This window comes from Sporacetigenium mesophilum DSM 16796 (assembly GCF_059569055.1).
Map to the genome: position 1 here is coordinate 576716 of NZ_JCANUR010000001.1, position 47496 is coordinate 624211.

At 29.8% G+C, this 47496-nt stretch carries 47 protein-coding genes, 1 pseudogene and 1 riboswitch (1 of these 49 running past the window's edge); of the genes and pseudogenes, 38 read left to right on the forward strand and 10 right to left on the reverse strand.

What is annotated here, in order from left to right:
• The 4 genes from BS62_RS02930 to BS62_RS02945 form a co-directional block, all read left to right on the forward strand.
• A protein-coding gene (locus tag BS62_RS02930; RefSeq protein ID WP_496489742.1) for a pirin family protein crosses the window boundary here: on the forward strand, nucleotides 1-327 show its 3' end. The gene continues 507 nt to the left of window position 1, outside the view; only the last 327 of its 834 coding nucleotides appear in the window; its start codon lies off the left edge, out of view; the stop codon is at nucleotides 325-327.
• A 161-nt stretch (nucleotides 328-488) separates the two neighbouring features.
• Nucleotides 489-1211 carry an ABC transporter ATP-binding protein gene (locus BS62_RS02935; protein ID WP_496489743.1) on the forward strand — a complete coding sequence of 241 codons (723 nt, stop codon included), beginning with the start codon at nucleotides 489-491 and terminating at the stop codon, nucleotides 1209-1211.
• Nucleotides 1211-2275, forward strand: coding sequence for an ABC transporter permease (locus BS62_RS02940; RefSeq protein ID WP_496489744.1), 1065 nt, complete (start codon nucleotides 1211-1213; stop codon nucleotides 2273-2275). Before BS62_RS02935 ends, BS62_RS02940 begins: the two co-directional genes overlap by 1 nt.
• A 24-nt stretch (nucleotides 2276-2299) precedes the next feature.
• Complete coding sequence (locus BS62_RS02945; protein ID WP_496489745.1) at nucleotides 2300-2947, forward strand: TetR/AcrR family transcriptional regulator; 648 nt, start codon at nucleotides 2300-2302, stop codon at nucleotides 2945-2947.
• 148 nt (nucleotides 2948-3095) lie between these two features.
• Here the strand turns inward: BS62_RS02945 and BS62_RS02950 are convergent, their stop codons facing one another.
• Genes BS62_RS02950 through BS62_RS02960 form a run of 3 tightly spaced genes read right to left on the reverse strand, consistent with a single transcriptional unit; the run spans nucleotide 3096 to nucleotide 5519 of the window.
• Complete coding sequence (locus tag BS62_RS02950; RefSeq protein ID WP_496489746.1) at nucleotides 3096-3866, reverse strand: ABC transporter permease; 771 nt, start codon at nucleotides 3864-3866, stop codon at nucleotides 3096-3098.
• Nucleotides 3853-4581 carry an ABC transporter ATP-binding protein gene (locus tag BS62_RS02955; RefSeq protein ID WP_496489747.1) on the reverse strand — a complete coding sequence of 243 codons (729 nt, stop codon included), beginning with the start codon at nucleotides 4579-4581 and terminating at the stop codon, nucleotides 3853-3855. Before BS62_RS02955 ends, BS62_RS02950 begins: the two co-directional genes overlap by 14 nt.
• Nucleotides 4581-5519 carry an ABC transporter substrate-binding protein gene (locus BS62_RS02960; RefSeq protein ID WP_496489748.1) on the reverse strand — a complete coding sequence of 313 codons (939 nt, stop codon included), beginning with the start codon at nucleotides 5517-5519 and terminating at the stop codon, nucleotides 4581-4583. The genes BS62_RS02955 and BS62_RS02960 overlap by 1 nt, the downstream gene beginning before the upstream one ends.
• Nucleotides 5520-5676: 157 nt before the next feature.
• On the opposite strand from BS62_RS02960, the gene BS62_RS02965 reads away from it, so the two are divergent.
• The 4 genes from BS62_RS02965 (at nucleotide 5677) to BS62_RS02980 (ending at nucleotide 11761) form a co-directional block, all read left to right on the forward strand.
• A complete protein-coding gene (locus BS62_RS02965; protein WP_496489749.1) occupies nucleotides 5677-6612 on the forward strand; it encodes a prenyltransferase in 936 nt (311 codons plus the stop codon).
• Nucleotides 6613-6632: 20 nt separating this feature from the next.
• Nucleotides 6633-7604 carry a TIM barrel protein gene (locus tag BS62_RS02970; protein ID WP_496489750.1) on the forward strand — a complete coding sequence of 324 codons (972 nt, stop codon included), beginning with the start codon at nucleotides 6633-6635 and terminating at the stop codon, nucleotides 7602-7604.
• 112 nt (nucleotides 7605-7716) lie between these two features.
• Nucleotides 7717-10155 (forward strand): HD domain-containing phosphohydrolase, encoded by a 2439-nt coding sequence (locus tag BS62_RS02975; protein ID WP_496489751.1) that lies wholly within the window; start codon nucleotides 7717-7719, stop codon nucleotides 10153-10155.
• Nucleotides 10156-10201: 46 nt separating this feature from the next.
• Nucleotides 10202-11761 carry an HD-GYP domain-containing protein gene (locus BS62_RS02980; RefSeq protein WP_496489752.1) on the forward strand — a complete coding sequence of 520 codons (1560 nt, stop codon included), beginning with the start codon at nucleotides 10202-10204 and terminating at the stop codon, nucleotides 11759-11761.
• A 124-nt stretch (nucleotides 11762-11885) separates the two neighbouring features.
• Here BS62_RS02980 and BS62_RS02985 read toward each other — a convergent pair whose 3' ends face one another.
• Nucleotides 11886-12515, reverse strand: coding sequence for a TetR/AcrR family transcriptional regulator (locus BS62_RS02985; RefSeq protein WP_496489753.1), 630 nt, complete (start codon nucleotides 12513-12515; stop codon nucleotides 11886-11888).
• Nucleotides 12516-12816: 301 nt separating this feature from the next.
• Between BS62_RS02985 and BS62_RS02990 the strand changes: the two genes are divergently transcribed.
• The 11 genes from BS62_RS02990 to BS62_RS03040 all read left to right on the forward strand — a co-directional run bounded on the left by BS62_RS02990 (nucleotide 12817) and on the right by BS62_RS03040 (nucleotide 26866).
• Nucleotides 12817-14142 carry a glycine/sarcosine/betaine reductase component B subunit gene (locus tag BS62_RS02990; RefSeq protein WP_496489754.1) on the forward strand — a complete coding sequence of 442 codons (1326 nt, stop codon included), beginning with the start codon at nucleotides 12817-12819 and terminating at the stop codon, nucleotides 14140-14142.
• Nucleotides 14143-14153: 11 nt separating this feature from the next.
• On the forward strand, nucleotides 14154-15464 hold the full coding sequence (gene grdH, locus BS62_RS02995) for a betaine reductase selenoprotein B (RefSeq protein WP_496489755.1): 1311 nt from the start codon (nucleotides 14154-14156) through the stop codon (nucleotides 15462-15464).
• A 63-nt stretch (nucleotides 15465-15527) separates the two neighbouring features.
• Nucleotides 15528-17030: a glycine betaine uptake BCCT transporter gene (locus tag BS62_RS03000; protein ID WP_496489756.1), complete on the forward strand. Its 1503-nt coding sequence runs from the start codon at nucleotides 15528-15530 to the stop codon at nucleotides 17028-17030.
• Nucleotides 17031-17180: 150 nt separating this feature from the next.
• Entirely contained in the window at nucleotides 17181-17804 is a 624-nt protein-coding gene (locus tag BS62_RS03005) for a GyrI-like domain-containing protein (RefSeq protein ID WP_496489757.1), read from the forward strand.
• 94 nt (nucleotides 17805-17898) lie between these two features.
• Nucleotides 17899-18387, forward strand: a complete 489-nt coding sequence (locus tag BS62_RS03010; protein WP_496489758.1) for a prolyl-tRNA synthetase associated domain-containing protein — start codon at nucleotides 17899-17901, stop codon at nucleotides 18385-18387.
• A 90-nt stretch (nucleotides 18388-18477) separates the two neighbouring features.
• Nucleotides 18478-18660, forward strand: a riboswitch (Lysine riboswitch).
• 120 nt (nucleotides 18661-18780) lie between these two features.
• The gene (locus tag BS62_RS03015; RefSeq protein ID WP_496489759.1) at nucleotides 18781-20172 is read left to right on the forward strand and encodes an APC family permease; all 1392 of its coding nucleotides are present in this window, start codon (nucleotides 18781-18783) and stop codon (nucleotides 20170-20172) included.
• A 12-nt stretch (nucleotides 20173-20184) separates the two neighbouring features.
• A complete protein-coding gene (locus tag BS62_RS03020) occupies nucleotides 20185-21783 on the forward strand; it encodes an amidohydrolase (RefSeq protein WP_496489760.1) in 1599 nt (532 codons plus the stop codon).
• Nucleotides 21784-21932: 149 nt separating this feature from the next.
• Entirely contained in the window at nucleotides 21933-23066 is a 1134-nt protein-coding gene (locus tag BS62_RS03025) for an AI-2E family transporter (protein WP_496489761.1), read from the forward strand.
• Nucleotides 23067-23172: 106 nt separating this feature from the next.
• Complete coding sequence (gene helD / locus BS62_RS03030) at nucleotides 23173-25470, forward strand: RNA polymerase recycling motor HelD (protein ID WP_496489762.1); 2298 nt, start codon at nucleotides 23173-23175, stop codon at nucleotides 25468-25470.
• Nucleotides 25471-25499: 29 nt separating this feature from the next.
• Nucleotides 25500-25664, forward strand: coding sequence for a hypothetical protein (locus BS62_RS03035; RefSeq protein ID WP_496489763.1), 165 nt, complete (start codon nucleotides 25500-25502; stop codon nucleotides 25662-25664).
• A 38-nt stretch (nucleotides 25665-25702) separates the two neighbouring features.
• Nucleotides 25703-26866 carry an aldo/keto reductase gene (locus tag BS62_RS03040; RefSeq protein WP_496489764.1) on the forward strand — a complete coding sequence of 388 codons (1164 nt, stop codon included), beginning with the start codon at nucleotides 25703-25705 and terminating at the stop codon, nucleotides 26864-26866.
• Nucleotides 26867-26912: 46 nt separating this feature from the next.
• Here BS62_RS03040 and BS62_RS03045 read toward each other — a convergent pair whose 3' ends face one another.
• Nucleotides 26913-28583, reverse strand: coding sequence for a ribonuclease J (locus BS62_RS03045; protein WP_496489765.1), 1671 nt, complete (start codon nucleotides 28581-28583; stop codon nucleotides 26913-26915).
• A 247-nt stretch (nucleotides 28584-28830) separates the two neighbouring features.
• On the opposite strand from BS62_RS03045, the gene BS62_RS03050 reads away from it, so the two are divergent.
• The 3 genes and pseudogenes from BS62_RS03050 (at nucleotide 28831) to BS62_RS03060 (ending at nucleotide 31459) form a co-directional block, all read left to right on the forward strand.
• Nucleotides 28831-30492: a S8 family serine peptidase gene (locus tag BS62_RS03050; protein ID WP_496489766.1), complete on the forward strand. Its 1662-nt coding sequence runs from the start codon at nucleotides 28831-28833 to the stop codon at nucleotides 30490-30492.
• Between the two features lie 63 nt (nucleotides 30493-30555).
• Nucleotides 30556-31020, forward strand: a complete 465-nt coding sequence (locus tag BS62_RS03055) for a GNAT family N-acetyltransferase (RefSeq protein WP_496489767.1) — start codon at nucleotides 30556-30558, stop codon at nucleotides 31018-31020.
• A 56-nt stretch (nucleotides 31021-31076) separates the two neighbouring features.
• Nucleotides 31077-31459 (forward strand): annotated as a pseudogene (locus tag BS62_RS03060) (N-acetyltransferase).
• Nucleotides 31460-31830: 371 nt separating this feature from the next.
• Here the strand turns inward: BS62_RS03060 and BS62_RS03065 are convergent.
• A complete protein-coding gene (locus BS62_RS03065; RefSeq protein ID WP_496489768.1) occupies nucleotides 31831-32187 on the reverse strand; it encodes a hypothetical protein in 357 nt (118 codons plus the stop codon).
• A gap of 335 nt (nucleotides 32188-32522) precedes the next feature.
• Here BS62_RS03065 and BS62_RS03070 point away from each other — a divergent pair, with 335 nt between their 5' ends.
• Nucleotides 32523-32966, forward strand: coding sequence for a hypothetical protein (locus tag BS62_RS03070; protein WP_496489769.1), 444 nt, complete (start codon nucleotides 32523-32525; stop codon nucleotides 32964-32966).
• Between the two features lie 199 nt (nucleotides 32967-33165).
• Nucleotides 33166-33705 carry a flavodoxin domain-containing protein gene (locus BS62_RS03075; RefSeq protein WP_496489770.1) on the forward strand — a complete coding sequence of 180 codons (540 nt, stop codon included), beginning with the start codon at nucleotides 33166-33168 and terminating at the stop codon, nucleotides 33703-33705.
• A gap of 55 nt (nucleotides 33706-33760) precedes the next feature.
• Here BS62_RS03075 and BS62_RS03080 read toward each other — a convergent pair whose 3' ends face one another.
• Nucleotides 33761-34432 (reverse strand): CAP domain-containing protein, encoded by a 672-nt coding sequence (locus tag BS62_RS03080; RefSeq protein ID WP_496489771.1) that lies wholly within the window; start codon nucleotides 34430-34432, stop codon nucleotides 33761-33763.
• A 297-nt stretch (nucleotides 34433-34729) separates the two neighbouring features.
• On the opposite strand from BS62_RS03080, the gene BS62_RS03085 reads away from it, so the two are divergent.
• The 5 genes from BS62_RS03085 (at nucleotide 34730) to BS62_RS03105 (ending at nucleotide 38411) form a co-directional block, all read left to right on the forward strand.
• On the forward strand, nucleotides 34730-35152 hold the full coding sequence (locus tag BS62_RS03085) for a MarR family winged helix-turn-helix transcriptional regulator (RefSeq protein WP_496489772.1): 423 nt from the start codon (nucleotides 34730-34732) through the stop codon (nucleotides 35150-35152).
• A gap of 2 nt (nucleotides 35153-35154) precedes the next feature.
• The gene (locus tag BS62_RS03090) at nucleotides 35155-36009 is read left to right on the forward strand and encodes an SDR family oxidoreductase (RefSeq protein WP_496489773.1); all 855 of its coding nucleotides are present in this window, start codon (nucleotides 35155-35157) and stop codon (nucleotides 36007-36009) included.
• A 47-nt stretch (nucleotides 36010-36056) separates the two neighbouring features.
• Nucleotides 36057-36869, forward strand: a complete 813-nt coding sequence (locus BS62_RS03095) for a S1 family peptidase (protein ID WP_496489774.1) — start codon at nucleotides 36057-36059, stop codon at nucleotides 36867-36869.
• Nucleotides 36870-37342: 473 nt separating this feature from the next.
• Entirely contained in the window at nucleotides 37343-37939 is a 597-nt protein-coding gene (locus BS62_RS03100) for a DUF3793 family protein (protein ID WP_496489775.1), read from the forward strand.
• A gap of 40 nt (nucleotides 37940-37979) precedes the next feature.
• Complete coding sequence (locus BS62_RS03105) at nucleotides 37980-38411, forward strand: flavodoxin (protein WP_496489776.1); 432 nt, start codon at nucleotides 37980-37982, stop codon at nucleotides 38409-38411.
• Between the two features lie 55 nt (nucleotides 38412-38466).
• Here the strand turns inward: BS62_RS03105 and BS62_RS03110 are convergent, their stop codons facing one another.
• Together BS62_RS03110 and BS62_RS03115 are read right to left on the reverse strand one after the other, a co-directional pair.
• Nucleotides 38467-38688, reverse strand: a complete 222-nt coding sequence (locus tag BS62_RS03110; protein ID WP_496489777.1) for a DUF2922 domain-containing protein — start codon at nucleotides 38686-38688, stop codon at nucleotides 38467-38469.
• Nucleotides 38689-38720: 32 nt separating this feature from the next.
• Nucleotides 38721-38939 carry a DUF1659 domain-containing protein gene (locus BS62_RS03115; RefSeq protein WP_496489778.1) on the reverse strand — a complete coding sequence of 73 codons (219 nt, stop codon included), beginning with the start codon at nucleotides 38937-38939 and terminating at the stop codon, nucleotides 38721-38723.
• Nucleotides 38940-39116: 177 nt separating this feature from the next.
• Here BS62_RS03115 and BS62_RS03120 point away from each other — a divergent pair, with 177 nt between their 5' ends.
• From BS62_RS03120 to BS62_RS03145, 6 genes are all read left to right on the forward strand, one after another.
• On the forward strand, nucleotides 39117-39710 hold the full coding sequence (locus tag BS62_RS03120) for a DUF3841 domain-containing protein (protein WP_496489779.1): 594 nt from the start codon (nucleotides 39117-39119) through the stop codon (nucleotides 39708-39710).
• A gap of 24 nt (nucleotides 39711-39734) precedes the next feature.
• A complete protein-coding gene (locus tag BS62_RS03125) occupies nucleotides 39735-40301 on the forward strand; it encodes a DUF3841 domain-containing protein (RefSeq protein WP_496489780.1) in 567 nt (188 codons plus the stop codon).
• A 127-nt stretch (nucleotides 40302-40428) separates the two neighbouring features.
• The gene (locus BS62_RS03130; RefSeq protein WP_496489781.1) at nucleotides 40429-41277 is read left to right on the forward strand and encodes an ORF6N domain-containing protein; all 849 of its coding nucleotides are present in this window, start codon (nucleotides 40429-40431) and stop codon (nucleotides 41275-41277) included.
• Nucleotides 41278-41382: 105 nt separating this feature from the next.
• Entirely contained in the window at nucleotides 41383-41982 is a 600-nt protein-coding gene (locus BS62_RS03135; protein WP_496489782.1) for a uridine kinase family protein, read from the forward strand.
• A 42-nt stretch (nucleotides 41983-42024) separates the two neighbouring features.
• The gene (locus tag BS62_RS03140; protein WP_496489783.1) at nucleotides 42025-42183 is read left to right on the forward strand and encodes a hypothetical protein; all 159 of its coding nucleotides are present in this window, start codon (nucleotides 42025-42027) and stop codon (nucleotides 42181-42183) included.
• Nucleotides 42184-42260: 77 nt separating this feature from the next.
• Nucleotides 42261-42722, forward strand: coding sequence for a GNAT family N-acetyltransferase (locus tag BS62_RS03145; protein ID WP_496489784.1), 462 nt, complete (start codon nucleotides 42261-42263; stop codon nucleotides 42720-42722).
• A gap of 118 nt (nucleotides 42723-42840) precedes the next feature.
• On the opposite strand, the gene BS62_RS03150 is transcribed toward BS62_RS03145, so the two are convergent.
• Nucleotides 42841-43212: a pyridoxamine 5'-phosphate oxidase family protein gene (locus BS62_RS03150; RefSeq protein ID WP_496489785.1), complete on the reverse strand. Its 372-nt coding sequence runs from the start codon at nucleotides 43210-43212 to the stop codon at nucleotides 42841-42843.
• Between the two features lie 205 nt (nucleotides 43213-43417).
• Between BS62_RS03150 and BS62_RS03155 the strand changes: the two genes are divergently transcribed.
• The 3 genes from BS62_RS03155 to hcp all read left to right on the forward strand — a co-directional run.
• Nucleotides 43418-43921: an Rrf2 family transcriptional regulator gene (locus tag BS62_RS03155; protein ID WP_496489786.1), complete on the forward strand. Its 504-nt coding sequence runs from the start codon at nucleotides 43418-43420 to the stop codon at nucleotides 43919-43921.
• Nucleotides 43922-43984: 63 nt separating this feature from the next.
• Nucleotides 43985-46222: an ATP-binding cassette domain-containing protein gene (locus BS62_RS03160; protein WP_496489787.1), complete on the forward strand. Its 2238-nt coding sequence runs from the start codon at nucleotides 43985-43987 to the stop codon at nucleotides 46220-46222.
• Nucleotides 46223-46408: 186 nt separating this feature from the next.
• On the forward strand, nucleotides 46409-47496 hold a 1088-nt coding region (gene hcp / locus BS62_RS03165; RefSeq protein ID WP_496489788.1), incomplete at its 3' end, for a hydroxylamine reductase.

Here is a 47496-nt window from a genome sequence, read left to right on the forward strand (position 1 = left end):
GCCTTCTTTGCAGATGTAGAACTTAAAGAAAACTCTGAATGGGTACTTGAAACACCAGAAGATGAAAAGCTATTTGTTTATATAATACAAGGAGAAGGTTGCTTTGATCCTCAAACAAATGAATACATACAGGAAAAAAATGCTGTGTTATTTAATGATGGAGAAAAGTTCTGGGTTAAATCATCTAATAATGGAATTAGATTTTTAATATTTTCAGGTAAACCTCTTAATGAACCTATTGCATGGGGCGGACCAATTGTTATGAATACAAAGGAAGAACTTAATGAGGCATTTAGAGAAATAGATGCAGGAACATTTATTAAATAAAATATGGTGTTTTAAATAATTTAAGAAGGGAATTTCCCTTCTTATTTTTTGAAAAATAAAAAAGTGAGTAAACACTCACCTTTTTATTGACTTTACAATATAATTATTATAATATTTATTTATATAGTGAGTAATTACTCACTTAGTAGGAGGGGATAATTGTGAAAGAAACTATTTTAATAAAAAATGTTAGCAAAAGTTATGGTAAAAAATTTGTACTAAATGACATTAACTTTAGCGTTGAGGAAGGAAAAATTTATGGGTTTATTGGGCCATCTGGGGCTGGGAAAACAACATTAGTAAAAATGATTATGGGTATGGATATACCAGACAATGGTTCAATTTATCTATTAAATGAAAAAGTGCCTAATTTAAAGCTATTACAACAAATTGGATATATGGCTCAATCTGATGCATTATATACTGAATTAACAGGTAAAGAGAACCTTATGTTTTTTGCATCTTTATTTAAGCTAAGTAAAGCAGAAATGAAAGATAGAATTACCTATACATCTCAATTAGTTAATCTCACAGAAGACCTAAATAAAAAAGTAGCAAATTATTCTGGGGGAATGAAACGTAGACTTTCACTTGCCATTGCATTAATACAAAACCCTAAAGTTTTAATTTTAGATGAACCTACTGTTGGAATTGATCCAGAACTTAGGTTTAGCATTTGGGATGAATTGTTAAGGTTGAAAAATGAAGAAGGAAAGACAATTATTGTAACAACACATGTAATGGATGAAGCTGAAAGATGCGATTATATAGCAATGATTAGAGATGGATCATTAATTGCAACTGGAACACCTAATGAATTGAAAGAACTATATAAAGCCAAAAACTTAGATGAAGTATTCTTATATGCAGGGAGGAATGAATAATGAGAATAGCTGCACTAGTTAAAAGAATTTTTTGGCAAATGCTTAGAGATAAACGAACTTTAGCTTTGCTATTCGTTGCTCCATTATTAATACTTACACTTATGAGTTTTGTTTTCAATGGAAAAACAGTTGATCCTACTCTAGGGGTTGAGAATATTAATGAAAAAACAGTGGAACAATTAAAAAATGCAGACATTAAAGTAAAAGAGTTTAAAGATGTTACTAATATAGAAGAAAAAATAAAAGAAAATGATTTAGATGGATTTTTAAAAGTTGAAGATAATAAAAACATATTAACTTTACAAAATGATGATCCTACAATATCTAAATCTTTGAAAATGAAAGTTAATCAGGTGCTAAGTTTACAACTACAATCGCAAATGATGGAACAAAGGGGACTAAAAATTAATATGTCATCCCAAGATGTAATTAAAACAGATTATATCTATGGAGGAGATGACACTGGAGCTTTTGATGTATTTAGTCCTATATTAATTGGATTTTTTGTATTCTTCTTTGTATTTTTAATTGCTGGAATTGGTTTATTAAAAGAAAGAACAACGGGAACTCTGGAGCGTTTATTTGCAACACCTATAAGAAAAAGAGAAATCGTAGCAGCATATTTAATTGGGTTTGGGATATTTGCAGTTATACAGACTATTATCGTTGTATTATTTTCTGTAAATGTACTAGATATTATATTGGTAGGTTCTATTTGGAATGTAATTTTAATCAACTTACTTTTAGCCTTAGCTGCTTTATCTTTAGGAATATTCCTTTCTTCTTTTGCAGCAACTGAATTTCAAATGGTTCAGTTCATTCCAATTGTAATTGTTCCACAAGTGTTCTTTTCTGGTATTTTTCCAATTGAGGGTATGGCTAATTGGTTACAAGTATTTGCAAAAGCAATGCCCCTATATTATGCTGCAGACGCACTAAAAGGTGTTATGTATAAGGGAGAAGGTTTATCAGATATTAGTAAAGATTTATATATTTTAATAGGATTTACTGTTATTTTTATAATTTTGAATTTATTAGCTTTGAGAAAGTACCGCAAAATATAGTATACAGATGAAGGAAGTGATTTATTGTCAAGAAATAAATTATTAAATGATATAATTGCTAAATCAGCAGATTCAAATAAACAAACTGCTAAACAAAAAAAGATTGTTGAGACAGCAATAAACTTGTTTGCAGAAAAAGGGTATTCAAATACCTCAACAGCAGAAATAGCTAAACTTGCAGAAGTATCAGAAGGAACAATTTTTAAGCATTATGGAACAAAAGAAAATTTATTACTTTCTGTAATAGTACCATTTATAAAAGAGAGTTTTCCATCTATGGCAGTTGAGGTTTTTAATGAAACATTAAATGAAAGCACAGCTACATTCGAGGATTTTTTGAGATCATTTTTAAAAAACCGTATACTGTTTGTATCTGAAAACAGAGAAATATTTCAGGTTTTAATTAAGGAAATTATTTATAAAGAAGATTTAAAAAATGAAATTCTTCCTTTGTTTTATAAAAGTGGGGTATTGCGTTTAAATAAAGTTATAGGGATTTTTAAAGAAAAAGGCGAACTAAAAGATATACCAAATGAAAAAATTGTAAAAATGTTACTTATAGTTATAGGCGGATTTATTATTTCAAACTTTGTATTTCTGAACAAACAATGTATAGATGATTGTGAAATAGAGGATATAATAAATCTTACTGTTAGTGGTATACTAAAGTAAAGAATCAAAGTATACAATGGAAAATAACTTGCTATATAAAAAATGATGCCCAAAGTTAGGGCATCATTTTTTAATTTCCAACTACTAAACTTGAGCAACGGACCTGACTTTCAAGGTCGTTGGCGACATGAGCGTAGCGAATTTTTTATTATATATTATATTTCTTACCTATTTTAATCCATCCACAAAGTTTATCTTCTAGCATGTCAATAAGCTTAAATATTAAATATCCCATAATACTAAGGGCTAGTATTCCACTAAACATTTCAACATAGTTTACCATCATCCAACTATTCATTATGAAATATCCAATACCATAGGTTGTTGCAAAGTTTTCACCAAAGAACAATACAGATATACTAACACCAACGCTAATTCTCAGTGCAGTTATTATTTTAGGAAGAACTGATGGTAGTATTAAATGTCTGTAAATTTGTATTTTGCTTAGACCAAGGGACGTAACAGAATAAAAAAGTTCCTTTGGTATTTCCTTAACTCCATCCCTTGCGGCAACAATAATTTGAAAAATAATTATTATAACTATAAGAGCAACTTTAGGAGTTTCTCCAAGTCCAAATAAAATCATTAATATTGGTAAAAAAGCTATTTTAGGAATAGGATAGAGTATATACACTATAGGCGTAATAAGTTCATCTGCCTTTTTATTCATACCAATCCAAAGGCCAATTATACTTCCAAATACTAATGATATTAATATTGCTACAGATATTCTTCCTAGACTTACTAATAAGTGAAGACTTAGTACACCTGGAAAAATCTCAACAAAATTTATTATTGTCTCATAAGGTGAAGGTATTGCTGAAGAACCAACAATAAAATGAAGTACATACCAAAATACTACTACTACTAATACTCCATATAATGTTTTACTTTGTATAATATTTTTAAGATTCTTCATTTAAGCACTTCCTTACCTCAAGACATACCTTATAAAACTCTAGATTATTTCTCAAATCCTCAGCTCCAAAGTATGGATTATCTATTATATTCTTTATTTTTCCCTTGCCCATAACTATAATCTTTTGTCCAAGAAAAACAGCTTCTTCAATGTTATGAGTTACCATTACCAAAGTTATTTTTCTTTCTTTATAGATTTCTAATATAAGATTTTGAATATGCTCCTTTGTCATAGCATCTAAGGCAGATGATGCTTCATCCATAAGTAATAAATCAGGCTCTAGCGCTAAAGTTCTTCCTATAGCAACTCTTTGTTTTTGACCTCCACTTAATTCCCCAGGAAATCTTTTTGCATATTCATGTATTCCTAAGTCTTTTAGTGTAGATAATACCTTATCATTTATTTCGTCTTTTTTTAATCCCCTAGATTTTAATGAAAAAGCTATATTATCCCAAACAGTTTTCCATGGAAGAAGTCCATAATCTTGAAGGATTAACCCTGTACTTTTTCTTATATCATTTAGTTTTTCATTATCAATAAATATACTTCCTGAAGAAGGCTTAATAATTCCCGCTAATGAATATAAAAGGGTAGTCTTCCCACAACCAGAAGCACCAATAATAGCACAAGTAGTATTTCTAGAAATATTTAAAGAGACATTATCTAAAGCTTTTTCATTGCCATAACATACATCTATGTTGTTGACTTCAATCATTACTTCACAAACTTTCCATCAACTAAATCTTCGTATTTTAAAGTTATTTCTTTTCCTAGAACATCTTTGTTCCAATCCATAATACCTTGAAGGTATTCTTTGCTAGGTACTCTTGCTTTATTGTACTTTGGTAATATTATTTTATCTTTAGTTTCTGGGTTTAATTTTAAAGTGTTTATTAATATATCTCTAGCTATAGTATCATCATTATTTATTTCTTCAACAGCGTGATTATAACCTTGGTGGAATAATTCTACTGCTTTTGCATTATTTTTTATAGCATTTCCAGTGAATACCATTACATCTGGAGAGAATTCATCATTGTTCTCAATTAGTTTTTTAGTAAGTCCTTTTAACTCACCTTGAGATGCCATTGGCTCAGGTATAACAGCCATATCTAAATTTCCTTTGGCAATCATTTCAAGTCTAGCAGGTATTTCATTTATGTAAACTTTTTCTACATTGTATTTATCTCCTAAGCTTCTATCAGATAAATAGTTAGATACACTTACTTCCATCATTCCAACTTTAATATCATTCTTTTCTTCAAATCCTTTTTTAATTAAGAAAGGAAAAACTCCATCTGTACTTGTTGTAACCTTTATATCAAAGCCATTTTCAACATTGTTTACCAAAGCAATAACGTCTGTCATAGCTCCATCTAACTCACCACTTTGAAGAGCACTTTGTCTGTTCATTGCATTTGTATAAACTTGTACGTCAACATCTAAACCAAGTTCATCAAAATACCCATTTTTATCTGCAAGTAATATTGGCGCAGAGTCAACAGCTGGCATAACCCCAATTTTTAAGGTTAATTTTTCTTTTGGAGTTTCATCATTTTTTATTTCTTTTGTAGAAGTTTTTGGACTACAACCAACTGCAAATGTCATCATAGCAGCTAGTAGTATTGCTGATAATTTTTTTGTGATTTTCATTGATACATCTCCTTTTAGATTATTTATTAACATACTAATTGTATTACTTTAAGACAAATAAATCAATAATTCTACCTTTTATTATTTTAGTTTACAAAAACCTCATGTATAATTAAACATATGGTTAAAATTATATCGTTTAATGGGAGATGAAATTATGCAATTAAGAGATGAAATGACAGAGTACTCAAAAAAGGAGTATATTGTGAAATTGATTAAGGATTTATGGATTGCACTAAGACCCCTATCACTTACACTTGCACTAGCTTCAACAACGCTAGGTATGTTAATAGCTAACATAGAAGGAAAGTTATTTAGTGGGAATTTAGCATTAGATATTTTCAAAATAGTTTTAATTACTATAGGTGGTATGCTCGTACAGGGATGTGCAAACTTAATAAATGACTTTTATGAAGGATCATTTAAGTATCATAGACCAGGAGAAAAAACTTATAAATTTTTAAAATATGAAAGAACTGCATTTGACCTTTTGGTATTTGCCTGTGGTATGTTGTGTATAGCAGGAACTGGCCTTATTGGATTAATATTAATGTATTTAAGTACTCCAAAGCTTATTTATATAGGAATAGCTGGAATTATAGGTTCTTATGCTTATACAGGTGAACCATTTGTATACAAAAAGAGGGGACTAGGGGCTATTTTTTCACTTATACTTATGGGACCTTTGATGGTATTAGGTTCTTATGTTGTATTTACAGGTGAATATTCTATTACTCCTATAATACTTGCATTACCAGCAGGACTTATGATTCCTCTTATGATGATGGCAAATGAAATAAGAGACTATGATAGAGACAAAAATCTCGGAATAAGAACATTAACAGTTATATTAGGTATTAAAGCTGGTAGAGCAATATATATTGCATTAATAGCTATTGCATATGGAATGACTACAATACTAGTTATTACAGAGGATTTACCTATATTAACTTTATTTGTATATTTAACATTGCCAATAGCTATTAGGTCATATAAAAGGGCTTCTATGCCACAAACTAGTGCAATAAAAATCACAAATATACTTCATATAACATTTAACCTTATAACTATAATTGCTTTAATTTTAGTTTAGAAAATTTTAAGGGGGATAACATGAAAACTTTAACAAATTTAACTACACTTGATTATCATATGGATTGGTTTGACAGGGATTGGGAAAAAGTAAAAGAATTTATAAATAGAAATAAGTTAGATGGACTGGAACTAATGGTACTAAAGGGATATGACCAAAAAAATATTCCTAAAGAAACTGTAGTAGGAATGCATCTTGGGTACTGGTCTATGTGGCTAGACTTTTGGAGGGGAAATAAAGAGCTATTAATTGAGCAATTTGGAAGTGAAGAAAACATTATATCATTCTATGGTGGATTAGATAAAAATATACTAATTGACCATTATAAATATGAAATAGAAACTGCTAAGAATACAGGGGTAGAATATGCAGTTTTTCACGTTACACATGCTGAGTTACTTCACACTTATAATTTTGAATTTACCTATAGTGACTGGGACATACTTGAAGCTGCAGCAGAGTTAGTTAATGAATCATTTGGAAGTAAAGATGAAGGTTTTACATTATTATTTGAAAATCTTTGGTGTCCTGGACTAAAACTTACTGATGCAAATTTAGTTAACAAATTTTTAGATAAAATCAATTATCCTAATAAAGGAATAATGTTGGATATAGGGCACCTTATGATAACAAATCCTACTATTAAAAATGAAGAAGAAGCTTGCAAATATATTCTTTCAGTTATCAATAACTTAGGTGATCTTAAAAAATACATTAAAGGTATACATTTAAACAAGGCATTATCTGGAGATTACCTAAGATCAGATCACAGTGAAAAAATAAAGGTTCTTCAAAGTAAAACTGATTTTTGGGATAAACTTGAATACTCTGGAAGACATATTAAAAATATTGATCTACACGTTCCATTTGACTCTCATTATATAAAAGATGTAATAGATGAAATTAAACCAGAATATCTTGTTTTCGAGGTTATTGGAAAGAATTTACATGAACTTGAGAATATGCTTGAAACTCAGAGAAAAATATTCTAAAGGCAATGTATTTTTGCCAAAAATATAGTAATATAAACTAACAAATATTATAATATAATTGCATTGTTAAAAACAATGCAATTATTTTTTTGACCAAAAGGGGTCTTTGTTTATGAAAATAAGAACTAGAATAACTTTTATAACAATACTAATAACAATTTTATTTGTTTTTATAAGTAATAGTGCATTTCAAAGTTTCTTTTCAAGTTATTTAGAAGATCAAGAAGAAGATCAAGTTAATTATATTAGTCATAGTGTAAACTCTTTTTTTAATGATAAGAAAAGTCAATATAAAGGTAGTGTCAATGAATGGAGTCATTGGGATGACACTTATGATTTTATTAATAACAAATATCCTTATTACATAGAGAAACATTTAACAGAAAATACTTTTAAAAATCTTGAATTAAACTTTGCTATTATAGTTGATAATGACAAGAAAATCAAAAGTAAACAGTTTTATGATTTAGATAATAAGAATTTTATAGAATCTCCTGAGGGGTTTAATAAAGATATAGATAAAGTAATAAAATATTCTGTATCTAATGAAGATACATCAAGTATATTGAAGTTGGGAAATGAGTTTTATTTTGTTGCAACATCTCAAATAACTGATAGTAAAATGCGTAGAGAATCAAATGGTAAAATAATATTTGGAAGGCTTATTGATGAAAGTATAAAAAAAGATTTAGAAAAAATAACAGGTAGTCAAGTTTCATTTTCTATAGTAAATAATTTAGACTATAAAAATACTTCATTGGATAAATTAAAGTTTAACAGATATAGAGATACTATGGGAGTAAGACTTATTTTCAAAAACATTGTAGATGAAGACGAATATATTTTAGTTACATTGACAAAATCAAGAGATTTGTTTGTATCAGGAATGAATCAAGTTGATAAGTTCATGGTATTTTATGCGTGTACGATGGGCTTAATTTTATTTTTAGTTTTTAATTTAATGGGAAGATACATATCAAAACCCTTTACTAAGTTAACTGATGAAGTTAAAAGTATAGATTTAACAGAAATTGAAATTCAAAGACTAAAAGTTTATGGAAAAGATGAATTTGCATTTTTAAGAAATTCAATAAATAATATGTTAAGCAAAATAGAGATAGAGCAGTATAATGTAAGGAAAAACAAAGAAAGACTACATGCAACATTAAAATCTGTAGGTGGTGGAGTTATAGCTGTTGATAAAAATGGAAAAATAGAATTTATCAATGATAAAGCACAAAGACTAACAGGTTATGATAAAAAAGAAGCATATGAAAAATCATTTGAAGATGTATACGAAGTTATAGATGAAAATACAAGGGAAAAGGTAGAAAGTTCTATGCAAAAAGTATTCGAAATAAAGAAAACTGTTGAGTCAGATAATGATATGATTTTAATTACCAAGGATGGATTTGAAATAGTAATTGAAGATATTGCAGCTCCAATTATAGATAGACTTGGTAAGGTAATAGGTGTTGTTTTAGTATTTAGAGATATTAGTGAAAAGAAAGAAAAACGAAAGCAAATAGAATTTTTAAGTTATCATGATCAGTTAACAGGGGCATACAATAGAAGATATTTTGAAGAAGAATTAATAAGATTAGATAATAACAAAAATCTACCACTAACAATAGTTTATGCCGATGTAAATGGGTTAAAAATAATTAATGATGCCTTTGGGCATAAATACGGAGATTTACTTATTAAACAGGTTTCAGATGTATTAAAAACAGAATTCCGCCCTGAAGATATAATATCAAGGACTGGTGGAGATGAATTCGTTATATTACTTCCTAAAACTGAAGGATATTTTGCAGCTAAGTTAATAAATAATGCAAAAGAAAAAATTGAAGAAAAAGTAGTAATGAATATTAAGATGTCAGTTTCTTTTGGACTGGCTACAAAAAATGATGAGAGTCAATCTATAGAAAATATATTAAAAAATGCGGAAGATTTTATGTATAAGGAAAAGACTTTTGATAGTACAAGTAATAGAAATGCGGTAATTAAATCTATAATTAACACTCTACAAATTAAGAATCCTAGGGAAGATGCTCATTCAAAAAGGGTAGGGATTATATGTGAATCTATTGGAAAAGCTTATAATTTAAGAGATGACAAACTGAAGGAGCTAAGGATTGCAGGTGAGTTACATGATATTGGGAAAATAGCAATTGGTGAAGCTATATTAAATAAGCCAAATACATTGTCCAAGGCTGAATGGACACAGATAAAGCGTCATCCAGAAATAGGCTATAGATTACTATGCACTTCTAGTGAATATTACAATATTGCAGAATGTGTACTTTTGCACCATGAAAGATGGGATGGAAAAGGATATCCGAAAGGGTTAAAAGCATATCAGATTCCATGGAAAGCTAGAGTATTAGCAATTGCTGATTCGTACGATGCCATGACATATGATAGACCTTACAGAAATTCCTTGAGTCTAGAAGAAGCTGTTGAAGAAATAAAGAAAAATGCCAAAACACAGTTCGATCCAGATATAGCCAGAACATTTGTTGAAAAGGTTCTAGGTTTGAATTGGTAATAGAAAATATAGATAAACATTGAGTTGGTATTGGGGGCTTAGGGAAATGAAAAAAATAATGGTTACATTAATTCTTATGTTTGTTTTTTTATTTGTCCCTTCACTAGATGCATCTGCTCACAAATCAGATATAGATTTCTATAAAATATTCGATAACCATGGTTCAATTATGCTAATAATAGATATGGAAAACGATAATATTATATATGCAAATAAAGCAGCATCTGATTTTTATGGATACAAAAAAGAACAATTAGAATCTATGAACATAAAACAATTAAACACATTAACACCTGAAGAAACTGAAAAAGAAATGCAAGATGCGTTAAATCAAAAAAGAAATTACTTTATATTTGAACATAAAACAGCAAATGGAGATATAAAAACTGTAGAAGTTCAATCATATCCATATATACAGGGAGATAAGGCATTGTTAGTTTCAATAATTAATGATGTAACAATGAGAAATGAGCTTGAACAAAGTAATAAGATGATGACTAGCGCATTTTTTATTATGTTGTCCATTGCTGTTATAGTTTTATCAGTAACTACATTTTTATTGTTTAGAAATTTTAGAAAGTTAAAAACTAAAAACGATGAAATTAATTACTTAAGTTACTATGATCCCTTAACGGGCCTTTATAATAGGAGATTCTTCGAAGAAGAGCTTAATAGATTGGATACTGAAGATAATCTTCCAATTTCAATAATTATGGGAGATGTTGATGATTTAAAGTTAGCAAATGATATTTTTGGACATTCTTCTGGCGATATGCTTTTAACAAAAACAGCAGAAGTTATGAAAAATGGATGTAGGAAAGAAGACATAATTGCACGCTGGGCTGGAGATGAATTTATTATTATTCTTCCAAATACAAAAAATGAAGAAGCAGAAGAAATTGCAAAAAGAATAAAAAATAGATTGTCAAAAGAACATATAAAGGCTATAAAAGTTAGCATTTCATTGGGCTGTGACACAAAAAATTCAATAGATGAAAATATTTCGCAAATTATAGAAAACGCTGAAAACAAAATGTATTCCCAAAAAATTCTAGATAGAAAAAGTATTCACATTAATACAATAGATACAATAATTAAAACACTTCACGACAAAAGTCATAGAGAAGAAAAACATTCAAAACGTGTAAGTAAAATATGTGAGGATATAGGAAGAGCTATGAATTTATCTGAAGATGAAACGAAAAGTTTAAAAGATGCAGGTTATCTTCATGACATAGGAAAAATTGTAATAGACGAAAGTCTATTAAATAAAAATAGTGTATTTACTAATGAAGAGTTACAGGAAATAAGACAGCATCCTGTAGCGGGGTATAGGATTTTGAATTATTTTGATGAAACTATAGAGTTAGCCAAATACGTATTAAGTCATCACGAGAGATGGGACGGTTATGGTTATCCAAAAGGATTAAAGGGCGAAGATATCCCAGTAGTTTCAAGGATAATAGCATTAGCAGAAAGTTATGAGGAACTAATAAGTAGTTCAATGAGTAAGGATAACGCTATATTAGAAATTAAGAAAAATTCAGGTTCAAAATTTGATCCAGATATTGTAGAAGTTTTTGTTAAAATGCTTAAAAATAATTAAATCAAAAAAGGGCACATATTTATACAATATGTGCCCTTTTAAATTATAAGGATATTATAATTTATCCGTTACACTTGAGCAAGGTCCCAACTGGTGGTTGGCGACATGAGCGTAGCGAATTTTTTTAATCTATCATGTAGGCTTTTAAAGTTTTTTTAATATACTTTAATGTTTTTTCAACTGCCTCATCAACTGTTAAGTCTCTACTTTTATTTAACAATCCTGAAAGCATACCTTGGTAAATGAGAACATTCATCTCATTTATATCATGTAGATGTTCTTCTTTAATAAGGCCTTTGTCAGCAGCAGATTTAAGAATATTATAATCTCTCATATGTATATTATCTTCAAGAAGCATAGGCAAAAAATCTTTTGAATCCTCATTGATTTCTTCAGGAAATATAGAATAATAGGTTTTAATTGAATCATTAACTTTTGAGTGTGAAAATTCATTAAAGAAAATCAATGAATATATCTCAGGTTTCGAATATGAATGATATGAAAAACATCGCCAAACATTGAGATATGTTTCAATAGGATCCTTTGAGCCTTTAGTGAATTTAGGTAAGTTTTCTGCATAATCCTTTAGATATTTAAGTGAAGCAAAAAACAAAAGATGATTTAGATTTTCAAAGTAGTTATAAAGTGTAGCACTGTTATATCCTGCCATAGTAGCAACTTTCCTTATAGTTACGGCTTCAATACCTTCTTTTTCGATAATTTCATTTGTAGCTTCAATAAAATAACTAAGCATGCGTTTTCTTTGTATTTCTTTATTATCCATTTAAATCACCATCTTCATTAAATTTGTAACAAAATATATTATATCACAAGTTGAATAATGATAAAAATTTAAAAATTACCTAACAACCTAATAAATATCTTAAAACATATTTGCATATAAAAAATATAATATTTGGAATTTTTTGTGAGGAAAACGTTGACAGGACAAAAACATAATGTTAAAATTTAATCAAAGTAATCATGGTTATAAAATTAAACATGATTACATAGTAATATAGTAATTAATATTTTATTCTAAAGGGGTGGAGAGAATGAAACTTGAACTAGGCAACTTTTATGTTAGGGACATAGTATTTGGGGATAAGACATCGTACTCAGATGGAGTTTTGACAATTAACAAAGAGGAAGCTTTGGACTTTGTAAATGAGGACGAACGTCTAATAGGAGCAGACATTCATATTGTAAAACCTGGTGATAAAGTTAGGATATTCCCTGTAAAAGAAGCTATTGAACCAAGAGTGAAAGTTAATGGTGACCCATTATTCCCAGGATATACTGGAGATTTAGTGCAAGCTGGTAATGGAAAAACTCATGCTTTAAAGGGATGTAGTTTACTTGTTGTAGGAAAACATTGGGGTGGATTCCAAGATGGATTAATAGATATGAGTGGAGAAGGAGCTAAATATACTTACTACTCAGGCCTTAAAAATATAGTTCTTGTTGCTGATACAAATGAAGATTTTGAAAAAAGAGAGCAACAAAAGAAAAACAAAGCATTAAGAGAAGCAGGACACAAATTAGCAGAGTTTATAGCTACATGTGTTAAAGATATGGAGCCAGAGGAAGTTGAAGTTTATGAACTTGAGCCTATATCAAAAAGAAAACAAGAAGTTAATGACCTTCCTAGTGTTGTATATGTAATGCAACCTCAATCTCAAATGGAAGAGGATGGATACAACGATTTAGTTTATGGTTGGGATGCAAACCATATGGTTCCAACATATATGCATCCAAATGAAATACTTGATGGTGCAGTAATATCAGGAAGTTTCATGCCATGCTCATCAAAATGGTCTACATATGATTTCCAAAACGCACCAACAATAAAAAGATTATATCAAGAACATGGCAAAACATTAAACTTTCTTGGAGTTATAATGTCAAACTTAAATGTTGCATTAGACCAAAAAGAAAGATCTGCGTTATTTGTAGCACAATTAGCAAAATCTTTAGGTGCAGATGGTGCAATAGTTGCTGAAGAAGGATATGGAAATCCAGATGCTGACTTTGTAGCTTGTATAGTAGCACTTGAAGATGCTGGGGTAAAAACTGTTGGAATGACAAATGAGTGTACTGGTAGAGATGGTCAATCTCAACCACTTGTAACACTAGATGAAAAACTGACTGCAATAGTTTCATCAGGAAACGTATCACAACTTATAGAATTACCTCCAATGGAAACAGTTATTGGTGAACTTGAAGCCCTTGCAAGAGACGGAGTATCTGGTGGATGGGCTGATGATGAAATACTTGGGCCTTCTGTAAGACCTGATGGTTCAATTATAATGGAAAACAATGCAATGTTCTGTGGAGATCAAGTAATAGGATGGTCAACTAAAATTATGAAGGATTTTTAGGGGGTGCAATTATGAAAAAAGCAATACTTTATATAAATCAATTCTTTGGGCAAGTAGGGGGAGAAGATAAGGCAGATTTTGTTCCAGAAATAAGAGAAGGATTAGTAGGTCCAGCTATGGAACTTAATAAACAAATAGATGCAGAGGTTACACATACAATAATATGTGGTGATAACTTTATGGGTTCAAATACTGAAGAAGCAATTAATACTATATTAGGATTTCTAGAAGATAAAGAGTTTGACATATTTTTAGCAGGGCCAGCTTTCCAAGCAGGAAGATATGGAGTTGCTTGTGGACATATTTGTAAGGCTGTAGCAGAAAAATTCAATGTACCGGTTATCACTTCTATGCATGTAGAAAACCCTGGTGTTGAAATGTTCAAAAAAGATATGTATATATTAGTAGGTGGAAATAGCGCTGCAAAAATGAGATCAGACATAAAAACTATGGCAGCACTTGGAAACAAAATATTAAAAGGTGAAGAAATAGAAGGTGCAAAAGAAGAGAGCTATTATCCAAGGGGAATTAGACATCAAGTTTGGAGAAAAGATGAAAAGCCAGCGTATGACAGAGCTGTTGATATGTTACTTAAAAAATTAAATGGAGAGAAATACGAAACAGAGCTTAAAATAGTTATGGCAGATAGAGTTCCAATAGCTCCTGCTGTAAAAGACTTAAGTAAAGCTAATATAGCACTTGTTACAACTGGAGGTATAGTACCAGTTGATAATCCTGATAGAATTCAATCAGCTTCAGCAACAAGATGGGGTAGATATTGTATTGATGGTGTTGATAGTTTAGCTGGCGGAGTTTATAAAACTATACATGCAGGATTTGACCCAGCAGCAGCTGATGCAGATCCAAATGTTATAACTCCAATAGATGCATTAAAAGCATATGAAAGTGAAGGAAAAATAGGAAAGCTTCATAATTACTTCTACTCAACTGTTGGAACAGGAACAACACAGGCAGAAGCTTCAAGAATGGCAAAGGAAATAGTACCTTTCCTAAGAGAGGATAATGTTGACGCAGTAATCCTAGTTTCTACATGAGGTACTTGTACTCGTTGCGGTGCAACGATGGTAAAAGAAATAGAAAGAGCTGGATTCCCTATAGTTCAAATGGCTAACTTAATACCTGTTTCTAAAACTGTTGGATCAAATAGAATAGTACCTACAATTTCAATACCTTATCCATTAGGAGACCCAAGTACAACTAAGGATGAGCAATGGAAATTACGTTACCATAGAGTAGGTGTAGCATTAGATGCACTAGCTACTGAAATAAACGATCAAACTGTATTTAAGGTAAAAATATAATTTATTACAATCAAAAGGCGTCGCCTATAAGGCGATGCCTATTGTAAGATAAGGGGAGATTATATGGGAACGCCTACACAGATAGAAAAGCCTAATAAGCAAGTTTATTATATTTCTTTAGCTATTACATTTAGTATAGTATTATGGGCTATATTGGCAAAGGATAGTTTTAGTAACACAGCTAATGCACTTCTTAGTTTTTTAAGTAACAATTTTGGATGGGCATATTTATTATCAATGCTAATATTTGTAATATTTGCTTTAGTGTTAGCATTTAGTAAATATGGAAACATAAAACTTGGACCTGATAATTCAAAACCAGACTACAATACAGCTTCATGGTTTGCAATGTTATTTGGAGCAGGAATGGGAATAGGCCTTGTATTTTGGGGTGTAGCAGAGCCAATTTCACACTTTATAGCTCCACCGGGAATAGAACCTGGAACTGTAGAAGCAGCAAATTTTGCCATGAAAGCATCATTTATGCACTGGGGATTTCACCCATGGGCAAACTACGCTATTATAGGTCTTGCACTTGCATATTTTCAGTTTAGAAAAAACAAGCCAGGTCTTATAAGTAGTATATTTGAGCCATTAATTGGGGAAAAAGGGGTAAAGGGACCTATTGGAAAAACAATAGATGTTTTAGCAGTATTTGCAACAGTTGCAGGAGTTGCAACATCACTTGGAATAGGGACTTTGCAGATAAATAGCGGATTAAAATATGTTTTTGGAATTCCTGAAAATCAAATAGTTCAGATGATAATAATTTTAGTTATAACTGTAATTGTTATATGGTCGGCTGTTGATGGAATTGATAGAGGAATTAAAATAATATCAGATATAAATTTATATTTAGCATTTGGTTTATTGTTATTGGCAATAATTATAGGACCCACAGTAAAAATAATAAATTCATTAACTAATGGACTCGGTTCATATTTAGGGACTATAATACAAGATAGCTTACAAATCGAAGCCTTTGGAGATAATTCATGGCTAAATAGTTGGAGAATTTTTTACTGGGCATGGTGGATTGCATGGGCTCCATTTGTAGGAACTTTTATAGCTAGAATATCAAGGGGAAGAACAATAAGAGAGTTTATTTTAGGTGTTATAGTTGCACCATCAATAGCATCATTTATATGGTTTGCTACATTTGGAACAATGGGATTAAATTTAGGAATTAATGGTGTTTTAGATATAGAAGCATTAAAAAATATTGCAGCTTTTCCTGAAACAGGGTTCTTTGTTGTTATGAGTCACTATAAATTAGGAACAATACTTTCAGTTATTGCAATATTCTTGTTATGCACATTCTTTATAACATCAGCAAACTCTGCTACGTTTGTTTTAGGAATGCTTAGCTCTAATGGAGACCTTAATCCATCAAATTCAAAGAAAATTATATGGGGTATAATTCAATCACTTCTTGCAACATCATTACTTCTTGCAGGAGGATTAAAGGCACTTCAAACAGCTTCAGTTGCTGCGGCGTTCCCATTTATTTTTGTAATGATTTTTGCATGTGTATCTCTCTGGAAAGCACTAAAAAGTGAACAGTAATATTTGATAAAGTGCCAGTAAGGTTATTATTAATCGTGCTGGCGCTTTTTAGTGTATAAAGTTATTAACAGATATAGGTTAGGGATTTCCAAATTATGTTATAATAAACTAGAGATTAAAACGCTTAAAAATATACAAAGGAGCGCAAATATGAGCCAAAAGATAGAGTATAGAAAAACATATAAGCACATTTATGTACCAAAAACAACGCCAACAATTATTGATGTTCCTAAGATGCCATATATAATGGTTAGTGGTAGTGGAAACCCAAATAATGAGGAATTTGCAAAGGCAACAGAAGCATTATATAGTGTAAGTTATGCTGTTAAAATGTCATATAAAAGCAATTACGTTCCAAATGGATACTATGAATATACAGTTTTTCCACTTGAGGGAATTTGGGACTTAATTGATAAGACAAAGCCAGCAACTGATAAGGATAATTTTAAATACACAATAATGATAAGACAACCAGATTTTTTGACAAATGAATTATTTGAGAAATTTTTAGAACAAACAAAAAAGAAAAAGTCAAATCCATTTCTTGATAAATTAGTATTTGGTGAAATAACTGATGGATTAAGTTGTCAAATTATGCACATAGGAAGTTTTGATGATGAGCCTGAAAGCTTTGATAAAATGGAGAAGTTTTGTGATGAAAATGGGTATACAAGAGCTAGTAAACTTCACAGAGAAATATATCTATCAGATCCAAGAAAAACAGAGAGTTCTAAGTTAAAAACTGTTTTAAGATTTTCTGTAAAAGAGATTTAGATTATATTGAATATAATATTAGTATATAAGTACCATTAATTGGGAATAAAGGTTATAATAGTATTAGGGAATTTTATTAAATAGGAGGGATAACATGGAACAGCAACAAAAGGTATTTCAAAAACTTGATGAATTAAACATTTCATACGAGGTGACAAACCATCCACCAGTTTATACAATAGAGGAAATGGATGATTTAGGTATTTCTGATCATGGAGATGTATGCAAGAATTTATTTATTAGAGATGCAAAGGGAAAAAGACATTTTCTTGTTGTACTAAACAAGGACAAGCAAGCAGACCTAAAAAATATAAGAGAGCAACTTGGGACTACTGGTTTGAGTTTTGCATCTGAAGAAAGACTATCAAAATATTTAAACCTTAGTAAAGGTGCCGTAACTCCTCTAGGTGTTGTAAATGATGAAGATCATTTAGTTGAGGTTGTATTTGATAGAGATTTGATAAATAAAGAAAAACTTGGTGTTCATCCTAATGAAAATACAGCGACAGTTTGGATTGCTTTTGACGGCCTTAAAAAGCTAGTGGAACAAAATGGAAATAAAATTCACTATTTGAACATTTAGAACAAATAGTAATATAGAAAATGTTGACAACATATTAATATAGTGTTAAGCTATAAAAAATCAAAACTTCATAAAAATCCTCATCCTTAAGGGTGAGGTAGAGGCGCGGTTGTTAAGAGTAACTATATCGAGGTCGGGAACCTATGACATATAGTAAAAGGAGCCACCGCCGAAGCATCAGATACCAAAGTCTGTTGCTGGGTCTGTATCAAATAGGTACAGGACTGTCATCATTGTATATGCTCGATACTTTGATGTTGTGCTATCTCACATTGAGCCAGAAAGGAGAGAGGATTGTCTTTAGCTTTGCTATGTTTACATAAGCACCTGACAAGCCTGTTAGGTGTTTTTTTATTACAATTTTTTAATATGGAAGAAAATGGGAGGAAAACAATGAACAATAACTCAGCACAATCACAACAAATTCAAAGTGGGGATTCGGGTTTTAAAAAAGAAATTAGTTTATTTGGTGGAGTAAGTATTTTAGGCGGTATAATGGTTGGTTCTGGAATATTTTATCTAGGTTCATATGTATTAATGAGAACTGGAATGAGTTTAGGGCTAGCCTTATTGACTTGGGTTTTGGGAGGAGTAATATCGTTATTAGGTGGTATTTGTTACGCAGAACTCGGTGCATCAGACCCAAGAGCTGGAGGACTTACTGTATATTTAAGTAAAGCATATTCACCTATAGTTGGTTTTTTAAGTGGTTTTAATAACTGGTTAATAGCAGGGCCTGGTTCTATTGCAGCACTGGCAATTGCACTTCCAAGTGCTTTAACTGCAATACTTCCTATGGGAGAATGGACAGTTAAATTTGTTGCTATTGCACTTATAATAATATTAACAGTTGTAAATTATTTTGGCGTTAAATTCGGATCTAGACTTCAAAATATATCAATGGTTGCAAAATTAATACCTATTGGAATTATAATGGTTTTAGGACTTATATTTGGAAAGGTAACACCTGATTTAAGTTTAGCTCCAGTAACTGGCGATTTTAACTTCGGAGCAATTATTAGTATGGTAGCTTTTGCAGTTGTTGCAAGTTTGTGGGCATATGAAGGATGGACAAATTTAAATACTGTAGCTGAAGAGGTAAAGAACCCTAAGAAAAACCTACCTCTTGCAATAATTATATCAATAGTTTCAATAACGATATTATATACATTATTCAATTATTCTATATACAGAGTTATACCTTTTGAAGAAATTCAAAGTTTAATAGCAAGCAATGAATATTACTTAGGAACACATGCAGCACAAAAGTTAATGGGAAATACAGGTAGTATATTAGTTATAGTAGGCATGGTAATAGCAATGTTTGGAGCTTTAAATGGATGTATATTAGCATTCCCTAGAATGTATTATGCAATGAGCCAAGAAGGTCACTTCTTTGAAAGTTTTAAAAAATTACACCCTGTACACAAAGTTCCTCATAATGCTTTAATAGTACAATGTATAATATCTATTGTATTAGTATTATTAAGAGACTTAAATCAGTTAACTTCATTAGTTGTATTCTCAGGAATGTTGTTTAATACACTAGGGGTATATGCAGTTATGATTTATAGAAGAAAGTTCCCAACTGCTGAAAGACCTTACAAAGTAATTGGATATCCTGTTACAGTAATATTAACAACTTTAGTATTCTTAGGGTTAATGGTAAATACATTTATCGAAGATCCTCAAACTTCAATAATAGGGTTACTTGTTCCAGCAATTGGTATAATATTTTATATATACTTTGATAGAAAAAATAAAGCTAGAAGAAACATTCAATAGGGGGATTGTCTTATGATTACAATTTTAAAAAACGGAAAAATATATGTCGAAAAAAATAATTTTTGTGAAGCAGTTTTAATTGAAAATGGAGTTATTAAGGAAATTGGGACTAATGAAGAAATACTAAAAAACAATTCTGATAACATTATAGATTTACAAGAAAAAACTGTTTTACCAGGGTTTAACGATAGTCATTTGCATATTGCATCAGTTGGAGATTCAATAAGCTCATGTGATTTAACAAGTGCAAGATCAATAGATGATATTATTGAAATAGGTAGAAAGTATATAAAAGAAAATAAAGGACTAACTGCATTATATGGCCGTGGATGGAATCAAGATTATTTTGTATCTGGTGAAAAGAGATTAATAAATAGATTTGATTTAGATAAAATATCTACAGAAATTCCAATAGTATTTGATAGAGTATGTATACACGTTGCAGTAGGAAATAGTAAGGCTGTAGAGATGTTAGGGGTAGATGAAAACACTGTTGTAGATGGTGGAGTAATTGAACTTGGAGATGATAATAAGCCAAATGGAGTATTTAACGAAAATGCCACTGCTTTAATTCGTTCAGCTATACCTAATAAAAGTGATGAAGATATAGAAAAAGAATTTTTACTAGGCGCAAATTACGCTTTAAGTGTTGGTATAACGTCTATTCAATCATGTGACATTATGAGCAAAGAATTTAAGAAAATGTTTGATATTATAAATAATATATATGCTGACGAAAAAACTAAGTTAAGATATGGTTATCAATATAATTTCCAAGATATAAATGATTTCAAAACATATCTGCAAACTGAGCATAAATATGGAGCATATGATGAAAAGTTCTTATCAAAGGGTGCACTAAAGTTATTCAAAGATGGTTCACTAGGTGCTAGAACAGCTTTAATGTTAGATGATTATAAAGATGCTCCTGGAGTTAGGGGCGTAGCAGCATTAAGTGATGAACAATTACAAGATTTAGTTGACTTAGCAACAGAAAATGGAATTAGGGTAGCAACTCATGCAATTGGTGATGGAGCTGTAGAAAGTGTTATAAATGCCTATGAAAAAACCATGAAAGACGGAAATAACAACCTTCGTCATGGAATTGTTCATTGCCAAATAAGTAGTATGGAACAGCTAAATAGAATTGCTAAGCTAAATATACCTGTTATGTATCAACCTATTTTCTTAGACTATGATATTCAAATAGTAGAAGATCGTGTAGGAAAAGAGTTAGCATCTACATCATATGCTTTTAATACCTTATACAAATTAGGTGCTCCAATTAGTATGAGTTCAGATTCTCCAGTAGAAAACTGCAACCCATTCCCTAATATATACTGTGCAGTAACTAGAATGAGATTGGACCAAAGTCCTGAGGGAGGCCTTTATCCTAATGAAAAGATGGAACTAGAAGATGTTATTGATGCATACACATATGGTAGTGCTTTTAATGAATTCAAAGAAGACTTTAAAGGAAGATTAAAGCCAGGATATGTAGCTGATTTAATAGTTTTAGATAAAGATATATTTACTATAGATGAAGTAGATATAAAAGATGTTAAAGTTGAAAAGACAATGGTAGACGGACAATTTGTATATGAAAGATAAATTATAAATAGTTTTTAAAAGAGCCATGAGATAATAGGTATCAAGTGGCTCTTTTTTTAGTTACTATAATATTTCTAAAAGTTATGAAAATGAATTGAAATATATATGTTAATATGCTACTTTTATAATAGTGAAGAGGGGGAAATTTAATGAATGATAGTAAAACATTTATAAATATAGCTAAATATTTTTTATTAGCAGCATGTTTAGTCCTTTTAGTGAAGTACTCTGAGAATATCTTATTAGGATTGAGAAACGTTGGAAACGTAGCTTCACCACTAGTTCTTGGGTTAGCTATAGGTTATGTTTTGAACATATTAATGAAGAAATTAGAAAAAATATATTTTCCCAAATCAAATAATGAAATTATAAAAGAATCTAGAAGAATTGTTTGTATTCTTTTATCAATACTGATAATTATAGGGATAATAGGAATAGTAGCTTTAATAGTAATACCTGAATTTGTCAATGCAGTTTCAGTTATAGTATCTGCAATCCCACAAGCTTTAGAAAGTGTTAAGGATTTTGTTATCACTAATAGCTATAGATATGAGGTAGTCCAAAATGCATTATCTACATTGCAAATAGATATTGATGCAATTTTAGGAAATGTTATGTCTGTTACATCTGGTATACTTACAGGGATTTTAAATTCTACCTTGTCATTTGTAGGCTCTTTAACTAGTAGTTTGATGAATTTCCTTATTGCAATGGTATTTGCTATTTATCTACTAATAAGTAAAGAGAAATTATTAATGCAGATAAAAAAGGTAATGAAGGCATTCTTAAATAATAAAACTATAAAGAAGATAAACTATGTTTTTCATGTTACTAATGATGCATTTTCAAATTTTATTGTAGGTCAATGTATGGAAGCGGTTATAATTGGGCTTTTATGTACTATTGGAATGTTTATATTTAGATTCCCTTATGCTGTTACAGTTGGAGCTTTTATAAGTGCCACTGCATTAATTCCAGTTGTCGGTGCATATATAGGTGCAGCATTAGGAGTTTTTATGATGTTAACAGTAAGTCCAATAAAGGCTTTATTGTTCTTGATTTTTATAATTATACTTCAACAATTAGAAAACAACCTTATTTATCCTAAAGTAGTAGGGTCGAGTATAGGGCTTCCAGGGATTTGGGTATTTACTTCAATAATAATAGGTGGTGGATTAGGTGGAATTGTTGGGATGCTTTTCAGTGTTCCAATAACTGCAACTATATATAGATTGTTTAGTAATAAAGTTAATAGTCGTCTGATGAATGAAAAAACTCCTTAGGAATACCAAGGAGTTTTTTTAATTTACTGGAAAAACTTAATACACACATTGTAAAAGAAGATATATAATAGTGTAGTAGAAATAATAGATTTTGGAAGGAGATAAGATGTCTGTAAAAAAACATCCTAACTATAAGGAAGAAGTAGAAAGATTGGATTATACAATAGACTATATAAAAACAACTTTAAAAGCCACAAAGGATTATCAAAATTTATATAGACAAAATATAAAAGATGCCATGAGAAATTTAGAAGATCAAGATGCCAGTGAAAACTACATAAGTATAATGTTAAATACACAGTTTTTAGACACAGCAGAAAGAAATTTCGATGCATTAACTAGAGCTCAGAACAAACCATACTTTGCTAGAATGGATTTTAGATCCAAGGGTAGTGAAAAAACAGAGAAATTGTATATTGGAAAAACATCTTTATTTAGGGCAGAAGACGATATACCACTTATAATAGATTGGAGATCTCGTGTTGCCAATTTATATTATGAGTCAAGACTAGGTGAAGTATCTTATAAAACAGAGGTTGGAGAAGAAGAAGGCGAATTATTCCTAAAAAGACAATATTCAATAGAAGATGGAAAATTAGAAAACATATTAGATATTGATATAACTACTAATGACACTTTCCTTCAAGCATCCCTAGAAGCTAATGCAGACAATAGACTAAAAGATATTGCATCAACTATACAAGCAGAGCAAAATAGAGTAATAAGGGCAGCAATGCACAAGCCACTTATAGTTCAAGGGGTTGCAGGTAGTGGAAAGACTACTATAGCTCTTCATAGAATAGCTTACTTTATATATACTTATGAAAGAACATTTGACCCAGAGAACTTTATGATAATTGCACCAAATAATTTATTTATTAACTATATATCTGAAGTGTTACCTGAATTAGGTGTTGAAAAAGTAAAGCAAACTACTTTTATTGACTTTATGGGAGAGCTTTTGGAAAAGAAGCATAAGCTTATACCTCCTAATGAAAAGTTAGTTAAGCTAATAAGTATAAAAGATAAAGAAGAAAACGAATTAATAAAATGGACATCAAGTTTCAAAGGCTCACTGGATTTTAGGGACATAATGGACAATTATGTAAATGAAATAGAAAGTAACTTTGCTCCAGATATAGACTTTGCATTAGGAAGTAAAATATTAATGTCAAAGAAAGATATAAAAAATATGTTTTTGAATGATTTAAAATATCTTCCTTTAGAAAAAAGAATAGATGAAATTAAAAAGACCTTATCTAATAGACTAAAGTTTATAAAAAAAGACGTATTGGCAAGTATAGAAGCTAAATATGAAGAAAAAATAGATGAAACTTTTAAACATATGCCTCCAAGTGAAGAAAGAAAAATAAAAGTTGTATCTTTAGTAGATGAAAAAGAAAAAACACTAAAGTCTATGCAAAATAAAATGAAAACCCTAGTTAAGAAGTATATAGAGAACTTTTCAAAAGGAGATTTATTTAATTATTATCAAGAATTATTAACTGTGGAAAATATAAATAAATATTCAAATGATGAGTTACCACAAGATAAAATAAGTTATCTATGCAAATTATCAAATGATTTATTAAATGAAAATAAAATAGAATTAGAAGATTATGCACCACTTGTTTATCTAAAGCATAGAATATTTGGATTTAAAGATAAAATAAAAATAAATAGTGTAGTAATAGATGAAGCACAAGATTTTAGTTTGTTTCAATTTTATACACTAAAAGAAGTACTAAATACTAATATGTTCACTATTTTGGGGGATATATCTCAAGGTATTCATTCATATAGAGGAATAAATAACTGGGATGATGTATTAAACAATGTATTTGACAAAGGAAGTAGTAATTACAGTACTTTAGTTCAAAGTTATAGAACCACAATAGAAGTCATGAACTTGGCAAATGAAGTAATTAATAAGCTAGATAACGAAGGTATAGTGCTTGCAAAGCCAGTAATTAGACATGGTCAAAAGCCTCAAAGTAAAAGTTTTAAAAAAGAGCTTGAATTAATAAAATGTTTAGAAGAAGAAATAAAGAAACAAAAAGATGAAGGATATAAATCTATTGCAGTTGTATGTAAGACTATGGAAGAGTGTACAAATCTAAAAAGAGCATTTGATAAAAACAATATATTAGATACGAAGATTATAAATGAAAAAGATGAAAGTTATGAAGCAGGTGTTGTTATTATACCGTCTTATTTAGCAAAAGGATTAGAATTTGATGTTGTATTTATAACTAATTTAGAAGAAGAGTATTTAATGGAAGAATTAGATATTAAATTGTTATACGTAGCTATAACAAGGGCGATGCATAAGGTTTATATTTATCACAAAGAAGGAACTATGCCGATACTCAATAATATAGATACTGATTTTTATGAAAGTTAATAGAAATATATTAATTAGGAGAGATGGCTGTGGATAATATAGATTATAAAAAGCTAAAAAAGGACTTATTAAAGAAAGTTGGTCCTTCTGGAATTATGCCACTTATTGTTTACGTAGACAGTGCAAATAAAAATGAACTCCTTAAATTAGCAAAGGAATATAATTTAGATATTTCTGATTATATAAAGTATTAGCGATTATTTTAGAAATAGTGAAGGGGATGAGATTTAATATGAAATATAGAGTAAATCCAAAAAATGGTGATAAGCTTTCTATACTTGGCTTTGGGTGTATGAGATTTGCAAAAGATGAACGTGAAGTAGAAAAACAAATTATATATGCTATTGAAAATGGAGTAAATTATTTTGATACAGCATATATTTATCCAAATAGCGAGGCTATATTAGGACGTGTACTTTCAAAAGGGTATAGAGAACGTGTTAAAGTTGCCACAAAACTTCCTCCATACCTAATAAAAAAATATGATGATTTAGATAAGATTTTCAATGAGGAATTAAAGCGTCTACAAACAACTTATATTGATTATTATTTCTTACATATGATAACAGATATAAATATCTGGCAAAGACTGGTAGATATCGGTATTCTAAAATGGATAGAAGAAAAGAAACAAAAGGGGCAGATTATTAATATTGGATTCTCATACCACGGAGGCAGAGATGAATTTATAAAAATTATTGATGCATATGACTGGGAATTTTGCATGATTCAGTATAATTACCTAGATGAAAATAAACAAGCAGGAAAAAGTGGGTTACAGTATGCAGCATCTAAAGGGCTACCAGTTATGATTATGGAGCCACTAAGAGGTGGGAAATTAGTAACAAAACTACCAAAAGAAGTTTATAATGTATGGGAAAAAGCATATACAAAGCGTTCTCCAGCAGAATGGGCATTCCGTTGGATATGGAATCATCCAGAGGTTACAGTTGTATTATCAGGTATGAATTCACAAGAGATGGTAGAAGAAAATATAAGAGTAGCATCTCAAGCTGAGGCAAACTCATTTACTAATGATGATTATGAATTGTTTGATAAGGTACGTAATATATTAAATGATAAAATCAAAGTACCGTGCACAGGATGCAATTACTGTATCCCTTGCCCAAAAGGGGTAGATATTCCTACATGTTTTTCTTGTTACAATGATATAGAGGTGGAAGGTAAATTATCGGCTATTGGAAAGTATGTAATGCAAACAAGCTTGAAAACTCAAGCGCATAATGCTTCTCTTTGTTCACAATGCGGCAAATGTGAAAAACACTGTCCACAAAATATTGCAATAAGAGATGAATTAGCTAAGGTTTCAAAAACCATGGAAGGTTTTTATTATAAACCAGCAAGGTTTTTTATAAAGAAATTTATGAAGTTATAGTATTAAAAAAGGGTGATTACAATATTTTTGTAATCACCCTTATATGCTATACTTCCATTATTATTGGTAATATCATTGGATTTCTCTTAGTTTTTTGATATAGATAATCTCTTAAGTTATCTTTTATACTATTTTTAAGATATGCCCATTCTTTTATGTTTCTAGATTGACAGTCAATTAAAACATTTGTTACAATGTTTTTTGCCTCTGATATTAAAGCTTCAGATTCTCTAACATATACAAATCCTCTTGAAACAATATCTGGACCTGAAAGTATTCTACCATCTTCTTTAGATAAAGTAACAACTACTGTTATAAGTCCATCTTCAGATAAATGCTTTCTATCTCTTAAAACAATATTTCCAACATCTCCAACGCCAATTCCATCTATTAAAATTCTACCTGTAGGTATCTGTCCAGAGATTTTTGCAGATTTTTTATTAAGTTCAAATACATCTCCGGTTTTTAATATAAATATGTTTTGGCTTGGCATTCCTAAGTCTTCAGCAAGTTCAGCGTGTTTCTTTAGATGTCTGTATTCACCATGGGCTGGAACAAAGAACTTAGGATTAGTTAATCTATGAATTAATTTTAGTTCTTCTTGGCAAGCATGCCCAGAAACGTGTATATCAGCAGTATCTTCGTATATAACTTCTGCGCCTTTTTCAAATAATGAATTTATAATTTTTGATACAGGCTTTTCATTTCCTGGTATTGGGTGCGCAGATAAAGCTATTAAGTCCCCATGTTTTATTTGTAATTTTTTGTGCTCACCTGCAGCCATTCTAGAAAGTGCTGCCATAGGTTCCCCTTGAGATCCAGTAGTTATTATAACTAACTCATTATCTTCATATTTATGGATATCGTTTAAGTCTATTAACATGTCATCAGGCATAGCTAAATATCCTAACTCTCTACCAACATTTACAAGGTTTACCATAGATCTTCCTGATACTGCTACTTTTCTATTATATTTTTCAGCAGAGTTTACTACTTGCTGCACTCTATATATGTTCGATGCAAATGTAGCTACTATTATTCTACTTGAACCAGCTTTTTTGAACATTTCATCAAATGATGAACCTACTGTTCTTTCTGACCTATTTGTTCCTGGTCTTTCAGCATTAGTACTATCAGCTAATAAAAGTAATATACCTTCTTTGCTTAACTCACATATTCTATGGAAATCCATAACTTCACCAACTGCTGGTGTTAATTCTATTTTGAAGTCACCAGTATGGAATATTATACCTTGGTCTGTATGAACAGCTATAGAGAAGGCACCAGGTATACTGTGAGTAGCTCTTATAAACTCTACCTTCATATTAGATAAGCTTATTGTATCTCTAGAGTTAACTACATTTAAGTTCGCGTTATTTATTCTATGTTCTTTTAGTTTTACTTGTATTAGTCCTATAGTAAGGTCAGATCCATATACAGGTACATTTAATTTTTTTAGTACATATGGAAGAGCTCCTATATGGTCTTCATGTCCATGAGTTATAAATATCCCCTTTACCTTGTGTACATTTTTTAGTAGATAACTTATATCCGGTATAACTATATCTATACCTAGCATTTCGTCTTCTGGGAAACTAAGGCCACAGTCAATGACCATTATTTCATCTTTGTACTCGATTACAGTCATGTTTTTTCCGATTTCATTTAAACCGCCCAAAGCCATGACTTTGATTTTGTCTTCGTATTTTTTAAACAATTATATATCTCCTTTTCATTTTGATTTATTTATGTAAACGCATTCCGAACATACTAATAAAATAATATATAACACGCACTTTTATCCGCTAATATAATAGTAACATAAAATAGGTTAATTATTCTAGCTATTTAGTTATTAATTAATATAATCAAACATAATTTATATATTTTGTTGTGTTTCTTAATATTATTACAAATAAAAATCATATATATATAATAGTATATTTATATAAAGGAGGGATAAGGTGGAATCTAGATACATAGTATCTACTCCTACGAAGTACTTCATATCTTATAACGGAGATATAGAAGCAGGACTTTCTAATCTTGGAGTTAATCACAGATTTGTTAAATTAAGTGTATTGGTTGGAATACTTTATACTGAAACCCCAGTTGGTATTTTTGATTTGCTTCAGATACCACAGATAGATTTTGTTGATGTTGACTCCCCGATGGTTTTACTTGGTCAAAGACAAGAAAATCAGATAAGTGGGGTAAGTGCTGTAGGTGAAATAGGAGGATTATTTTTTCATAATAATCCATATAACACGTTAACAGGTGAGGGGGTATTAATAGCGGTTATAGATACTGGAATAGATTATCTACACCCAGATTTTATATATGAAGACGGTACATCTAAAATAACTTATCTTTGGGACCAAACAATAGCTGGAAATTCTCCACAGCCATTTTTATTTGGAGCGGAATATAATAATAATGATATAAATCAAGCTATAGCAAATAATGATTCGTCTTTATCACAAGATACAAATGGACATGGAACTTTAGTGGCCGGAATAGCGGCTGGAAGAGGTAGAGTAAATCCTCAATATGTAGGCGTAGCACCAGGTGCAGAATTTATAGTCGTAAAATTAACAGAAACTAATGGGTATTACAGTAAGGTTGATTTAATGGCAGGAATATACTATGCATACTTTAAATCATTAGAACTGAGAAGGCCATTAGTTATTAATATATCTTTAGGAAGTAATTTTGGTGGAGTATCTGGAAGAACTATATTTGAAAATTTATTATTTTATGAAGATAAAGGTGTAGTTACTATAGCTGCAGCTGGAAATGAAGGGAATACGCAAACACATTATTCAGGGACTATAATACAAGGGGAAAATAGAGATATATTAGTAGAAGTTGGAGCAAATGAAAGAGATTTACAGCTTCAATTTTGGGGTAAAAGACCTGATAAAATATCGGTATCAATAATATCACCATCAGGAGAAATAAGTGAAACATCAACAGTTAGAGACTTAATTACAATTACTGGAATATTTGACTATGAACTTACAATATATGAAATATTTTATTCATATCCTGATTTTCATACTGGCGATCAACTTACAATAATAACTCTTAGAGATATAAAGCCGGGAATATGGACCATTAGATTAAGTGGCGACTATATAATTGATGGACATTATGACATATATTTGCCAAATAGATCTTTAATACAGCCAGGAACTAAATTTTCAGAAGCAGACCCTTTTGGAACATTAAACTATCCTTCATCGTCAAATGAAATGATTACAGTTGGAACATATAATACTGTAAATAACAGTATATGGCAATCTTCATCTAGAGGTCCAACAAGACTCGAAAAGTTAAAGCCAGACATTGTAGGTCCAGGGGTTAATATAATATCTACTTATCCAGGTGGAGGATACGGTAACTTAACAGGAAGTAGTGCAGCGGGAGCACATGCTTCTGGTGCAGTTGCATTATTTTTGCAATATATATTAGTTAATGGAGCTAATCCTAAGTCAGCATTTGTTCAAATGATAAAAGCATATATGATGCAAGGAGCTAGAAAATTCCCAGATATAACATATCCAAATGTGTCTTACGGTTATGGATTACTAGATATAAGGGGAATGTTTGACCAATTTAGATAAAAATCTAGTATAATATTAAGAAGTTAATTTTTTTTACTTAAGATTAGAGGTGTATTTTTAGTTATGGAAATAAAGATTGTAAAAGGAAACATGGATTATATTAATGATTGTGAAGATGCATTATTAAACTCTGAACTAGGAAAAAGGTATTTTACAGAAAAGGGAAGAGCTAAAAGGTCATTAGAAGAAGGCATTGAAAATGGTGAAATATATATTGCAATAGATGATAATAACAACTGCAAGGGGTTTATATGGCTTATTTTAAATGGAATTTTTCATTCATTCCCATATATACATATTATTGCTGTAAAGGAAGAAAATCGCAACCAAGGAATAGGAAAAAAACTATTAGAGTTTGCTGAAGATATTTGTTTTAAAGATTACGCAAAACTGTTTTTAGTAGTAGGGGATTTTAATTTAAGGGCAAAAAAATTATATGAGAAAATAGGGTATTCTGAGATAGGAGATATACCTAATTTATATAGAGATGGAATAACAGAATATCTAATGATTAAATCAAGAGAATAACATAAAAGGAGTATAATATGATTAAGCAATTAGATAATTCACAAATAAGTAAGATTATGGATATTTGGTTAAAGACTAATATTAGTGCACATAATTTTATACCAGAAACCTATTGGACTAGAAATTATGATTTAGTCAAAAATGAATATATACCTATTTCTCAAACTTTTGTATATGAGGAAGATAATGAAGTGAAGGGGTTTATAAGTATTATTAACAATTCATTTATAGGAGCATTATTTGTTTCAGAGGAATATCAAGGTAAAGGTATTGGAAAAAACTACTTAATTATTGTAAGAAGTTATACTCAAGTTTAGAGCTATGTGTTTATGTAGATAACATAAATGCAGTAAATTTCTATAAAATCTGTGGTTTTACTATAGTAAGAAAACAGCCAAATGAAGACTCTGGTTTTATGGAGTATGTAATGAGGTGGTAGTGATTAATCACTACCTTTTTTATATTTAATAAAATATATAGCAATTTTGGTTTATACTTGCATTTGCTGAATTTTTTATAGGTATTTCAAATATTCATATTGGTTTGACAAATATTCAAAACTATGGAGGATTTGGAATTCAATATACTAATCTTATCTTAGGTATAATTGTGATTTTACTAGGCTTTTTGTTATTATCACTGGGAATAGGCTTAAGGAAAAAAATTAAAATATTAAAGAAACAGAAAATTTTAAATGAGTAAAAGGCTAGTTCATAAGACATAGTTTTTTTAAATCTTATGTATAGCTTTTAAAATAAAAAGGGTGTGTTTTTTGTTAAAAACACACCCTTTTTCACGTGAGTAATCCTGCTACTTTTTATTTATTGATATAGCTACTGTAACTACATCACTTCTGTCTATAGATACAATCTCAAAATTTATATATTCTTCTATAGTTAACTCAGTTATATTATTTCCTATAATATTTATTAGATCTGGAATTTGGGATATAGCTAAATCCTCTTCTGTATTTTTATAAAATATTTCTTCAATTGTTGAATTATAAGTTAGAGCATCTTTTGAACCTAATTTATCTTCTTCTTTCTTGATAAGATTTGAAAAATTATAACCTGTGTCAAATAAGTCATTTATTTTACTTAATATAATTTCTCTTGAATCTTCTTGATTAAATTCTTTAATAGCTAGATAAGTTTTTAAACTGTTCATTTTAATCCTCCTAAACAATTCGTTAGTTAATATTAATAGTCAGAATGAGGTCCTGACAACTATTGATATACATTCTATATTGGTATTTAAATATCCTTCTAATTTTAAGGAATAAATAAAAATATAGGATTTTTAGTCAAAAACTCTATTTTTTTGGCGTAATTTGTATTTTATTGTAATTATTATCTACCTATAAACATTTTCTACAAATAGCAATCAGCTACAACGTTCATGTATAAGTACTTATAAATATACAAAATGTATATAGGAGTGTTATAATTTATAATAGAAATGGTTTCAGTTTTTACAACGAAAGAAAAAATGGAGGCATAGATATGAATTTTAAGGTTAAAGACATCAATGTAAATGTTTTGCGTTTAATTGACACAACAGGAGAATATGAAAAAATTTCAGACGGTAGTATAGAAGAACTTTTTTTTGATACTGACAATTTAAGAAGATTAGGACTTTTTTACTTTGAAGATTTCGTAATAGAAAGATTTGAAGATATAGTTAATAATTCAATTAAAGAAGATGAAAACATAGTAGAAAGTGAATTTATCAAAGTGTTTGAGATCTTTTACAATATATCCATAAATTCGAAAGATGATATTTTAATATACGGAATATATGAAGGTAATGGGAATTATATGAATGTAACAGAATGTGAAAACGAAAAAGAATTTATAAAAAAATTAAATGGGTTATTGACTGAATTGTATGGAGAATATCCAAGTCCAAAAGGAAGTCTTAGTGAATTTAATCTAGAAATAAAATAAATATAATATAAAACAAGGAAGGTATCATCTCTTGCAAAGATGATACCTTTTATTTTTATTTTTGTAAATATAAGTTAGAAAACATATATAATTATAATAGGGGAGTGATAATAAAATATATATTAAATTTAGGAAGTACGATTATTAAGATTGAAAAATTTAAAAACTCTGGTCAAGATATACAATAGGGAGGCAGATAATGAAAACAGTTGTAATATATAAGTCTAAAACAGGTTTTACGAAGAAATATGCAGAATGGATTGCAGAAGACTTAAAGGCTGATATCTATGAAGCATCAAAGGTAAATATAAATATGCTTAATCATTATGATACCATATTTTTTGGGGGCGGCTTACATGCTGTAGGTATAAATGGAGTAAAATTGATAACGAATAATATAGATAAGCTTAAAGATAAAAAGATAGTTGTTTTTGCAACAGGAGCATCACCATCAAGAGAAGAAGTAGTAAGTGAAGTTAGAGACCAAAATTTTACTAAAGAGCAGCAAGAGTATATTAAATTCTTTTATGTTAGAGGAGGCTTTAACTATAAGAAACTAAATCTCTTTGACAAACTACTTATGAATTTATTAAAAATTAAAATAAAAAGCAAAAAACCAGAAGAATTAACAAACGATGAAAAAGGAATGCTTGCTATATATGATAAACCAGTAGATTACACAAAGAAAGAAAATATTGACCCAATGATTGAATATGTACTTTCACAAATAAAAAGATAGGGTTCTTAATTAAGAACCCTATCTTTTTTGTGTTATTTATATTTAATTGTAATTATTATCTACCTATAAACATTTGAGTCCAATATAATCTACCGTTTTTATCTTTAGCTATACCTATACCTATTTCCGTAAAGCTAGAGTTTAATATATTTTTTCTATGACCTTCAGAGTTCATCCAAGCAGTCATAACTTCCTGTGGAGTTTTTTGACCCATAGCTATGTTTTCACCGGCAGTTTTATAAGTTATACCAAACTTTTTCATCATATCAAATGGCGAACCGTAAGTTGGTGAATTGTGATCAAAGTAACCTTTATCTATCATATCTTGTGACTTTGTTGTAGCAACTTTTGATAATTCAGCATTAAACTTAAGAGCACTTAATCCTTTTGCAGCTCTTTCTTTATTTACTATATTTAATACTTCTTGCTGCTGTGCACTAAACGTATTTGTTGAAGTAGTAGTATTTGTAGTAGTAGGTGCAGTTGTTGTTGTGTTTGTAGTAGGGGCTGGTGCTGGAGAAGAAGTTGTTGTGTTAGTAGTTGTAGTTGGTTGTTTTACTGTAGTTGTAGTAGGAGTTTTAGAATATTTACTGAAGTATTGTTGTAAATAAGTGTTATAAGAAGTAGTTGTTGTATTAGATAAAGCGTCTGCGCTGTTTGCCATCGGAAGTGTTAATAACATACCTAACATTGTATATGATAATATTTTCTTCGCTCTTTTTATCATGGTTGTATCCTCCTTATGATTTAGAGTTAATGGAATATATTCATATCTATAAGTTAATTTAAGAATTTTTTGGTTAATGTGGTTTTGTAACTGTTTTGTAACTTTTGCGATGAACATAGTATATCATGTGGTTATATATTTTCAAACCCACAAATTCTTCCAGTAGATAAAATCTATATATCTCAATACCCAAGGGGTAAGAAATAAAATTAACTTTATTAAATTATTATTTTAATTGATATAAATACACTTTAATATTAAAATATAGTTAGTCAGACTAACTATTGGAGGTGTAAAGTGGTTAATGAGATTAGTATGAGCGCAGATATAGTAGCAATGTTTTGCCGTTTACAAATGAACTCTAAAAGAGATTTGCCAATTAGATCCAGTGAAATGGGTGTATTAATATTCACACAAAAACAAAATAATTCTGTTACTCCTATAATGATTAGTAGATTTTTTAGAATTACTAAGCCTTCTGTAACTTCTATGATAAATTCCTTAATTAAAAGTGGTTACTTAATTAAAACACCATCATCTAAAGACAATAGAAGTTATAACGTCTCAGTTACTAATAAAGGAAAAGATCTTATTGAATCTACATACAATGAGTATGTTAAAACAATGGAGTTACTTAAAGAAAAGATGGGCAATAAAGAATTTGATTTATTTATCGAATTAATGAACAAAGCAAATATCATATTAAGTGAGGAGATATAGGTATGAAAGTATTAGTAACAGGGGCTTCTGGGAATGTGGGAAATTATGTAGTAAAAGAATTATTAAAAATGGGAGAAGAAGTAGTAGCTGCAGGTACAAACACTAAAAAACTTAATAAGATGTTTGGTGACAAAGTAGAAATAGTTGAATTTGATTTCACTAAGGAAAATACATTTGACAATGCTTTAAATGATGTAGATAGAGTATTTCTAATGAGACCACCTCACCTTGGAAAACCACAAGATTTATATCCTTTTATCGATGCTATGAAGTCAAAGGATGTTAAATTAGTTTCTTTCTTATCATTAATGGGAGTTGAGAACAACACAATACCCCCACATCATAAAATAGAAAAATATATTGAAAAAGTAGGAGTACCTTATGCTCATATACGTCCAGGATTTTTTATGCAAAATGTCTCCGGGATACATTCAGTAGAAATTAGAGAACAAGACAAGATATTTGTGCCAGCAGGAAAAAGTAAGACTAGTTTTATTGATGCTAAAGATATAGGACTTTCTGTTGCGACTTTACTGCATGAGGCTGAAAAATATAAAAATAGTGCTCACACTATTACAGGATCTCAAGCCCTAGATTATTATCAGGTAGCAGAAATTTTAAGTAACATTACAGGAAGAAAAATTACATATGATAAACCAGGGTATTTAAAATATAGAAATCATTATATAAAAAACCGTGGACTTGATAAAGAATACGTAAATGTCACTGTAGCCCTTTATTTTATGACGAGAATGGGTACTGCAAAAGAAGTAACAGATGAATTTTATAAGCTAACAGGAAAGAATCCGAGGACTTTTGAAGAGTTTGCAAGAGAAAATATAAATAAACTTATGTAAAATTTAGTTGGATACTATATAAAATAAAAGTTTATAGGGGGGAAACTATGAATACAAAAAGAAAAAGAATCATAACTATGGCGATAGTTTGTACTGGCATTTTCTTAGTTATGCATTCATTTGTGTACTCATATATTTGTAAAAATAGAGTTTACACGGAAATAAGCGAAAGAATTTCAGATGAAATCTTGTCAGCAAATATTGAAATAATCAATAAGACTTCCGAAGGGAATCATACTAGTTATTCGGTTGGATTTAGTGGTGTAATATTTAAACGTGTAGGGAATAAATATTATGCCCTTACTGCTTACCATGCAATTGATTCTTTAAAAAATACTAAATTAATTACACTTGCCTATAATGAACCCACTTTTAACAAGTATATCTCAACTGGTGGTAAATATACAGGATTAACTGAATATTATAATCAGTTTCCAATTGCAAGTGTTGAGTATTATGATGAAAAATACGATTTAGCTGTTTTGAGTTTTGAATCAGATGCCAATCTAAAAGTTCTTGATATATCAGATGTAACAGCCAAATACGGGGATAAAGTGGTTGCTATTGGTAATCCATATAACGAAGAAAGAAATATTATAACATACGGAAAAATAACATCTAAAAAACTTATAGGATTTAACGACGAGACTGGAAAAACACAATATAAAAATTTAAAGCATTCTGCTTATATAGATAAAGGAAGTAGTGGTAGTGTTTTAATGAATAAGGATTTTGAAATTGTTGGAATTAATCTTGGAGGGGGCAGAAATGTATTTGGGAATTTCGGATATGGAATGGCTATGCCAAGCGATAAAATAAACGACTTCTTAGACCAATGGGGTAATAACTCACAAATTTAGTTTATATGTTAGTATTTGAACACAATTGATAGTATGATAAATTCTAACTTCCGAATTAAATTAAATGAACAATTTTTATAAACTACGCAGAAATAATTTATGACGAAATATAAATTAAAATAAATAGGGGGGATTTTTAATTAATATAATAATAAGGCCTGTAAGAGCAGAGGATTCAGAAGATATTATGAAAAAATATTCAGCTATTAGAAATGGTAAATACGTTAATGAATATACTATGGCAAGATATAATATAAATGAACTTATGTAAAACAAGATATAGTTTTTATATATCATGAAATAAGACTAGCAAATTTGCTGGTCTTTTATTTTTTTAAAATTGAAAAAATATATAAGAAAACATATTTACAAGTGGAAAATAATGTGATAGTATCTAATTAAAGATAATGATAATTATTATCAATAAATAAAAATTATCAACGCTTTATGATTTAAAATAAGGAGGGAAGAAGATGTCTTATAAATCCAATTCATGTATTTTCAGAGATAAAAATGAAGATGATTTCTTGGCTTGGTTAGTTGAAGTATTAGGACCCGTTCTCATTGGATCAAAACCTGCAGAATTAATTAGTTTACCGAAATACGATAGTAAATTACAAAACAAAGTTGAAAAAATAGAAAAATACATAGGTAATTGTCATAGGATTTCATATAAAATAATTAAATATAAAAACACAAGTATAAAAGTATTATTTTATAACCCTACGTCACTTGATAATCACTTATCTGAAAGTAGAAATATAAAATTTCTTAAATCTGTTGGTTATCCAAATGAGTATAATCTTCAGGAATATTTAAAGTTTATAATAGAGAAAATCGAAGATGGGTTTATCCCAAGTGAAATAGGAGTGTTTTTAGGTTATCCATTGAAAGATATTTTAGGGTTTATAGGGCATCCTTCTCTCAAACTTACTAAAGTTAACGGTTGGAGGGTGTATGGAGATTCAAGATTGTCAGATAAAAAATTGAAAGAATTTTTAGATGCAAAAGATAAGATAAGAAACCTATTAAATCAATACACACCTGAAAGAGTGTTAGCTTTAATTTAATTTTATAAAGCTACTTAATATTAAATTTAGGAGGGATAATATGAAAAATATTACAGTTATTTTCTGGAGTGGTACAGGTAACACAGAAATGATGGCCAATGCCATAGCAGAAGGTGCGAAAGTTAATGGTGATTCAGTTAAAGTCCTTACTGTTGAAGAAGCTACTAAAGAAGATGTTATAAATTCGGATTTGATCGCACTTGGTTGCCCTTCTATGGGATCTGAAGTTTTAGAAGATGATACTATGGAACCATTTATAGAATCACTAAGTGATATAGATTACAATGATAAAGCATTTGCCTTATTTGGATCATATGATTGGGGCGATGGTGAATGGATGAGAGATTGGCAAGATAGAATGATTAACTATGGTGCAAAATTAGTAGATGATGGATTAATAATAAATTTAACACCTGATGAAGAGGGTATAAGTTTATGTAAAGATTTAGGAAAAAAATTAGCTAATAGTTAAGAATAAAACCTAAATATTAGATACCAAAAAAGGTGACTAATATTTAGGTTTTTTACTATGCTAATTCAAACTCAGTAGTATCAGTAGCTATTATTTTAGCTTCAACAATGCCCACTAAATCAGAGCCTTTTGGCTTAAAAACATTTTTCTCAACTATTAAATTCATAGCAGCAGTTACTTCAACTTCTGTTATATCAGCTCTAGGATCATCTATTGACATAGATATATTTTGACCTATGCTATCTACAAAAGTCATAACCAATCTAGTTTTAACCATAAAATCACCTCCTTTCCTAAACTTTTAAGTTACTAAGCAGATATAGATGTATTATCTACTTTTAAAACATCCATTAAATCGTGTGGTTGAAGACCAACAAAAGCATCTGCAACAGCTAAAACATCATCAGCTAATGCATCGTGCTTTAGGGCACCAAATGTTTTAGATCTAGTTATGGCCTTACCATGTTCATCAAGGCCTAAAGATAATTTTATCTTTAGTGAAGAAAGATTGTTTATTTCTATAGCCATTATACCTACCTCCTTTCCTTTAAGTTAATCAAATTATATAGGGGATTAAATATAGTAAACAGAAAAGTAGTTTTGAAAATTAGTTTAATAATAAATCAACAAATTATATATATATAATTATAAGACATAATTATGTATAATCAGGGAATCGAGAAGTAAAAGGGGAGGGGTAGAGATATGATAATTAATTTATATAATACTAATGATAAAGTAAAACTGTGGACAAGACAGCACAATAATGTTCTTAATGAATTAGAGAAATATGGTGTTTATAGAGTTAAGAAGGAGTATATTTTAGAAAAGATGGATACCATATCAGATTATTACTTAGGTCTATATGAATGGTATGTAAAGAATGCAGCTAAAATAGTGCCTTTACCAGAAGGTGTAATGTATCCTATTTGGCTTTCCATATCTCCGGAGATGATGCTACAGCCTATAGATGATACTATTATTTTGGAGATAGAAGTAGATAGAAAAGACGTTATTTATACTGATGTAAACAAATGGGGATATGTAGTGAATTATTTTTACTTACCTATTGATCCAGAGGATGAAAGAAGACATAATGAGGAGCTAAAGAAATTTGGTATAGGTGATGAAACTTCTTTAATTATGGGACATAAGGGTAATTTTTATCCATTACTTAAAAATAAGATAATCAAAAGTTGGGAAAGGTTATTTGAGCCATTTGATGATAAAAGCACATTATCACAGGCAACTTTATGGGAGATAAAAAAAGAATGGGTAGTAGATATTATACATGGATAAATGTAAAAGCTAGGGGGGAAATCTATGTCTAAATCAAATAAAAAGATAAGATTATATACATCTCAAAAGGAAATAGTCTTAGATACTATTAGGGAAAAGGGAATATACCAGGTCAAAAAAGAATTCATTATTAAAAAATATGAAGAGGTAGCTAATGTCTTTTTAGAACCTTATAACTGGTTCATTAGAAATGCTGTAAATATGGTGCCTAAGCCAGAAGGAGCAGAATATCCTATTTGGCTATTTACCGACTTAAAATATGTTGAAAATCATGAGGATAGCCACGTTCTAGAGATAGAGGTAGACATTGAAAATGTAATTCTATTTGATCCATTAAAATGGAATAGAATATTAAACTTAGCTTATATACCTAAAGATGAAAAGGATTGGATTACATATAATGAATCTCTAGAAAAACAAGGAATCAAAGATGAGTCTAGTATATACATGACTAATTTTTATCCTTATTTAAAGCAAAAGGTGAGAAAAAGCTGGGATTCTTTATTTGAAGAGGATATAGATTTATCAAAGACAAATCAAGCTGCTTTATGGGAAATTCGAAGAGAATGGATAGTGTCAGATAGGTGCTAGAAGTACCTCACTATATTTGATAAATCTATATAAGTATATTGTATAAGCTTAGAGTCATATATTTTAGTTGTAGATATTTGCAATATAACAGATATAGGCATGTCAAATTATAGGTACAGGGGGAGATATGTTGAAATTAAGTGTTATAGGAGAACAAAAATTTTCAGGTTGTGAAATACCTGTAATTGAAGCTGGCTTTGGTAAAAAAGAAAGGATTATCCTAGCAAAGTCAATAGCAGATATGCACAACGTTGAAGTATCATATATCAATAGACTTATAAACAAAAACATAGATAGATTCACTATGGATACTGATATAAAGAATATAGTAGATGATGTATATAATGATCCTGATTTGAGGAATAAGTTAGGTCTAAAACCTTCTAATGTAAACAAAAACACTAAATATGTATATATACTATCAGAACAAGGATATATGAAACTTATTGCAGCCATGAGTAATAGCAATGATGTAAAATGGGAGGCAATGAATAATTTTATATATAAGTATTTTAGAATGAGAAGTGACTTAGTTGAATCTGGTGAAAAGTTTCTAGAACCTAATGAGGTAAATGATATTTTAAAATTAGTTAATCATAACCCATATGTAAAAGTGTACACTAAAGATCTAGTATCACCTAGAGGAAAGAAAGGAAGCCAATTTAAAGAAGATAAAATAAAACCATTTTTAGATGAAATAAATAAAGAAGCGGCACAGCATTTAATTAAAACTTTAGGTGTGGAGGATTTAGAACATATACCAAATGTTGCTCATAAGTATTCAACTATGTTAATAAAAGATTTTTACATACCATCAGATAATTTGAAAAAAGAATATATAGGTGTATTTGAACAACTAGTAGATATAAGACAAGAGGTAATTACGGATAATTACAAGAAAGATAATATATTAAAGGAAAACTTTAAAAGTGAATTAAATAAAATAAAATCTGCAGTAAAAGGATTAATAAAGTAAGAAAAGACGGCAATTGCCGTCTTTTTTAATTGCAAGGATACTTTTCTTATAAATTATATATTGTATAATGATATTATTGAAGAAAATTTAAGAATGGAGTTAAATTTGAGCAAAATGGAAAAGAAAAATGCAAAGTTTCTTCCTATTATTGAAGAATTGAAAAGTTTAATTGAGGAAAATAAGACCTTAATTATTGCAATAGATGGGCGTTGTGGAAGTGGGAAAAGTACTTTGGCGGCAATAATAAAGGAGACATTTGACTGTAATGTTTTTCATATGGACGATTATTTTCTTCCTTTTAATAGAAAAACAACAAAGCGTTTGTCAGAGCCAGGTGGGAATGTAGATTATGAGAGATTCAAGATAGAAATACTAACACCTTTACAAAGTGGTGATGATGTTACTTATAGGCCTTATAACTGTAGCAAAGGAACTTTGGATGAGGCAATTAATGTGGAGTTTAAGAATGTAACTATTGTTGAGGGATCATATAGTTTGCATCCAATACTAAAAGAAGCTTATGATTACAAAATATTTTTAACAGTAGAACCAAAAGTCCAGCAAAAGCGTATCCTAAAACGTAACGGAGAAGAAAGGTTACAAAACTTTATAAATAAATGGATTCCAATGGAGGAGCATTATTTCTCTGAACTAAATATCCAGGGACAATGCGATTTTGTGTTTGATACTACATATAAAGAATAGATAAAGAATATATAAGACATAAAATAAAAAGGGGAACAAAACATGTTATTGTTTATGATTATTGGGATATCTTCAGCAATAGGAATTCGAGTTGGAATTATTAAGAATAGAAGAAGGTTATTAAAAACTTCTTGGGTGGTATTATTGCTAGATGTTGCTCTTTTTATAATTGGCTCTATTATGTACGCTATGTACGAATAGTAATTGTGTTAAATTTATTAATTAAAACAATAACTACGTCGCTATATTTATATACCACGTAATTTGGAGGAATAATTATGGAGCAAATTGAAATAAAAAAGTTAAATAGTAGTGATAAAATCCCATATAATTTACTTCTTTTAGCCGATCCATCTATTGAAGTAATTAATGATTACATACATAGAGGAGATTGTTACGTCGCCTATAGTAATGATACTATGCTTGGAGTCTATGTTATGATTAGGACAAGACCGTCGACTTTAGAACTTGTAAATATTGCAGTTAACGAAGAATACCAAGGCAAAGGAATTGGTAAGAAATTAATATTAAGTGCAATAGATATGGCAAAGAAGAAGGATGTAAAGGTTTTGGAAGTTGGAACAGGAAACTCTAGTATCTACCAATTGGCGCTTTATCAAAAATGTGGATTTCGTATAATTGGTATAGATAGAGACTTTTTTAGAATACATTATAAGGACAGGATTATAGAAAATGGAATTGAATGTATTGATATGATTAGGCTAAGAATAGATTTATAACTATTAATTGAATGTTTATTATTGCCATATAAGGAACTAAAAGAATACTTACAAAATAGAAAAAGATTATAAAAAATATAAGCCTTGTACTATGAAGTTAGTACAAGGCTTATATTTTTTATAGTGTTTGCTTACAAGATTCTACTGTAATTTCTAACACTCTTGATAAGAATGGGTATTTTTCTTTCATCATATCAAAATGTTCTCCATTTTTTAAAAACTTAGCAGTTCCTTCAAGTAATAATCCTGTTCCCATATACATAGATCCCATTACTTCTCTAGTACCCATAGTTAATTTAACTTTAGGGTTAATATTAATATTTTTTTCTGTCTTAATCATACCAGCTGCAGGAATTAATATTTTATTTCCTTCTACAACAACTAAATAGCTATTCCATGTATTAGAAACGTGTGCTTCATTATTTGCACAAGTTACAATAGATACTACACCTTCGTGGTTTATTACTTCAAAAAACTTATCATTTAACATATTATAATCCTCCTTTGATTGTGGACAAAAACTATCGTCGACAAATGCTGTCTACAATTAATATATAATACATTTGCCTTTGAGTCAATAGAAATATTATAATAAATGTAGTAAATACGGATGATAATATGTATACCTTGATTGAAAATAAGTAATAGGCTATTATAATAGAATATCAAAAATATATTAAAGGAGAATGAATTAAATGAAATTTTCAGTTGGTGTAGAGTATGCGCTACATTGTTTATTATATATGGTAAATATAGAAGAAGGCAGATCAGTTGGGATAAGAGATTTAGCAACGTTTCAAGGTATATCAGAGACTTATTTATCCAAGGTATATGCAAAATTAAGTAAGTCAGGAATAATAAAATCTGTACCTGGTGTAAAGGGTGGATATGCTCTAGCTCGTAAAGCAGAAGAAATAACATTTTGGGATGTTGTTGAAGCTGTAGAAGGTGAAGAACCATTCTTCCAATGTGCAGAAATTAGACAAAACAACATACTATTAGATAAAGATAATTTACCAGATACACATACAAAATGTCCTTGTTTAATTAAAGTAGTAATGTTAGAAGCAGAAAATGAAATGAAAAAATATCTAAATAATAAGACATTAAGATGGCTATACGATGAAGTGTATAATAATAAGCTTCCAAAAGAGATGGAAAAAGCAACAATGGACTGGTTTAATAATATGAGAAAATAGTGGCTGGGGAGTATTTATTATCAATGTATAATTAAAGACACTAAAGAGTTAGGAGTAAAATATATGGAAAATGAATTTTTAGTTTTAAAAGGGTGTAAGGAAAATAATTTAAAAGACATATCATTAGAAATCCCTAAGAGAAAAATAACTATATTTACAGGGGTATCTGGTTCGGGGAAGTCATCTATTGTTTTTGAAACAATTGCAAAGGAAGCACAACGTCAATTAAATGAAACATTCAGTGCCTTTATAAGAAATTTTTTGCCTAAGTATGGTGATGTAAAAGCTGACTATATAGAAAATCTATCAACACCAATTATTATTGACCAAAGTAGAATCGGTGGTAATTCAAGATCAACCCTAGGTACTATTACAGAGGTAAATTCATTCCTTAGAGCTTTGTACTCAAGATTTGGAAGTACATATTTAGGTAAAGCTAATGTATTTTCTTTTAATGATGTTAATGGTATGTGTCCAGAGTGTGAAGGCCTTGGAAAAAAGCTAGTTCCTAATATGGATGAACTGTTAGACACAAATAAATCATTAAATGAAGGAGCCATTTTACTTTCAGGTTTTGGAGTAGGCACATGGTATTGGAAGGTATTTGCAGAATCTGGGTACTTTGATAATGATAAGAAAATATGTGACTATTCTAAGGAAGAGTTAGATAAGTTTTTGTATGGTGGACCTGAGAAGATAAAGCTAGAAGATGCAGGTGGAGTTAATCTAACCTATGAAGGATTAATGGTGAGGTTTAGTAGGTTGTACTTAAAAAGAGAAGGAGAAACGTCTGAGGCTGCAAAGAAAAAGTTAAGCAAACTACTTATAGAAGACATATGTCCTGTGTGTAAAGGAAAAAGGCTTAATGAAAAAGTATATGGTTGTTTGATCAAGGGCTACAACATAGCAGATTTAACTAGTATGCAAATTGATAAGTTAGTTGAGGTAATTAAAGAGATAGATGAGCCAGAGGCACAACCGTTAGTTAAAGGTATAATAGAAAAGCTAAATAATATTATAGATATTGGCCTTGGGTATTTAACATTAGATAGAGAAACTTCCTCATTGTCAGGTGGAGAGTCTCAACGTATAAAGATGGTAAAGCATTTAAATAGTAACCTTATAGATTTGATGTATATATTTGATGAGCCAAGTATAGGACTTCATCCAAGGGATGTTCATAAGTTAAATGACCTTTTGAAGAAGTTACGTGACAAAGGAAATACTGTATTGGTTGTTGAACATGATCCCGATGTAATAAAAATTGCAGACCATATTGTAGATGTAGGCCCAAGGGCAGGAAGATATGGTGGGGAAATTGTATATGAAGGAAGTTATGAAAATCTACTTACATCGGGTACTTTAACTGGAAATGCATTAAATAAATCTCTTTCTATTAAAAAAGAAGTAAGGGAGCACAAAGGATATTTAAAGGCTATAAATTGTAATAAGCACAATTTAAAAAATGTATCTTTAACAATACCTAAAGGAGTTCTCACAGTAGTAAGTGGTGTTGCAGGTTCAGGTAAAAGTACATTAATTAAACATGAATTCTTAAAGCAAAATAAAGATGCAGTTTTAATAGATCAAAGCCCTGTACATACTAATTCAAGATCTAGTTTGGCGACTTATAGTGGAATTATGGACAATATAAGAAAGGCCTTTGGAAAGGAAAACAATGTTAATGTATCGTTATTTAGTTCAAACTCAGAGGGAGCTTGTGAAAACTGTAATGGAAGTGGAGTAATAGAAACTAACCTTGCATTTATGGAAAACATAAAAAGTACTTGTGATGTTTGTGAAGGCAAAAAGTATAAAAAAGAAGTTTTGGATTATAAATTCCATGAAAAAAACATAATAGAAGTTCTACAAATGTCAGTTTCTGAAGCAATTGAATTCTTTAAATTAAAGCCAATTAAGTCAAAGCTTCAGTCTATTGAAGATATGGGAATTGGGTATTTGACTTTGGGACAAACTCTTGATACGTTATCAGGTGGAGAATGTCAAAGACTAAAGCTTGCTAGTGAGTTACATAATAAGAGTTCTGTATATATACTGGATGAACCTACAACAGGACTTCATATGGCTGATATTGAAAGATTTATTAATATAGTTGAAAACATTGTAGATAGTGGAAATACAGTTATTATAATTGAACATAATGTAGATGTAATCAAAAGAGCAGACTGGATAATTGATATGGGACCTGAGGGCGGAACTAAAGGTGGAGAAATAATATTTGAAGGAACTCCAAAACAATTATATAACTGTGAATCTTCCTTAACAGCTAAATATATTTAATTAATATAAAAAATTTAGAAAATAAGCATTGGTATATCTAATGCTTATTTTTTGTGCATATAATTGTTAGGTATCTAAATGGTTATTATTGGTAACGTACGTTACGGAAAAATATACCATATTGATATATATTAAAAATATACAGTATAATTAGAAAAATGGAAAAATATGGGAGGAGATTTATTAATGTCAGAATTAAAAGTAGTAAACCCGATGTTTTGTTATCAATGTGAACAAACACCAGCTCAAGGATGTACTAAAGTAGGTGTATGTGGTAAACAACCAGATATAGCTAGTTTACAAGATATAATGATATTTGGACTTAAAGGGGTTGCAGCTTATGCTACTCATGCTAAAGAGTTAGGATACGTTGATGAAGAAGTTAACGCAATAACTCAAGAAACTTTATATACAACACTTACAAACTCAAACTTCAATTTAGAAGAACATATAAATGCGACTTTAAAAGTTGGTACTGCAGCAGTTAAAATGATGGATACATTAGATAGAGCTCATACTTCATACTTAGGAACACCATCACCTGTTACTATATCTCAAGATAAAGTAGAAGGTCACTGTATATTAGTTACAGGACACAACTTATATGCATTAAAAGCATTATTAGAGCAAACAGAAGGAAAAGGAATAAACGTATATACTCACTCAGAAATGATACCAGCACATGGTTATCCAGAATTAAACAAGCACAAGCACTTAAAAGGTAACGTTGGTAAAGCTTGGTTTGATCAAAGAAAATTATTTGAAGAATTCCCAGGTGCAATCCTTGGAACAACAAACTGCTTAATGCCAATAACAAGAGGAAGCTATTCAGATAGAATGTGGACTTATGGAACAGCAGGTCTTGAAGGAGTTAAGAAAATAGAAAACAACGACTTCAGTGCTTTAATAGAAAAAACATTATCATTACCAGTAGCAAACATAGAATCAGATAAGACTCTTACAACTGGATTCCATCACTCTACAGTACTAGATGCAGCTCCAGAAATAATAGAAGCTGTAAAAGCTGGTAAAATAAAGAGATTCTTCGTTATAGCTGGATGTGATGCTCCAACTAAAGGAAGAGAATACTATAGAGATTTAGCAAGTTCATTACCAAAAGAAGCAGTAATACTTACTACTTCATGTGGTAAATTCAGATTTAATGATATAGATTTTGGAAATGTTCCAGGAACAGATATACCAAGATATATAGATTTAGGTCAATGTAACAACTCAGGATCAGCAGCTAAAATAGCTATAGCTTTAGCTGAAGC

Bases quoted from the DNA above. Each gene is read 5' to 3' on its own strand.
- BS62_RS03160 (WP_496489787.1), top strand. From the start codon at position 43,985: ATGGAAAATGAATTTTTAGTTTTAAAAGGGTGTAAGGAAAATAATTTA.
- BS62_RS03095 (WP_496489774.1), top strand. From the start codon at position 36,057: ATGAATACAAAAAGAAAAAGAATCATAACTATGGCGATAGTTTGTACT.
- BS62_RS03015 (WP_496489759.1), top strand. From the start codon at position 18,781: ATGAACAATAACTCAGCACAATCACAACAAATTCAAAGTGGGGATTCG.
- BS62_RS03025 (WP_496489761.1), top strand. From the start codon at position 21,933: ATGAATGATAGTAAAACATTTATAAATATAGCTAAATATTTTTTATTA.
- helD (WP_496489762.1), top strand. From the start codon at position 23,173: ATGTCTGTAAAAAAACATCCTAACTATAAGGAAGAAGTAGAAAGATTG.
- BS62_RS03130 (WP_496489781.1), top strand. From the start codon at position 40,429: ATGTTGAAATTAAGTGTTATAGGAGAACAAAAATTTTCAGGTTGTGAA.
- BS62_RS02975 (WP_496489751.1), top strand. From the start codon at position 7,717: ATGAAAATAAGAACTAGAATAACTTTTATAACAATACTAATAACAATT.
- BS62_RS03100 (WP_496489775.1), top strand. From the start codon at position 37,343: ATGTCTTATAAATCCAATTCATGTATTTTCAGAGATAAAAATGAAGAT.
- BS62_RS03120 (WP_496489779.1), top strand. From the start codon at position 39,117: ATGATAATTAATTTATATAATACTAATGATAAAGTAAAACTGTGGACA.
- BS62_RS03020 (WP_496489760.1), top strand. From the start codon at position 20,185: ATGATTACAATTTTAAAAAACGGAAAAATATATGTCGAAAAAAATAAT.
- BS62_RS03075 (WP_496489770.1), top strand. From the start codon at position 33,166: ATGAAAACAGTTGTAATATATAAGTCTAAAACAGGTTTTACGAAGAAA.
- BS62_RS02965 (WP_496489749.1), top strand. From the start codon at position 5,677: ATGCAATTAAGAGATGAAATGACAGAGTACTCAAAAAAGGAGTATATT.
- BS62_RS02940 (WP_496489744.1), top strand. From the start codon at position 1,211: ATGAGAATAGCTGCACTAGTTAAAAGAATTTTTTGGCAAATGCTTAGA.
- BS62_RS03005 (WP_496489757.1), top strand. From the start codon at position 17,181: ATGAGCCAAAAGATAGAGTATAGAAAAACATATAAGCACATTTATGTA.
- BS62_RS03110 (WP_496489777.1), bottom strand. From the start codon at position 38,688: ATGGTTAAAACTAGATTGGTTATGACTTTTGTAGATAGCATAGGTCAA.
- BS62_RS03010 (WP_496489758.1), top strand. From the start codon at position 17,899: ATGGAACAGCAACAAAAGGTATTTCAAAAACTTGATGAATTAAACATT.
- BS62_RS03125 (WP_496489780.1), top strand. From the start codon at position 39,735: ATGTCTAAATCAAATAAAAAGATAAGATTATATACATCTCAAAAGGAA.
- BS62_RS02950 (WP_496489746.1), bottom strand. From the start codon at position 3,866: ATGAAGAATCTTAAAAATATTATACAAAGTAAAACATTATATGGAGTA.
- BS62_RS03055 (WP_496489767.1), top strand. From the start codon at position 30,556: ATGGAAATAAAGATTGTAAAAGGAAACATGGATTATATTAATGATTGT.
- BS62_RS03000 (WP_496489756.1), top strand. From the start codon at position 15,528: ATGGGAACGCCTACACAGATAGAAAAGCCTAATAAGCAAGTTTATTAT.
- BS62_RS02960 (WP_496489748.1), bottom strand. From the start codon at position 5,519: ATGAAAATCACAAAAAAATTATCAGCAATACTACTAGCTGCTATGATG.
- BS62_RS02955 (WP_496489747.1), bottom strand. From the start codon at position 4,581: ATGATTGAAGTCAACAACATAGATGTATGTTATGGCAATGAAAAAGCT.
- BS62_RS03105 (WP_496489776.1), top strand. From the start codon at position 37,980: ATGAAAAATATTACAGTTATTTTCTGGAGTGGTACAGGTAACACAGAA.
- BS62_RS03115 (WP_496489778.1), bottom strand. From the start codon at position 38,939: ATGGCTATAGAAATAAACAATCTTTCTTCACTAAAGATAAAATTATCT.
- BS62_RS02980 (WP_496489752.1), top strand. From the start codon at position 10,202: ATGAAAAAAATAATGGTTACATTAATTCTTATGTTTGTTTTTTTATTT.
- BS62_RS03150 (WP_496489785.1), bottom strand. From the start codon at position 43,212: ATGTTAAATGATAAGTTTTTTGAAGTAATAAACCACGAAGGTGTAGTA.
- BS62_RS03065 (WP_496489768.1), bottom strand. From the start codon at position 32,187: ATGAACAGTTTAAAAACTTATCTAGCTATTAAAGAATTTAATCAAGAA.
- BS62_RS02970 (WP_496489750.1), top strand. From the start codon at position 6,633: ATGAAAACTTTAACAAATTTAACTACACTTGATTATCATATGGATTGG.
- BS62_RS03155 (WP_496489786.1), top strand. From the start codon at position 43,418: ATGAAATTTTCAGTTGGTGTAGAGTATGCGCTACATTGTTTATTATAT.
- BS62_RS03145 (WP_496489784.1), top strand. From the start codon at position 42,261: ATGGAGCAAATTGAAATAAAAAAGTTAAATAGTAGTGATAAAATCCCA.
- BS62_RS02985 (WP_496489753.1), bottom strand. From the start codon at position 12,515: ATGCTTAGTTATTTTATTGAAGCTACAAATGAAATTATCGAAAAAGAA.
- BS62_RS03080 (WP_496489771.1), bottom strand. From the start codon at position 34,432: ATGATAAAAAGAGCGAAGAAAATATTATCATATACAATGTTAGGTATG.
- BS62_RS03070 (WP_496489769.1), top strand. From the start codon at position 32,523: ATGAATTTTAAGGTTAAAGACATCAATGTAAATGTTTTGCGTTTAATT.
- BS62_RS02990 (WP_496489754.1), top strand. From the start codon at position 12,817: ATGAAACTTGAACTAGGCAACTTTTATGTTAGGGACATAGTATTTGGG.
- BS62_RS03140 (WP_496489783.1), top strand. From the start codon at position 42,025: ATGTTATTGTTTATGATTATTGGGATATCTTCAGCAATAGGAATTCGA.
- BS62_RS03090 (WP_496489773.1), top strand. From the start codon at position 35,155: ATGAAAGTATTAGTAACAGGGGCTTCTGGGAATGTGGGAAATTATGTA.
- BS62_RS03040 (WP_496489764.1), top strand. From the start codon at position 25,703: ATGAAATATAGAGTAAATCCAAAAAATGGTGATAAGCTTTCTATACTT.